Origin of the sequence: Idiomarina sp. X4, from assembly GCF_002808045.1 — a bacterium.
Taxonomy (GTDB): Bacteria; Pseudomonadota; Gammaproteobacteria; order Enterobacterales; family Alteromonadaceae; genus Idiomarina.
The window spans coordinates 2,464,692-2,522,362 of record NZ_CP025000.1; the positions used below are offsets into that span (position 1 = coordinate 2,464,692).

Sequence of the window (57,671 nt, forward strand, 5' to 3'; positions counted from 1 at the left end):
ATATCATTGACAGAGCCCCAGCGATATTTGGGATCTTCTGTTATTGGTAATGCGTCCCCATTCATAAAAATAGCCGGCATTTTTACAGCATCTAAATCGGGGTGATATGTCCAGCTTTGACCGCCCGCTATGCCGTTATTGTTGACTGTATAAGCGTAACTTGAAAAGTCATTTTTATCGTCTTCCTTCCGAGGCATTAAAGTACCTAACCTCTCAGGTTCACCAATAACGTTTCCATTGGCGCCTAGCTGCCACAAAAAACCTCGAACATCGTAAATGGAACGGTTAGCGCCAAATGAGCCACTATTACTTCTCGAATAGAGGCTAAAAGTATAAGGTTCTATGTTTCCAGCCGTGCTATTTTTTAAAGAAAACCAAATTTCCCACACACATACCTGTAAAGGTTTCGTAACAATGGTTTCTTCATCTTCAGGTGTGCACTCTGCAATTCTTTCTTCTGCGCGAGGGCTAACAGCAGTACTCGCGTAACCAGCGGCTAGTCCTGAATCATTAACATCCATCAATGCAGTTTCACCACCAAGGTACTCTGTCTCAGGCGGTGTGACCTGCGTAATCTCACCATTATTAAACCAGACACCGCGGCTAATAAAGTCAGAAATAAAATACTCACGGCTCTGTTCTGCGCCGTCACTATCAGTGTAGGTATACTCAACTAATTCATATGGGGCAGTACTGTAACCCACAGCAGAGTTGGCGTTATTAATGCTGTAAAAAAAACTGTCACTGCTATCAGCCCACTCTTCTCCTGTTGGTGGTATCGGCTCTACTGATTGAAGTGCCGAATCAAAATAAAACGCTCTATTTATACCAACTCTTTGAGGTTGCTCTCGTTCAACACCAATAATCCCTAATTGTTCGTTAGCAAGGGCTTTAATTAAGATTTCTCGCTCCTCTTGAGTTAAAGACTCAAGACTATCAATCTCTAGATTATCCAGGATTCTTTGAGACACCTTTGTTATATCTACGTCAGTTGGTAAGCGCGAAATACCCACCACAAAGTTTTGCGCGTTAATATCCCGAGGAAAGCTATGACGAAAGTTATCGGCTGTCGGTATTTCTTCTACCTGATACAAATCAGCAGCAGCTGACAGTGATAGCGATGACAAAATAGCGGCAGTAACAGCTTTTGTTGTAAATGTTTTCATTATTAATAACTACTCTATTCTGATAAGTTTTCGAGTTCTTCCCAACGCTCAAGATCCTGCATCAGCTGCTCTTCCAGCTCTGTAATTTCATTCATGACAGGCTCTGTTTTCTCTAGCGGTTGTTCAAAAAACCCAGCTTCATTAATTAATTCTTGTAACTCTTCCAGACGCGCTTCTTTTTCAGCAATCACTTTTGGTAGCTCGTCCAGCTCACGCTGCAACTTATAGGATAACTTTTTACGTGGCTTGGCTGAACCGTTGGAAGACGCTTGTTTATCCGCTTCTTTATTTTTGTTGGACTCAGACTCTTTTACTGGTGCTTTGGTTCCCTTTGAAGGGGAAGAATTTGTTGATTCGGAAGGCTTTTTATTTTTTAAATAGTGCTCAAGCTCGGTAAAGCCACCGAAAATTTCAGTAATGATTCCATCGCCTTCAAAATAAAGAACACTTGTGGCGGTATTATCAACGAACTCACGGTCGTGACTTACCAGAAGAACCGTACCTTCGTAATTGGCAATTATCTGTTCTAGAAGTTCGAGTGTTTCAATGTCCAAGTCGTTGGTGGGCTCATCGAGAACCAAAATATTGCTTGGTTTTAGCAGTATTTTCGCCAGTAAGGCGCGATTTCGCTCACCACCAGACAATGCACTAACCGGTGTACGTGCCTGCTTCGGGGTGAATAGAAAGTCCTGCAAGTAACTTAAGATATGTCGCGGACGCCCCTGAAACTCAATGTCTTGTTTGCCGTCACCCACGTTGTCCATAACCGACTGAGCGGGATCGAGCTGCGCCCTGTGCTGATCAAAGTAAGCAACCTCTAGGTTGGTTCCTAAACGTACAACGCCTGAGTCAACCGGCTGATCGCCCAAAATCACCTTTATTAAGGTACTTTTCCCACAGCCGTTGGGACCAACAAGCGCGACTTTGTCACCACGCATCAGCAGCAAATCGAGATCGTTGATAATTCGCTTACCGCCGAAAGACAAGGACATATTCTCGCCTTCAAAGACCTTCTTGCCGGAACGCTGTGACTCATTAACGGATAAATTGGCTTTTCCCTGAAGTTCGCGGCGTTGTTGTCTTTGTTTGCGTAAATCTTGCAAAGCACGCACACGCCCTTCATTACGGGTTCGGCGTGCCTTAATACCTTGTCGTATCCAAGCCTCTTCTTCCGCCAGCTTTTTATCAAATTCCGCATTTTGGGCTGCTTCTGCTTCTAAAGCTTCATTTTTCTTAACTAGGTAATTGTCGTAATTACCGGAGTAACTCGTCAATAAACCCCGATCTAAGTCAATGATTCGAGTCGCCAGGCGTCTTATAAAAGCACGGTCATGACTGATAAACAGCACAGCACCTTTAAAAGCGACGATTTGCTCTTCAAGCCAACGAACCATATCAATATCTAAGTGGTTGGTTGGCTCATCCAGTAATAATAAATCGGGATCAACCACAAGCGCACGTGCCAACGCAATACGTCGTAACCAACCACCGGACAAGGATGCCATAGTGTCATCAGCGGGCAGTTGTAAACGCGTTAAAGTTTGCTCTATACGCGTGGCCATTTGCCACCCATTACAAGCATCCAGCGCAGTTTGAACACGCTCTAAGTCCTGCAGTGTTTTATCATTGCTACTTCCGTCTGCCAGTTGCTCTGAGAGTCTATGGTATTCTGACAGGAGTCTTCCGGTGTCGGCTAATCCCTCAGCAACATAATCATAAATAGTTTGTGTCGATTGGGCTGGGGGGTCCTGCGGTAAGCGGGCGACTTTCGTGTCGCCTATTGTTTGCACACTTCCCGAATCCAGTAAGATTTCACCATCAATGGCCTTTAATAACGTCGACTTTCCGGCGCCATTACGACCAACCAAGCAAATACGCTCACCCGCTTCTACCGTAAAGTCGACGCCATCTAGAATAGCATCCGCACCAAAGGCTAAATGAGCATCCTGAACTCGCAATAAACTCATTGCTCAATAAACTCCAATAATTGCTTTTCATCGAACGGCCAACGAAGCTCACTATCATCGCTGGCTTTTACGAATACCGGCACAAGCCAACCATACTCTTCCTGTAAGTCGTCTTGCTCAGAAATATCAACGACACCGAGCTCTACAGGCTCCTCTAGCACCAACTGATGCAGCATTTGCAATGCTTGTGTGCATAACGGGCAGTTAGGCTTAGTAAGTAGGTAAATCGCCGACATTAGTGCGCTCGTGAAATAATAAAATAATGATGTATGCCTTTATGACGTTTGAAGTCTTCAGGTATAGACGCCTGCGTCTGGTCATTGACTTCAAAACCGGCTTTCTCCAGACCTTCAACGTCAATTTTGAATTTCTTACGGTTGTTGGAAAACAAAATAACGCCATCGTCATGCAGCAAGTTTGCCGCGGTTTTTATAAGGCCTACGTGGTCACGTTGTATATCCAGAGTGCCGCTCATTCGTTTGGAGTTACTGAAGGTCGGCGGATCCAGAAAGATCACATCAAAAGCTTGTTTACCACGTTGCTCTCGCATCCAGCTAAAGCAGTCGGCTTGAACAAATTCGTAATCACCACGCAAGTTATTCAGCTCAAAATTACGTTCGCCCCACTTAAGGTAAGTATTTGACATGTCAACAGATACTACTCGCTTAGCCCCGCTTCTTGCGGCTTGAACTGACGCAGTACAGGTGTAAGCGAACAGGTTTAAGACGTCAAGCTCATTGCATTTTTCTAAAAGCTCTTTGCGCACCAACCGATGATCCATAAACAAACCGGTGTCGAGGTAATCCGTCAAGTTCACCTCGAAGCATGCACCGTATTCATGAACGGTCAGTATTTTACTTTCCTGAGAGCGTTTCTCATATTGTTGACGACCACTTTGTCGCTGACGGCGCTTCAATACAATATTGCTTTCATCAAATGGTAATGCTTCGCTCAATGTCTCCAACATGAACCACAGACGATCGTTTGCGACGCCGTCAGGAACAGTTTTTGGCGCCGCATACTCTTGAACCACTAAGTAATCGCCGTAAATATCAATGGCTGCATTGTACTCTGGCATATCAGCGTCGTAGACTCGCCAGCAATCTAGCGCTTCTTTCTCAGCCCACCTGCGAAGTTTCGCATAGTTCTTTCTAAGCCTATTTAAAAGGTCATTGCTTTTACTTTCTGTAAAGTCTGGCTGCTCTTTAGTTAAGTCATAAAGTGCTAAAGTAACTGGAATTGCACCATTTAATAACGAATATTTCTTATGACTTCTAAGTCGTAATCGTTTCAGTAACTGCTCGTCACCGGCCAGTATTGATAACTGCCAGTTTTGAAAGTTTTCTTTTAGTGTTTTGCCAAAACGCTGGTAAAGCAACAGGGTTTCAACAACCTCACCCAGGCGCTCACCGTAAGGCGGGTTGGTCACCAGTAGACCGGATTCAGCCGGTGCTTCCAGATCGGTCGCATCGCCTTCTTCCCATTCAATAACATCGTTAAGTAGTACTCGATTGGCGTTGCTACTGGCAATTGAAATCATTCGTCCGCTGCTATCAGACCCTTTAATGATGCCGTTGAAAGCCGCTTTTCCTAATTTGAAACGCTCTTCGGCCTCATCTAGCACGCTATGCCATGCAGCGGTATCATGCTCCTTCCAACGTAAAAAGCCCCAGTGCCCCCGAGCTAGACCCGGCGCATGATCACAGGCCATCATTGCCGCTTCAATAAGCAAAGTGCCTGAGCCACAAAAAGGATCAAAGATAGCAGGCCGGGATTTTTCTAACTCGGTCTTAATACCCGAACGAATAAGAATTGCTGCGGCCAACGTTTCTCGCAATGGCGCGGCGCCCTGCTCGGTTCGATAACCCCGCTTGTGCATACCATCACCCGAAAAGTCTAACGACCACACCAATTTTCCCTTATGGAGACGGACAGCAATACGAATATCGGGCTGCTCTTTTTCTATGTTCGGCCGTGCAAGCCCCTTATTGCGAAAGTGATCAACAATGCAATCCTTAACCAGCTGTGCGCCAAACTGAGTGTGACGAATATCGTCATTACTACCGGAGAAGTCGATAATAAAGGTATCGTTATTACTAAAAACACGCTGCCAGTTAAACTGAGTCAGTGTCAGTTTTATATCGTCCAGACTGCTGGGCTCGTGCTCCCCTAACTGAAGCAACATGCGGCTGGCTAACCGCGACCACATCACAATGCGGTATGCCTGTTCTAAAGTTGCGTCAATATAGCAGCCCGCAAATGTTTGTTTTAAATAAGGTAGTTCGTAAGCCTGCAACTCTTCGTGAAGGAGCTCTTCGAGCCCTTTGGCGCAGGCAATAAAAAAACGATGCATAAATCCCGACTTGTTCATTCTGTAAACCGCAATTATAACGGAGAGCCACTTGGCTGTCTTTAATAACCCGGGAAATAACCTTAAATGGCTAATTAATAATCACTTAAGCCGGATTTGGCTGAATAGTAGGCGGTTAAGTAAAATAAGGCTTGCGCTAAGGGGAGGACAGGTATAGTATTCGCCTCATCGGACGCGGGGTGGAGCAGTCTGGTAGCTCGTCGGGCTCATAACCCGAAGGTCGTAGGTTCAAATCCTGCCCCCGCAACCAATTTCCTTTCTAAGATAATTTCCCTAAGTAATTTTCCGGACATACTTCCAAAAAGAATCTCTGAAGTTTAAAGCAATAACCTTATGCTAAGCGTTGTCCCCAAGAGGACTGTGATGACATTGCTAAGTCAATAGTGGCAGGCAATAAGCGATTTAAAGTGACCTTTATGACTTGGAACTGCCGCATGGTTTTAATCGCAGACAGTTGCATTGATTCGTCAAGTAAGACACAGGACGCAAACTCATCATCCGCGTCTATTATCATAAACACCCCCTGGTCGAACCCGGAATTGAGTTCGCACAAACGCCGTTCGGCTGGCCATTCGCTTATGTCTGACTTTTGAAAGTGCCAACTTTGCGGCATTTGAGGGCGCCCAAACCGATTCCACGCCATTGCATGCAATGCTGCATTATCAATAGCACATGGGAGTTTGTCGCTAGGATAAGTTTCTAATAACTCGGTAGTTGACTGGAACACACTCGCATCTTCAATATCTAATTCTGAATTTTCAAAATGGATATTGACCAACTGATTGGCTTTATAAGCAATCTGACGAGAGTCGTCTTCCGAAAGCTTCACGAAAAGCTCACCAGATTCTTGATTGTATAGCCATAACCAATGCGGTTGTGATTCCACGCTGTTGCCCTTTATTCTTCTTGTATGAGCGAAATGATTCGAATGCGACTAATGGTATATGGCTAAAGATACTAAACTCAAGTATTTATTACAAGCCGTTAACAATGTCTTTAATAAGTTTCGGCCCGTGATAAATGAATCCGGTATACACCTGGACTAAGCTAGCTCCGGCAGCCAATTTTTCCTTAGCAGCATCGGCACTATTGATGCCTCCTACCCCAATAATGGGCATTTTACCCTGCAACTCACTGTGAAGCTGTCGAATAACATCGGAGCTTTTATCTTGCAACGGACGCCCGCTAAGACCACCGGCTTCAGACGCTTGTGAGTCGGTTAAATGATCACGGGACAGCGTGGTGTTCGTGGCGATCACACCATCAATACCGGCATTAAGCAGCGACTTTGCCATTACTGAAATCTCTTCGCCTGTTAAGTCGGGTGCGATTTTTACCACCAATGGCACATAACGACCGTGCTTTTTATGCAGCTCTGACTGAGATGTTTTCAGTTTACTTAGCAAGTCATCCAGCGCACTGCCGTGTTGTAAGTTTCGTAACCCAGGCGTGTTCGGCGATGAAATATTAATGGTGACATAATCAGCGTATGGATAAACTTTCTCGAGACAAATGAGATAATCGTTAATGGCCTCTTCTTCAGGAGTGACTTTGTTTTTGCCGATGTTTATACCAAGCACGCCTTTATAAGACGTCGCTTTAACATTCTCTAACAGCTTATCGACGCCTTCGTTATTGAAACCCATTCGATTAATAATTGCTTCGTCATCTACTAATCGGAATAAGCGTGGCTTGTCATTACCCGGCTGTGCCACCGGCGTGATAGTCCCTATTTCAATAAAGCCAAATCCCATTTGGCCGAAAGCGTCAATGCATTCGCCATTTTTGTCCAACCCCGCAGCTAAACCAACTGGGTTGGGAAAGCGAATACCCATTACCTCGCAGGGTTTCTCTGGAACACTTTGCTTCCAAAATAATGATAAAGGCGTGTTATACCAGCGTTTTAAAACACCGAGCGCAAACTCATGCGTGCGCTCGGCATCTTGGCGAAACAGCCATGAACGAATGACTCCGTACATCAGTTGGACACTTTCGGTGCGCAGTTATGGCTAAGCAACATTAATTCACGTAATGCGACTGAGAACTTAGCAAATTCATGACTCTTGGTGGTTTTGAAATCTGAAAGCATTTGCTGCCAACGGTACAGCAAGGTTTCGTTCTTCTCGACCCACTCGCTTATCATCTTCTCTGGATCTTTCGCATCAGACGTTGCTTTTAGCACGACCTGCGTTAGCGAGCGTTGCTGCCAATCCAGCTCTTCGCGGAAAGCGGCACGCGCCAATGCTTGCCAGTGGTTAGCTACAGGCTGGTTATTAATTTGCGTTAAGAACCAGTGCAAGTTCAGTTCTGCGCCTAAGCGGAAATACAGCGTTCCAACTGTCTTCAGGTTTTGCCCACTATCATTTGCCACCTCAGCTAAGTCCATTGCAGAGAATATCGTACTCAGGCTAGACACCTGCTTAGCGAGTTCAGCCGGGAAGCCATGCTCTTTGTATTTCTCAATGGTCTCTTCAATAACTTTCGCTTCGTCTTCAATCATGTACTTCAGACAGTTTTTGCGAAGGTCATCAAACGCGCCCATATAGAAATCTAAATGTTCCTGGATGCCGTTTAACGTTGGGTTACGATGACGCAAGAACCAACGCGTTGCGCGGCGTACCATGCGGCGTAGCTGGAATAGAACATCGTTCTGAACTTCCGCTGGGACTTTGTTGTTAAGCGCTTCAATTTTGTCGGTTAGCTCTTCAACTTTAAAACATTCACGAGCAACAACATAAGCAGACGCAACTTCCGCAACACTGGCACCTGTTGCTTCTTGCTTACGGAATACAAAGTTTGGCCCCATGTCATTAACAATGTTGTTGGCCAGCTTAGTTGCTATGATTTGCCCTTTCAGCGGGTGCGATGTCATGGCTTCAGCGAAGCGCTCGCGTAATGGCACAGGGAAAGAGTCAAACAGCTCACGAGCGTGGTATGGATCTTCAGTGATCTCGTCAGTGATCAACTGCTCTTTCAATACCATTTTACCGTAAGCGGTCAACACTGAGAGCTCTGGGCGTGTCAAGCCTTGGTTTGACGCCTGACGTTCTGCAAGTTCATCATCATCCGGTAAGAACTCTAGTTGGCGGTTAAGTGCGCCATCACGTTCCAACTGATGGATAAAGCGTTGCAACTCTTTAACTTGATCAGCGCCACGCAGCGCAGTGACCGATAACGACTGCGTTTGACGATTACAGTCATCCAGAACAATCTCAGCGACTTCTTCAGTCATGTCATACAGTAACTTGTCACGCTGCTTCTGTGTTAAGTCGCCACTGTTGACCAGACCGTTCAGCAAAATCTTAATGTTAACTTCGTTATCCGAGCAGTCGACGCCACCGACGTTATCGACAAAGTCGGTATTAATGCGTCCACCTTTCTGCGCAAATTCAATACGACCAAGTTGGGTGAAGCCAAGGTTACCGCCCTCACCCACAACTTTTGCTTTGAGTTCGCGGCCGTTAACACGTAACGCGTCATTTGCGCGGTCGCCGACGTCAGTATCGGTTTCCGCTTTACCTTTAACATAAGTGCCAATGCCGCCGTTCCAGATAAGATCGACCTCCATGGTCAAGCAAGCTTTGATCAGCTCGTTCGGTGTCATGGACTTCTTGTTGGTGCCAATCATCTTTTTAATTTCAGGTGTCAATTCGATAGCTTTCGCACTTCGTGAGAAAACCCCGCCGCCTTTTGAAATTAACTCTCTGTTGTAATCATCCCAGCTTGAGCGTGGCATTTTGAAAAGTCGATCTCGCTCATTCCAGGAGCTGGCCGCATCTGGTTCAGGGTCAATGAAAATATGCATATGGTTAAATGCTGCTTGCAAGCGTGTGTGCTTCGACAACAGCATACCGTTACCAAATACATCACCACCCATATCGCCTACAGCAACACAAGTAAAGTCTGTGGTTTGGCAATCAATGCCCATTTCACGGAAATGACGTTTAACGGATTCCCAAGCACCACGCGCGGTAATCCCCATCTTCTTGTGGTCATAACCTACTGAGCCGCCTGAGGCAAACGCATCACCCAACCAGAAATTATACTCAGCAGAAATACCGTTAGCGATATCAGAGAATGTCGCGGTGCCTTTATCGGCTGCAACTACTAAATATGGGTCATCCTCGTCATGACGGACAACGTCTTTAGGCGGAATAATTTCGCCTTCAACAATGTTGTCAGTAATATCCAGTAATGCGCGAATGAAAGTTTTGTAGCACGCCTGGCCTTCTGCTATGAAGCCTTCCCGGTCTTCCGGTAGCGCCTTACAAATGAATCCACCCTTGGCACCGACCGGAACAATAACGGTGTTCTTCACCTGTTGTGCTTTGACCAAACCTAAAATTTCAGTACGGAAGTCTTCACGTCTGTCGGACCAACGCAGGCCACCACGGGCTACCTTACCTCCACGTAAGTGAACACCTTCAACACGCGGTGAGTAAACAAAAATTTCAAACTTCGGTAATGGTAACGGCATTTCCGGTACCATTTCCGGTAAAAACTTCAGTGAGATATAAGGTTTGTCTTTGCCACCTTCATCACTTTGGAAAAAGTTTGTTCTAAGCGCCGCGTCAATTAACTCGACGTAACGACGAATAATACGGTCATCATCTAAGTTAGCAACGTTATCCAGCTCGGTATTGATACGCGTATGCAACGCCTCAAGCTTTTTATCAACGTCTTTTGTGCCTGGCTCAAACTTGGTGTAGAACATTTTTACAACCAATTTAGCCAGTAACGGGTATTTGCTGAACGTACTTTCAATGTAGCTTTGGCTGAAAGTGGTACCAATTTGACGCATGTACTTAGCCAGCATACGTAAAATGGTCGCTTGGCGGCCATTCATCCCGGCCCCTAGCACTAAACGGTTGAAGCCGTCGTCTTCAAGCTGCCCGTCCCATACTTTGGCAAAAGCATTCTGGAAGGTTTCGCGACTTTCTTCTAAATCAAGTGAACCAGCCGTATGAAGCATTTGGAAATCCAGCACCCAAAATACATTGCCGTCAGCTGCTTTTATTTGATACGGGCTTTCACCAATGACACGCAAGCCAAAGTTCTCGAGCATTGGCAGCACGTCAGATAGATGAATCGGTTCGTCTTTATGGAATAGCTTTAAATGAAGATGTTTGCTGTCATCTTTTTCTTCCTGAGCCCTGTACAGCACCATACCCAGCTTGTGATCGTCGTCTAGCGACTCAAGCTGCTTAATATCTGAAATGGCCACCGATGGCAGAACGTCTTCTTTGTAGGCGCGTGGGAACGCTGAAGAATAACGCTTGTTGAGTCGCGTCGCCTGAGCTTCACCATACGTTGACTGCAGAATTCTTTCGAAGTTATCTTCCCAGGTGCGTGCTGCTTCAATCAAGTTTTGCTCCAAATCTTTCACGTTAATCATCTGATGACTATCGCTTAAGCGAACCGTATAGTGGGTTCTTGCCAGCGAGGACTCTGAAAAATACGTTGTAAAATCAACGTCGTATTCCGTTTTGAACGTTCTTGCTAAAATGCTTTGCGTACGTTCACGCAGTAAAGTGTTATAGCGTTCTTTAGGTACGTACACCATGCACGACATGAAACGACCAAAGATATCGCGACGCAAGAACACCCGCGTCATATCACGCTCCTGCATTTGCAGCACACCAAGGCCGACCTCTAATAAGTCGTCTTCTTCGGCCTGTACAATTTCATCACGTGGGTAGGTTTCTAAAATATTCAGCAACGCTTTAGCCGCATGGGACTGTGGCGCAAAACCTGACATTTCCAGCACTCGCGAGATTTTTTCACTGACCAACGGAATATCGGAGGTGCTGTTATTGTAGAAACTCGCTGAGTAAAGCCCGATAAAACGGTGCTCGCCAATAACCTCGCCCTTTTCATTGAAACGTTTAATGCCGATATAGTCAGAATATGCCGGGCGGTGAACTCTCGATTTAGAGTTCGTCTTCGTCAGCAACAACAATCGATCATTCTGGATTATTTCACGAGCATCTTCCGGCAGCGATGAGACCAGACGGCCTTTATCGCTGACCGAGTTCTTCATTAAGCCAAGACTGGAATCTTTAATTTGTTTTAGCTCATAGTCGCCTTTTACAGGGCTGAGCTCGTATTTACGGTAACCAGTTAATGTGAAGTTGTCGTCGGCTAGCCACTTTAAAAACTTTTTCGCTTCGTTTTTGTAGACTTTGTCACCTGGGTAGAAATCGTTATCGAGCTCTTTAGCGACATCCTGTAAACGCTCACGCATGAGCTTCCAATCTTCCACCGCAAGGCTAATTTCTTCCATGACAGAAACCAGCTCTTTTTTCAGTGTTTTAATTTCCTCTTTGCTGGTTTGACGGTCAATTTCGATTAAAAATACGGTATCCACGTAGTTATCGTTGCTACGTGTGCCCGGCTTTTGTAACTCTGTAACTTGATGGCTCTTGTCGCGCTTATGGCTAATCGGCATATGCAACAGCAAGTGTGATGTAATGCCCAGACGCGATAACGCCATGCGAACTGAGTCGACCATAAACGGCATATCGCTTTGAATAATTTCGACGATAGTATGCGGCGATTCCCAACCGTCAGTTGGCACATCTGGGTTATAAACTTTTATGAGTGCTTTATCGCCCGGAGTATATTCGTTAAAGCTATGCCAAAGTCCTAAGACAGCACCGTACATATCGCTGTCGTGACGATTGGTTAAATCATCACTCGCTATGTTTCGGTATAACCGTTTGGCAAAATCTGCAACTAAATGCGCCTGAGGAGCTGGAACTTTCTTATTTATCAATTCAACGACTTTTTCCAGTAAAACCGGAGATTGACTATCGACCAACGACATAATTACAGAGTCCTTGAGGTTGTTGGTGAAACGTCGCAGGCAAGCCAAATGCGGCCCGCGGCCAATGAATCTATGATTGATGTTATTGTCGGACATTTATCATAGGCTTTCAACGCTATTTCGCATTAAAAACCAGTGTTTAGACCAGATATTTCGGGGATTGAGAAATAACTATGTTATTTAACTGAATGGAAGTCTTTAAATGCGACTTAAATCAACAAATTTTTGATTTTCATCGACTTGTAAGCGAAAGCGACCTCTTATGCCTTGGCTATCAATAAACTTTATAAAGCGGCCCGCGGGAATAGCGACCCGCGTGCCATTATCAGTGGTTACAACGACTTGCTGAAACCCTTTATTGTAGTAAACATCACAGTATTCCTGATAGCTCATTGACAAACTAAAGACATACTCGATGATCACGTTACTTGCCTGCCTTAAATAATTATTCAGTTAGACAACTTTCGACTTTTTCAAACAAATCGCTGGCTAAGTTCGGTAAAGACTGAATGCCTTTCAACTCGGCTTTCATTAGCTCTTGACGTTTTTCGTCATAGCGACGCCAGCTAACAAACGCAGACAGTAGCCGTGATGCTACCTGAGGGTTAAAGTCATTCAATACTTTAATTTGTTCTGCAACCAACTGATAGCCCTTACCATCCGCCCGATGGAACTGAGCCTGATTCTGTGAGAAAGCCGCCAGCAACGAATAAACTCGGTTTGGATTCTTAATGCTGAAGTCCGGATGAGACATGAGCTCAGTAACCCGCTCGACAGTAGTTTCGCTATTAGAAACCGCCTGAGTACTGAACCACTTGTCCATCACCAACTTCTCCCCCCGCCACTGTTTATCAAAAGCGTCCAGGAACGTTTTCGACAACGAATGATTTGACCAAACCACGGCTTGCAGCGCCGCTAGCTGATCAGTCAGGTTATCGGCCTGATCAAATTCATGCTCAATTAGGTCATTATTGCCATCAGTTAATGCGAGATAACTCAAACAGACTTTCTTGAGTTGTCGTGCAGCAATATCTTGCGCCGATAGCTCATAAGGATGACGGGTTGTACTGCGTTTATAGACGCGAATAAAGTCCTCTTTTAATGCACTCGCCAGTTTTTGCTTAAGACTATCTAAGCTTCTGTTGATGTTCTCAACTGGAATGACCTCAAAGTTTTCACCAATAGTTGCAGGGCTTGGCAACGTTAAAGCTAACGATATCAACGCCGGATCACTGTCACCGAGCAGTAAGTTACGACAAGACGTCGCCGTTTGATCGTCTAACTCAACCTCCGCGTCATTTGATATCGCCTGCTCTACTATCCGAGCAAACAAAGTTTGCGCTGCGTCCCAGCGGCTAAACTCATCTTGACTATGTGCCATTAATACTCGTAACTCATCGTCACTGATATCACGTTTTACTTTCACAGGGGCTGAGAAATTCTCGAATAACGACAAAACGGGTTGCTCTGAAACACCTTCAAACTTCAGTGTGAGCTCATTGTCTTTAAGGTGAATTAAGTGTTCGTCGGACAACTCCAGTGGTTGGCCTTGTAACGTGTATGCCGACCATTTAATCGGAATATGAAAAGGTGCTTTTTCTTTTTGTCCAGGGGTTGCCGGCGTGTCCTGACGCAAGGTTAAGGTCAGTTTTTTTGTTGCTGAGTCGTACGCTTGCTCTACGGCAACGGTTGGAGTGCCCGCTTGTGAATACCAGTTGCGAAAGCGACCGAAGTCTGCGTCGTTAGCGTCTTCCATGGCGGCAACAAAGTCTTCACAAGTAACGGCTTGGCCATCAAAGCGCTCAAAGTACAGCGCCATGCCCTTTTGAAAACCCGATTCGCCTAACAAGGTATGAATCATACGAATGACTTCTGCGCCCTTGTTATACACCGTGACAGTATAAAAGTTGTTCATTTGAACAACTTTATCCGGGCGAATAGGATGCGCCATTGGACTCGCGTCTTCTGCAAACTGATGGCTTCTAATGATCTTCACATCGTTAATGCGATTGACTGCGCGAGAGCCTAAATCCGAACTGAACTCTTGGTCACGAAAAACAGTTAAACCTTCTTTCAGCGATAACTGAAACCAATCACGGCAAGTCACCCGGTTACCCGTCCAGTTATGAAAATATTCATGACCGATAACCGATTCAATGTTCAAAAAGTCCTGGTCTGTCGCTGTTTCCGGATTTGCTAATACATATTTGGCGTTAAAGACGTTTAAGCCTTTGTTTTCCATCGCACCCATATTAAAGAAATCGACAGCAACAACCATATAAATGTCGAGGTCATACACTAAGTTAAAGCGCTCTTCGTCCCACTTCATGGCATTTTTAAGCGATTCCATGGCGTGTGGTGCTCGATGCAGATTTCCCTTATCAACAAAGAGCTGAAGCTCAACGTTTCTGCCGTCTTTGGTTGTGAATTGGTCTTCCAGCAAATCGAAGTTCCCTGCGACCAAGGCAAATAAATAGCTGGGTTTTGGGTGGGGGTCTTCCCAGACGGCTAAATGTTTACCATTGTCCAGTTCCTGATATTCAACACGATTACCATTTGAGAGCAAATACGGGTACCCGTCTTTATCGGCTATGACAGTTGTGCGGTATGTTGCCAAGACGTCAGGACGGTCCATGAAGTAACTGATGCGGCGAAACCCTTCGGCTTCGCACTGAGTACAGTAAGTACCCTCAGCTAAATACAAGCCTTCAAGCGCTTCATTAGCGCTTGGGTTTACTGTATTTTCAATGGTTAACTCAAAGCTATCGAGTGCGATATCGAGTATCAACTGGTTGTTATCAACCTTCCACTTTTCGGCTGGAATAACCTCACTATTCACTTTGACGCTATTCAGCGTTATGTCTTCGCCATCAAGCACCAACGGCTTAGTGTGGTTGCCCTGGCGCTCAACCTTCATGACATTAGTGACCTGAGTATTTTCAGGGTGTAACTCAAAGGTCAAATCAACCGTTGAAATAGTGAATTCGGGTTGTTGATAATCTTTTCTATACTTCGCTTTCGGTAACTGTGTCATAACTTCCTTTCAGTACTGATTAAGCCGTTGCTTCTTCTGGCTCTGGCTTTTTATAGAGAATAGTCCAGCCGGTATAGGCAAACACTACCGCAATTAGCGGTGTTAAATAGTTGAAGAACGCAAAGATACCATATTCGAATGGGCTAACCGCAAGTACCGAGAACATATAAGCACCACAGGTATTCCACGGAATTAGCGCTGACGTAATAGTACCACTGTCCTCCAGCGTACGAGACAGTACGCGTGGATCAAGATTTCGGCGCTCGTACTCTTCTCTGAACATACGACCAGGCAAGACAATAGCCATATATTGGTCAGCGGTTAAGACGTTGGCGCCAAAGCAAGTAAATAACGTACCGGTAATCAATGAACCAACCGACTTGCTGGCTTTTAGCATGCCCCGAATAAAGCGCTCAAGCAGCCCTATTTTTTCCATAATAGCGCCGAACGTCATTGCGCTAAGAATGAGCCAAACAGTATTGAGCATGGACACCATACCACCGCCACTTAGCAAAGAGTCCAGATTAGCACTGCCTGTACTAACGATCGTGCCATCGGACAACGCAAGCCAAACTACCTTCAGAGAAGCTACCCAACCTTCTTCACCAGCAATTTGCGTCACCATCTCAGGCTGGAAAATAAGCGCCCAGGCACCACCTAATAATGCACCAAAGAATACGGTAGGTAATGCCGGTTTACGGGTTGCTGCTAAGTATAAAAGTATGGCAAGTGGTACCAACATTTCCCAGCCAATGTTAAAGGTTGCCTGAAGTTGGGTTTGCATTTGTTCTAATCGCTGAAGGCTAACGTTAGTATCTGCGTTTAGACCGAGAATGAGGAAAATGATAACGGATATTACAAACGCTGGGCCTGCGGTGTATCCCATGTAACGAATATGAGCAAACAGCTCTGTGCCTGCAACTGCAGGAGCCAGGTTCGTAGTATCGGAGAGCGGTGACATTTTATCACCAAAATACGCCCCTGAAACTATCGCACCTGCGGCAATAGCAGGTTCAAGTCCCATACCGGAAGCAACCCCCATTAATGCCACACCGATGGTCGCAGCCGTTGTCCATGAGCTACCAATTGAAAGCGCGACAATACCGCAAATAATACAACTCGCGGCATAAAACAGACCGGGATTTAAGAGCTCCAGACCAAAATAGATAAGCGTTGGTACGGTACCCGATAACAACCAGGTTCCAATTAATGAGCCAACCGCAAGAATGATTAGCATAGCGCCTAGCGCAACTGAAATACCTTCAGTAATACCCTCTTCTATTTGCGACCAACTAAAACCATTGCGAAAACCAATGATAACGGCAATGCCGGATGCAACTAATAACGCAATTTGGTTAGGCCCATAAGACGAGTCCTCGCCGAATAAATAAACGGACGAAGCCAGCATGACAATCAGCGCCATTAGTGGAACTAACGCCTGGAATAAACTTGGTTGTTTTGTTGTATGACTCATTAATTTTTAACCTAAAGTTTTATAAAACCAATTAACTGCAAGAAAATAATAATAATGGCTACGGGCGCAATGTATTTAACGCACAACAACCAAATGTCAAAAACCGGTTTGTGGCTGTCTAATTCATTTTCGCTGAGCTCTCTTTTCATCACCCAACCAGCCAAAATAGCCAGTAACAACCCGCCTAATGGCAGTAAGATACTGGACGTCAAAAGGTCAATAATATCAAAAATTGAGTTAATGGGTTTACCCAGCCACTCACCGCTAAGTTGAGCCCATTCGCTCCCTGCAAATGAGTGAATGGTTAGCTGCCCTAATAACCAAAGCACAAAACCGGAAACAAGCGTCGCTGGCCAGCGCTTTAAAGAGAACTTCTCTGCTACAAAAGCAACAGAAGACTCAATCATTGCGATAGCCGATGTAAAAGCCGCTATAACAAGCATAATGAAAAATACGGTACCAAGCAGTGTGCCAGCAGGCATTTCCGCAAATGCCAAAGGTAACGTGGTGAAAATAAGACCAGGCCCCTCACTCGGGGTCAGCCCAAAGCCAAAGACCAAAGGAAATATTGCTAAGCCGGCCAGCAACGCAACAATGGTATCAATAACAGCTATCCAGAGGCTGGTTTGTACTATCGATGTTTCACGGGGCAAGTAAGCCCCGTACATAATGACCACACCCGACGCTAAGCCTAATGTGAAGAACGAATGTCCCAAGGCAATCATCACACCGTTTACCGAGAGCTTGCTAAAGTCGGGTTCGAACATAAAGGTTATTGCTGCAGAAAAGTCACCAATATTGCCGACGTATATGGCGATGCCGACAAGCAGCAAAATCATGGCTGGTAATAGCAAGCGGACAGAGCGCTCCAAACCATTTTTTACGCCGTTGCCAACCACTAAAACTGTCGCGATAATAATAAGGCTGTGCCATAACATCAATTCGCCCGGTGACGACAATAGCCCGGTGAAAACACTACCCACCTGTTCTGCTGAAGCACCTTCAAATAACCCTTGTCCGGCTTTAAATACATAAGCTAACGCCCAGCCCGCGATAACGGCATAAAAACTCAGCACTAAATAACCCGTCAGCATACCTAGCCAGCCAGCGCTTTGCCAGAAAGAGCTTTTTCCTGATTCCTGCGCAACCGACTTTGCCGCATACCCTGGTGAATGCCGACCTCGACGACCAATAATGACCTCGGCAATCATGATAGGGATGCCAATTCCCAGAATACATAGCAGGTAAATAAGAACGAAAGCACCGCCGCCATTTTCTCCCATGACATACGGAAACTTCCAAATGTTACCCAAACCAACAGCGGCAGCGGAAGATGCGAGAATGAAACTGAGCCGGCTTGACCAGCGGCTTGAGATTGTCTGATTGTTTGTCATTGTTTTTTAGTTATTGTTGTTATTTTATTGAGTTATATCACAACCGCCTATGTTGTTGTCGGCTGTGTTAAAAAAATACCGCCAATCAAGGCGGTATTTAAATCATGCGTTAGCGACTAATTATTCGCTGCAAGCTCCTCACCATGAATAAAGTCCATTGCAACAAGCAACGCTTGCTCAAGGTAAGGATCAACTTCTGTCATTTCTTCCGGAGCATCATCAATGCTTTCCACTGGTTCTTTACCAGCTCTTTTTAGACGAGCATTAACTCGCTCAAGCTGGCGGTTTTTTTGTTCATCTTCTTTGTTCTTACGTTCTTCAGCTTCCAGGCTTACCCAGGTTTTATCTTTTTCTAAACGGTAACGCTCAATGTCTTCGAAGATAAACTTAAACTCAGGCTCGCTTTCAATACGTTTGTTTAAGCGAGTTTGAAGTAGCTCAATTTCTGAGTCGCCAACTCTATTAACCGGTTTAAAGTCGGTCTTTTTAATTTTATCCCAGGGTAGCGCGTTATCTTCTTTGCTTTCGCCCCACTCCGATGCTTCTACAAAAGATGGAAATACGATATCAGGTTGAACCCCTTTGAGTTGCGTACTACCGCCATCTATACGATAAAACTTTGCAATAGTGTACTGAACACTGCCTAGCGGCTCATCAAAAAAGTCAAAACGACGTGCCAGTCCACGATGTTGCTGAACCGTTCCTTTACCGAAGGTATTTTCGCCCAATATAAGCGCCCGTTCGTAGTCTTGCATTGCGGCTGCGAATATCTCAGAAGCCGAGGCACTGTAACGGTCAACCATGACAAATAAGGGGCCTGAATAGAACACTTTACCGTCTTTGTCTTCGCTAACATCAACGCGTCCGCGCCCGTCACTGACCTGAACGACCGGCCCTTTATCAATAAATAGCCCCGTCAAACCAATGGCTTCTGTTAAAGCGCCGCCGCCGTTACCGCGTAAGTCAATAATCAAGCCTTCTACGTCTTCTGACTGCATGTCATTTATCAGCTTTTTAACATCGGCTGTCAGGTTGTTATAGAAGCCGGGTATTTCAATGACGCCCATCTTCTGGCCTTCGTAAATACCCTCTTCGATGGTTTTCACTTCCGCTTTTGCAGCACGGTCTTCCAGTTTAACTTTGTCACGAGTGACCTTGACAACGTTAGGCGTTCCGCCCGCGCCTTGGCTGGCTTTCAACACCTGCAAACGTACAGTCGTGCCTTTAGGCCCTTTGATTAGTTCAACCACATCGTCTAAGCGCATGCCGATAATATCGACAAACTCTTCCTTGTCCTCACCTTCGCCCTGTCCAACAGCAATAATTTTGTCTTCCGGTGACAGCTTGCCTGTTTTGTCCGCCGGACCGCCTGGCACCAAGCTACGAATAACGGTGTAGTCATATTCCGACTGTAAAACGGCGCCAATTCCCTCAAGCTCGAGGTTCATGTTTTGTTTGAAACGCTCAGAGTTTGATGGCGACAAATAGCTCGTGTGCGGTTCAACCGAGCGCGCAAACGCATTCATTAATGTCTGAAATACATCTTCGCTCTTAGACTTGGTTAAACGATTAAGAGCACTGTTGTAGCGTTTACCCAAAGTTTCAACAATTTCAGGCCACTCTTTACCCGCTAGTTTTAAATTAAGCGCATCGTACTTAACGCGGCTTTGCCAGAGATCATTAAGTTCTTTTTCGGTTGTTGCCCACTCCGCATCTTCGCGATCGTAATAATACTTATCGCCCTCAACTGAAAAGTCCATTGGCTTTTCGTCGTCCAGCAAAGAAAGCGCATAAGTATATCGGTCAAAACGGCGTTCTAAGCTGTTTTGATAAATATCGTAGGCGACATCGAGCTCACCGCTTTTCAGCATGTCATCGAATAAGTGTTGGTATTCAGACGCACTTTCTACATCCTCTTTCAGCAAAAACATTTTGCTGTAGTCGAGCATTTCGAAATAACGGTCGTATATTTGCTCAGACAACTCGTTATCAAGCGTCATACCGCTATAGTGATAACGAGTAAAGTAGGAAGTAATTCGTTCACTGGCTGTATCGTGTTGAGACTCTTGCTCTAATTCCGGCAACTCATCGACACTGTGTTTGGGAGGTATTGCGTAAGCCGTTGGTACGGCAACAGCTAACGCTAATAAATAACTTCTTACAGCCAAGTGTTTCATTCAATGCTCCTAAGCGCGCAAAAATATCTTATCCGCTTTTACTTTCATGCTGAGACCATTGGCCAGTTGAACTTGAACGTCGTTCTTATCCAGCTCAGTAATGGTTCCCGTCATAGGCTGGTTTCCAGCCTTCACCTGTACCTGTTGACCTACAGACAGCTTGCTAAGTTCCACTTCTTCCAGTTTTAACTCAGGTTTGGGCTTTTTCTTGGCCGCTTTCGGCTTACTGGGTTTCGCCGATTCAGTAATTTTCTTTTTCACCGGCGCTTTTGGCTTAGCGGCATTTTTTTCTTTTGCTTTCTGAGCAGCTTTTGCTTTTGACTCTTTTAATGACTCTTGTGCATGTTCCTGATGCTCTTCAGTCACTTTATCAGCTTCGTTACCATCAAGATCAACACGAGCCTCCCCGGCTTTTATGCTGTAAAGGTAACGCCAGCTATTGGTGTAATGACGAAGTGCCGTTCTCAAACGGGTTTTACTGACTTTTTCATCGTCTTCTAAACGTTTTGCTAAGTCTTCAAAAATGCCTATTTTTAGTGGCTTGGCATCACCTTTTAACGAAAAGCAGTTAGGGAACTGTTCTGCAAGGTAGGCAATAACGTCTTTGCTCTTCGTCAGTTTTTTCCGGTTCAGTCATTCTGTTCTTCTTCCTGTTCTCGAACGTCGTCCATTAGGTTTTGAACGTATTCGTCCATTTCATCAAATGATAATTCCAAAAGAGCGGGTTCTTCTATCCAGTCATACAACGTACGACGAACCATCTCTTCTAATTGTTCTGTGTTATCGTCATCTGTGCGCAGCGCATTAATGTGATGCAGCATTTCATTGATTTGATCTGCCGCTTCTTCTGCGTCGTCATCAAAAAACACGGCGTCTTCGCGCGTTACCAAATAGCTGTGAATATCAAACTCGTCAAACATAAAGATTACTTCTGCCAGTTCAGGTTGCTACAAAAGTCAGCTATTTTTTGAAAGCCTGCAGCGTCCTCATTATCGAAGCGACCAATAGACGGGCTGTCTATATCGAGCACCGCCACTGTTTTTCCATTAACAACAATAGGCGCAACAATTTCACTGTTAGACGCTGAATCACACGCAATGTGCCCTTCGAATTCATGAACATTTTTAACGCACTGTGTCTGCTGGGTTTTAGCACCGACACCGCAAACGCCTTTTCCAAAGGGAATTCGCACACAAGCTACTTTGCCCTGGAATGGACCTAAAACAAGTTCTTCGCTTGATTCAGCCAGATAAAAGCCAAGCCAATTAATGTCGTCAATTGCGTCATACAAAAGAGCGGAAATATTAGAAAGGTTCGCAATGAGATTAGACTCACCCTCTGTAATAGCTTGAGCCTGGCGTAAAAGGTCGGAATACAACTGCGCTTTCATCATTTGTTCAACTTAATTATCGAGCTTAAATCGGGCTATAGAAGCCGTGTCGTTGCCAGTACGAAACTGGTCTTTTAATTCACGTTTAGACTTAGAAATAATATTTCCATCCGGTCCAACCGTGTAGGCCTCGTCAGAATTAGCAAACTTTGCTTGATAAGCCATCACTAACTGCAGCGAGTTTTCGCGTTGTTCTTCGGTCAGTCTATTTCCGTCCGGCCACTTGCCTGTTTCTACCGATTGCACCAAGCGCTCATAGACCTCTGGCGTCATACTATTAATTAAGTCATCAAACTGCATGAGTTATTGCTTCTTCTTTAAGAACATCAACTGTACCCGGTTTATAACAAACCATATTAAACCGACAACAATGCCACCAATAGCAATGTTATAGCCCCATGACAGTGGTTGTGGCTGTTGCATAAACAAATAGGTAAAAGCCGCTATGGCAATAATTAGAGCCAACATGGAACGGGATACCAGCTTGTCAGACTTTTCCTGCTTTAAGCGACGCCGTTCTCTCTCTATATCGTCCTTACTTTGTCCAGCTAAAACGAATTGACAGTGGGGGCATTCTCGCGCCTTTGACGATATTCGCTTATTACAAGATGGGCATTTCGTTAACGCCATAATTTCATAACCTACCTCTTATGCAGTCCTTGCAATATAAGGCTTTTGCGCTGAATTTCAAGCAAAGTGAATAAGAAAATAAAAAACGGCCAGCAATAACTGGCCGTTTTACAGAGCTCATTAGCGCTTATTTCTTCTTGTCAGCATCGCCGAAGTCTTTCCAGTAAGACTTCACCGTTGACTTCATTTCTTTATGAAGCAGCAACATACCGAGTAAGTTAGGTAGGGTCATGAGTACAATAGCGACTGCTGACGCTGTCCAAACGAGCGTGGTGTCCGCAAATGACGCCCAGAAGAAGCCCGCAACGTATAAAATGCGGTACGGCATAACGCCTTTCTGGCCGACCAGATAGACAACCGCCCTGTCACCATAGTATGACCAGGCTATCGCTGTCGAAAACGCGAACATAAGTAACGTCAGTGGAATAATGTATTGTCCGTAATCGCCGAAGTAACCGTTAGCAAAGGCTAATGAAGTCAACGCAGCCGAGTGCACCAGCGATTTACCAACCACTTCGATGTCTTCTTTGATTAAGTTACCGTTCTTAATCTCAACGGTACCGTTATAAGCATCTTCACCGGCAACAATAAAGCGAACGTCTTCAGCCACTGAACGTGCGTGCAAGATAGTGACTTCACCATTGGTCTGTGCTTCACCATTAACCACTTCCAGCTTGCCTGAATAACGTTCAATTTCAGTATCGCTAAAATCGTTCAGGTATCTGTAAAGCTGCTCGCGATCGTCGGTATCAACATCGTTGTATTGCCCGACAACGAAGTCTAAATCACTACGTGCGAATACGTTTTCGTGCTTTTCAGTCCAAACACCGGAAGACAATATAACCAAACCAGTTAAAGTACAGATAAGAATGGTATCCAGGAAAGGCTCCAGAATTGAAACCAGACCTTCTGCAACCGGGTCTTTCGCTTTTGCTGATGCGTGCGCAATCGGTGCCGAACCCTGACCTGCCTCGTTCGAGAATAAGCCACGGTTAACGCCCCGGTTAAACGCATACGCAAAACTAGCACCTAAGAAGCCGCCTGCAGCCGCTGAACCAGTAAAGGCATCACGGAAAATCGAGACAAACGCCTCACCAATATTGTCGATGTTGAAGAAAATAACGCTCAAAGAGCCAATCACGTAAAGAATACCCATTATAGGAACAATCTTTGATGTAACGGCTGCAATGCGTTTAATACCGCCAATAATAACCATCGCTAGCAGTATTGATAGAATAGCACCTGTCCAAACTGGATCGATCTGGAAAGTCTGTTCCATTGACTGAGCAATGTTATTAATTTGCGGCATATTGCCCGTACCAAACGAGCTAATAATGGTTGCAATGGCAAAAATGACGGCAAGCCACTTCATGTTTAGACGACGGTCCATGTAATACATTGGGCCGCCCGCCATAGTGCCATCTTCGGTTTTTACGCGGTATTTGTGGGACAAGGTGACTTCGACAAACTTTGTGGTCATACCTAAGAAGGCTGTCATCCACATCCAAAAAATCGCTGCGGGCCCCCCTAGGAAAACCGCCAGTGCAACACCACCAATATTACCGGTACCAACGGTACCGGACAGCGCCGTCGATAAAGCCTGGAAGTGACTGGTGTCACCTTGTGAGTCTTTACGGTCAAATTTGCCCGCCAATACCCGCCATGCGTGTCTGAAGTATCTTACTTGTGGAAAGCCAAGGTATAACGTAAAGAATAGACCCACACCAAGTAAGATGAACGGGAAATAGGCAGCAGAGCCTAAAAAACCGTCAATCCATAATAGAAAGTTATTGAGCGCTTCCAAGGAAGACCCCCTCTTGTTGTTATTATTGTTAATTCACTCTAGTTTTAACGCAATTTTGGCGATACTGCCAATATTGCGGTTAATACATCTTCACCTAAGCGATGCGAACGAGGAGCAGACCAGCCAAAATCTTCATCAGGCAAGTCGGCGTTATCTTTAAACGGCATTTCTAACGTATAAGAAAGGCATTTGAACTTTTCACCTACCGCCGAATTAGCAACCGTCATGTTTGCTTTACCCGGTTTGTCCAGCTCATACCCATACTTGGTTTGAAACTCTGGCGTTGTCGTCAATAAAGCCGCTTTGAAGGTGTCTTCCAGGTCTTTGTGGCGATCATCGTAAGAAGGAATACCCTCACATCCTGCAACAAAGTTATATGGCAGAGCTTCGTCACCATGCACATCCAAAAACATATCCACGCCAGTTTGCTCCATACGTTTTAGAACGTAGAAAACTTCCGGGCTTTTTTCCAAGCTGGGTTCCGCCCACTCGCGATTCAGGTTGGTACCTACTGCGTTTGTGCGCAAATGGCCACGGACACTACCGTCCGGGTTCATATTCGGAACAACGTAAAATACATTGTTGTCTAGCAGCTTACGAGCAACACCATCTTCGTCGTCCAATAAGCGTCCAATGAAACCTTCCATAAACCATTCAGCCATCGACTCGCCCGGATGCTGACGTGCGGTAACCCAAATGGTGTTTTTATGTTCTGCCGGCTCACCAATCACCAATAAGTTAAGCTCACGACCATCGATGGTTTCACCTAACAGCTCGTGGTAGCAATCGACAGATTGTTGAGCGGATTGAATCAAGTCCTGGTGACGTTCATAAGAATAAGGAACAAAGTATGCGTAATAAACGCTTTCTTGTTCCGGGGTGTGACGAATTGTGAGCTCTTTGCCATTGTAGTCTGTCGGTACCCGGAACCAGGTTTCGCGGTCATAAGACGCTAATGCCTGATAGCCGTCCCAGCCGTCAGGATAAGCTGAGCCAGCGGCATTTTCGATAACCATGACATGCTCAGTGCCGGCTTCGGCAAACAGTTTAAAATGGAACCACTGATAAAAGTCAGACTGGTTGTCTTTATTAATTGCGAGACGGATGTTGTCGGCACTGTCCGCGCTGATAACCTGAATGTTGCCACTATCGAAATGAGCAGAAATACGCATAATTCACCTTTATTAAAGCAATACGGTACAACAAAAAAGCGCCCGGCGGGCGCTCTTTTAACGTTATTTAGGCAGATTCGGAACCTTAAGTCCCGCCATAGATTCTGCAACACGAACCACCTGACAGCTATAACCAAACTCGTTGTCATACCATACGTAAAGTACAGCACGGTCTTCGTCGACAATCGTTGCCTGCGAGTCTACAACGCCCGCATGGCGTGAACCAACCAAGTCAGAAGAGACAATTTCGGTTGATGCAGTATAGTCGATTTGGTTAACCAGCTCCGAGTGTAAAGCGGTGTCACGCAAAAAGTCATTTAACTCATCGCGAGATGTCGCTTTTTCTAAATTCAGGTTCATGATAGCCATCGATACGTTAGGCGTTGGAACACGAATAGCGTTCCCCGTAAGCTTGCCTGCCATTTCTGGCAATGCTTTGGCTACCGCTTTTGCTGCACCCGTCGAGGTGATAACCATGTTCAGCGGTGCTGAACGACCGCGGCGATCCGCTTTATGGTAGTTATCAATCAGGTTTTGGTCATTAGTGTATGAGTGAACGGTTTCAACGTGACCATTGCGAATACCGTATTTGTCATTTACGGCTTTTAGCACTGGCGTAATCGCATTAGTTGTGCAGCTTGCAGCTGAAACAATCGCATCGCCGTCTTCAATGTCACCGTCGTTAACTCCAAATACGATGTTTTTGATATCGCCTTTTGAAGGTGCTGTCAGTAATACTTTGCTGACACCTTTTGATTTCAGGTGCAGACCAAGACCGGCTTCGTCCTTCCAAATACCGGTGTTGTCGATAACAATCGCATTATTAATGCCGTATTGAGTATAGTCGACTTGGTCTGGGCCGTCAGAGTAGATGACTTTGATGTTGGTGCCATTGGCTTTAATGCTTTGGTTTTCATTATCAACCGTGATGGAGCCATTAAATTGACCATGGATAGAGTCACGGCGTAACAAGCTTGCACGTTTTTCCAAGTCACCGTCACGACCACCGCGAACAACCACGGCTCTTAAGCGCATTTTATTGTTAGCACCATTACGCTCAATAAGCTGGCGCGCTAATAAACGACCGATACGACCAAAGCCATAAAGAACAACGTCACGCGGCTCAATATCATCTTCTCTGTCAATAATATCGGCCAGCTCACGCTTCACATAGTCTTTAATTGACAAGTCGCCAGCTTTACCGCCAAACAGATAACCATAAGCCAGCTTGCCTAAATCAACACGTGCTGGAGACAGTTTCAACTCAGCCATAGCTTCTAAAAATGGAAAGCTCTCACGTAAACGAATTTTTTGACCTTCGTAACGGCGAATTAAACGGTGAGACTTGATGATATTAATGGTTGAAACGTTCAGCAGAGAACGTCCGTAAACAAGGATTTCAACACCAAAGTTACGATAAAGCTTGCCGAGAATCGGCTGCATTTGTTCTGCGTATTCCTGGCGTTCTTGCCAGCTTGCTAAAGTAGGATCTTGCTGGTTAGCATTCATATTGAGCCCTGTCCTCTGTACTTAATGTTCAGTGAGCGTGTTCAGTAAGCAAATAAAGTGCTACGCTTAAAAATCCGCAGTATTGTACTGAAAAGGTCGGCATGAAGCCAACTTTAAGAGAAAATCCGCTTTTAATGATACCGTAAACGGGTGACTATGATTAAAAAATACGCAGCTCTTATTGCTCTACTCCCTCTTGCGGGATGCTATGACAGCGCCCCTACCGTTCGGGAAATTTGTCAAAACACGCCTTCTATGTGCAGTGATTTAAACGATGATAACTGGTGTAACTCAGAGCGACGCCAGCTAATTTTCAGTCGTTACGGTGTCAGTCAAAACAAAACCCCGGAAAATCAGTATTACCTGATGCAGGACTTGCAGGAATACAGTAAATGTATCGAACTGGCGTCAACCATTGAGCACAAAAAACTAAAACAAAAACAGTCTAACCGTATTGAAGCGTATATAAATTCTCAGAAGAATATTAAAGCGCTCGCCAACGAAACCAGAAGCTCTGAACACCCACTCTGGTTATATTGGCATTGGTCTAACCAAGGCAATGACGAGGCTCTTCAAAAGCTATTAGCGATGGAAGGCTCTAAGCGTATGCAAACACCAGAGCTGCAACTGGCGTTAGCGACTTACTACACGAAGCAAGATTCCGAAAAAACTTTCAAGCTGCTTTATAACGCACTTCGCTTATACAAAGAAGGTGACCGCATCAATCCAGAGATTCCTTCAACGCTCGTATCGATGTACCTTAAAGAAGGCGAAGCCGAAAAAGCCTACGTATGGTCACAAGTCGCCTGGCAACTGGGCCAGGAGAACCTCGATAAAAGCAGCATGAAGAATATTGTCACCGCATCGGAAGATGAATACAGTGACTGGGACGAACAGGCTGAAGACATCGTTGACCAAATAAAAGAAGGCCGGTTTAAAGGTCGCTACTCGTCTTCATAACGCATAGCGACCGAGTTAATGCAGTAGCGCTGCCCGGTTTCCGTCGGTCCATCGTCAAAGACATGGCCCAAGTGTCCGTTGCAGCGGCTGCATAACACCTCAACTCTGACCATGCCGTGAGTGGTATCTTTTTCATAGCGAACGGCACCTTCAATCGCTGAGTCAAAACTTGGCCATCCACAATGCGAGTCAAACTGAGTGTCGCCTGCAAATATCGCCTGCCCACACCCTGCGCAGCGATAAATTCCGTCTTTATCCGCTGTCATGTATTTGCCGGTAAATGGGCGCTCTGTACCTTTTTGTCTCAACACATAATACGCATCGTCTGACAGTTCATTTTTCCATTCATCATCAGATAGGTGTTTCCAGTCCTTTTCCGCCATAAGTCGCTCCTTATTTATTCGGTAAACAGGCGTTATGTCATACTACTGATATAAAGCCTATGCTAAGATTATTGTTACATATATTGTCATATTGCTGGAGTTAAGCATGCTTCGACGTACCAAAATTGTAACCACCCTTGGTCCTGCCACAGATTCAAAAGACACCCTAAGGTCACTGATACAGGCTGGCGCTAATGTGGTTCGCCTTAATTTCTCTCATGGCAATGCAGAAGATCATAAGAAACGGGCGTCTATGGTTCGCGAAATAGCTGCCGAGCTAAATGCCCATGTCGCTATTCTTGGTGACCTGCAAGGACCTAAAATTCGTATCGCCCGTTTTAAAAATGACTACGTTAATTTAAACGCGGGCGATCAGTTTACGCTTGATGCTGAAATGCCCAAAGACGCCGGTGACGAGCATGCCGTTGGGCTAGACTACAAACAGTTACCAGAGGACGTTGCACCGGACGATATTCTCTTACTTGATGACGGCCGTTTACAGCTCAAAGTAACGGAAATTGAAGGCAGTAAAGTTCACACGGTAGTAACCATTGGTGGCACCCTGTCGAACAATAAAGGCATTAACCGTCAAGGCGGCGGACTTTCCGCGGCTGCATTAACCGAAAAAGACTTCGCCGACATAAAAACAGCGGCTGAAATTGGTGTCGACTATCTCGCGGTTTCATTCCCTCGTAGTGGCGACGATATTAACCAGGCGCGTCATTTGCTTCGTAATGCCGGTGGTAAAGGCCTACTTTGTGCAAAAATAGAACGCGCGGAAGCTGTTGCCAGTGAACATGCGCTGGACGATATTATTCGCGCTTCGGATGCCGTTATGGTTGCCCGTGGTGACTTAGGGGTAGAAATTGGTGACGCTCAGCTGGTGGGTAAACAAAAGCTTATTATTTCCCGTGCACGCCAGTTAAATCGTGTTGTTATTACGGCAACACAAATGATGGAATCGATGATAGAGAATCCAATGCCTACTCGAGCCGAGGTTATGGACGTTGCCAACGCCGTGCTTGACGGTACCGATGCGGTTATGTTGTCTGCGGAAACTGCTGCGGGGAAACACCCTATTGCCACAGTTAAAGCCATGGCGGAAATATGTCTCGGCGCCGAAACTCACCCGTCAGCCAAGTTGGATCATAAAGATCTGGAGGAAGTCTTCTCGAGCATCACCGAAGCCACAGCGATGTCAGCAATGTATGCTGCAACACATTTAAGTGGCGTCGCCGCTATTGTCGCATTGACCGAGTCAGGGTTTACTGCAAAGCTTATGTCGCGTATTACCTCGCACTTGCCAATTTTTTCGTTATCGCGTCACGCTGAAAGTCGCAATAAGTCGGCCATGTACCGCGGTGTTTATCCCATTAATTTTGACTCAACCAAAACCGAAAACCCTATTCTTGAGGCCGTCGCAGTTTTGAAATCTCAAGGGCATCTAAAAGCCGGTGACTTGGTTATCCTGACTCACGGTGACGTCATGGAAACCGTTGGGTCAAGCAATACCTGTAAGATTATTGAAGTGAGCTAGTCTTTAAAGTCTTCAGTAATACCATCAAGAAGGTCGATGTATTCATCGGCCTTTGCAACCGCCGCCTTGCGTTGCTTTTCAGATAAGCTTACATACATATTCCACAAAAACGTATTTCTCGCGTCGCTACTTTGTTCTATCTTTTCCTGAAGTGCTTCAGAACGCAGTTGCTTAGGGTTCTTGATAAGAGCGCTTAATTTACCAATATCGGTTGGCTCAGTCAGCAGCACGGTCTCAAATTCGGTTAACCACATTGTCCGATAATTGAGCCAATCTTCTTGTATTGATGGACTGTTTGCAACCCAGTCACGCAGCAACTTATCTTGTTGCTCAGTCAAGTCACCAATAATATCTTCCAGGTCACTTTCAACCTCATTCGCTCGTTCAAGTTGCCTTAAAATGGGGTTTTCGGACTGCTTTTCTTCAATTCTCTCCACCAGCTGTTGCTTTTGCCTCACTGACAGCTGATTAATGAGTACTGTTTCAGTCGCGATTCTGTCGAGTAAATTTTGCCAAAAACCGAGAAGCGTTTGCTCAAATTCAACAATATCGGATTTTTCTAAAGTTTTGTTGTCTACCTTTTGACGCAAATTAAACAGCGCCTCGCGGTATTTTGGAATTTGTGTACGGGCATGCCATAAATGGAGTTCATCGACTTTCTTTGCAAGCGTTTCTTCCTGCTCACTATTTAAGTCTACGTATTCTTTTACGCGCCACTCAACCAGAGTATCCGCAAACTGATAACCGATATTGGCGGTACAACCGGATAGCATCAGCAAAGCCAACAGAGTAAAACCAAGATAGCGCATAATCGTCGCCCGTTACTGACCTAAAATCAGCTGTTTAATTTTGTCCTTGTAACTGCGACTCACCTTCAGTTGCTGACCATTTTTTAACTGCAAATGGTATTCACCGTTTTGTTGGTTACACAGTTTCTCGACTTGATTAACATTAACAATAGCAGAGCGGTGTACGCGTTGGAATAACTGTGGGCTTAACTCTCTTTCCAGCTCTTTCATAGTGCGCCGCAGAATATAGGTATCCTCATTCGCATGGATACACATATAGTCGCCAGCAGCATCAATCCATTTAATGTCCTTAATGGCGACCCTTGTAATTTCGCCACTGTCTTTAATGGCAATGTGCTCGGGATATTGGTTTGTTGCTATATCGCCCCCCTCAGACAGCGTTTTCAGGAGCTCCTCTGCGTTTTGACCCGTAACCTCCGCCACCAGACCAACAAGCTTTTCATGTTGCTCTGCGTCAAGTGTATTTTTCTCCGCAATAACACGCTCAACACACTCTTTGAGACGTTCGTCATCTACTGGCTTTAACAGGTAGTCTAGTGCTCTGACTTCAAATGCTTTAATGGCGTACTCGTCATAAGCAGTAACAAAGACAACGGCTGGCAAATCGTCGCCCTGCTCTTTAACTGCTTTTAATACCTCGAAACCATTAAGTCCGGGCATTTGTATATCAAGAAACACTAAGTCCGGTTTGTCTTTTACAATAACGTCCACTGCCACACGGCTTGTTGGGCACTCAGCCACTAGCTCAAGTTCTTCAAATGCCTCCAGGCGCACTGACAGCCCTTTTCGTGCTAAAGGCTCATCGTCAACTACAAGCGTTTTTAAGCGTTGACTCATACTTTCTCCAGTGTTTCAAAAGGTATAACCATGGTGACACAAAGGCCAGAGCCTTCATTTCTGCTCATATTAAATGTAAAACTTTTACCGTACAGTGACTTTAGACGTTGTTGAGTGTTATTCAGACCGACCCCTTCCTTTCTAAATAATTTATTAGGGTCTGATTCAAGCTCCGGACCGTTGTCACAAATAATAATTTCTAAATCGTCGCCCACTTTTCGCGAGCGAATCGTTATTTTACCAACACCCTCGACCTGAGCTATTGCGTACTTAATTGAATTTTCAATTAGCGGCTGGCAAATTAAGCTGGGCACCAGAGCTTGCCTGGTTTCTTCCCCCATACTGATATCAACTTCCAGCTGTTCATCAAAACGAACCTTTTCAATATCCAGGTACAACAAAAGCGCATCAATTTCTTTTTCTAAAGGCACTTTTTTAATCGGGTCATTGTCGAGTGAAAAGCGTAAGAACCGACTGAGTTTATTAACCATCTTGTTGGCTTTGTCTGAGTCTTTTATCAGAATAAGCGTCGATATGGCGTTCAGTGTATTAAACAGAAAGTGCGGGTTTAGCTGATAACGCAACATTTTCAGCTGCGCCTGGTGCGCCATTGATGAAGCCAGCAGCGCCTTTTGTTTCTCCTCCTGCAACATCTGGTAATACTTGATACCAAAATACAGACCGCTCCAGCTTAAAATAATATAAAACTTCGCCAGGCTATTTTTTAAATAAAAGAAAGGACTGTCAGGTCTGAAGCCGAACTTATAAATTTCCCAGTAAGTGGCATTGTCAATAATCGCCCACAAAACTGAAATAACGTACGACGCCACAATAGCAATGAGCACCATCAATGGTGGTGCCATCTCCCATATTCTACGATAAAAGTACCGCAAAGGGATCGTCAGAAGAAAGCCTGCGTACGCGCCAAGAATAATAATAAGCGTGTAAATATCGCGCATTTCATGCATCAGTGAGCCAATATAATTCACTAACGCATAGCCAATCCAACCGCCCGCCTGCAACAACCAAAAAAATCGGTTTCTATTTTCCATCAGCATTTGCCACTGATTCAACAACTGCTTCATGCGTTACCTGACGCCTCTAATTTAGACAGCTCTTCAATGTCAACTAAGCTTCCGGAAAACAGTGCGTTAATTTGTTCTTTCTGGTTGCCTAAAAATTGTAAGCCCAATTCGTAGTGATCGTTTCGTTTCACCTGACGAACAATCGCCTTTAATGTCACTTGGCGATTATTTTTCTGTTCAATAAGCAAGTCGACTTTACTGCCGTTTTCCCACAGCACCTTGTCATTGCCTTCCGGCAGCTCATGCTTAACACGGCACCCCGTTTCAGATACGTCTAACACATGACCTTTCAAAGAAATATTAGCGCCTTCGCTCGATTGCCCCTCAACAACCGTTGCCAAAAACGCATCAAAACGGCGTCCTTTTCGAATAACACGGTACTCAACCTCGTTTGGCCAACGAATAAACAGCATCTTCGTTGGGTGCGAAACGATGTAATTGATGTCACTCCGAAATGCACAAATTTCGCCATTACCCGCTTCTAACACAAACCGCACTACGACGGGAATCGCTTCCTCGATATAGTCCCGTAAGTCACTGTATTTTCTTGCATCCGGCATATTAAGAATAAGCCAGCGATCTTTTAAGGCACCGATAAACTCAGTAAAAAACCGTGCGGGCACATTTGAATTAGTCAGTTGTACTTCAATTCTTTGTCCGGGAACCAGTTCAGTGATTTTTTTGGTGCTCATACGGGTCTCGTGCTAGCTGTCTGTATGCTACTATGATCGCTAGATGTCAGTCAGTGTCAAGCAAAGGAGACGCTCTTGATCGCTTACGATATAACACCTATCGATTTAAATGGTCACCTATTCGAAGTTATTCTGACCATCGATGCTCCCGAGCCATTGCAGGAGCTGTGGTTACCTAACTGGATTCCGGGCAGTTATTTGATCCGGGACTTCTCCAAACACATTATCGGTTTGTATGCTGAGTCAAACGGAAAGCCTGTCCCAGTCAAACAAATCACCAAGAACCGCTGGCAACTCAAAAGCGTTGCGGCTAATGAAGTCACAGTGAAATATCAAGTGTACGCTTGGGATCTCTCTGTACGCTCAGCCTATTTAGATCAGCTACAAGGATTCTTTAATAACACCAGTTTGTGTCTTGCTGTCGTTGGGCAAGAAGATGAACACTGCCAACTGACTCTGCATCCACCCGTTGAAAAGTTTAACTGGAAAGTCGCAACCGGTATGCCGCGGGTATCCGGGCAGCCCCATTCATGGGGAACTTTCGAAGCAGAAAACTATGACGCGCTCATTGACTACCCGTTTTTGATAGGTGACTTAACCATTGAAGAATTTATTGCGCACGGCATTAAACACTCCTTGGTATTAAGCGGCCGTCACTTTGCCGACACCTCCAAAATTTGCTCTGACTTAGCGCGCATTTGCGAAACTCAAATATCGATGTTTGATGAAGCACCTTTTACGTCTTACACATTCCTAACCATGGTAGTCGGTGATGGTTTTGGTGGCCTTGAGCATCGTAACTCAACCGCCCTTCTATGCAGCCGTAAAAGCCTTATTGGCGAACATGACCACGAGGTTAACGACGATTATCAAACCTTCCTGAGTCTTTGTTGCCATGAGTATTTCCATAGCTGGAATGTAAAAACATTAAAACCCAAAGCGTTTATTCCTTATCAGCTGGACAAAGAAAGCTATACCGAACAGCTATGGTTTTATGAAGGCATGACATCATACTTTGATGACTACCTCTTACACGCGAGTGGCATCGTCAGCGCAGAACAATATTTAAATGTGCTGTCCGAAACCTTAGCTCGGGTCGAGCGTGGTGCCGGTCAATATCAACAAAGCGTCACAGAGTCGAGTTACCTGGCCTGGACAAAGTTTTATCAGCAAAATGAAAATGCGCCGAACAGTATTGTTAGCTATTATGCTAAAGGCGCGCTTCTGGCACTAAGCCTGGATTTGATGTTGCGCTTGCAAAGTAACCATTCGTTAACGCTAGCGCACGTGATGAAAAAGCTCTGGCATGAATTTGGTAAAACCGGCGTAGGTACTGCCGATGACACCGTTTTGAATGTGCTGGACAGTTATTCAGGTGTTGATATTGCCGACTTTTTGCGAGAGCAGCTTTACGCAAAAGAAAGTTTACCGTTAGAGAGTTTACTCAACCAGTTTGGGTTGGAAATAAAGCGATCGGTACCCGCGGATGACAACTCGCTAAAAGCCTCCGACGAGTCCGCAACTGTCAGCTTAGGCGCGAAGTACAAAGCGTCCTCTGCTGGCTTAGAACTCATGAGTGTGTATCACGACGAAACCGCCTACAACGCGGGACTTTCCGCTTCTGATCGCATTATTGCCATTGATCATCTGCAAGTAACTGATGCGACGGTTAAGTCTGTATTATCGCGCTATCGTCCTGGAGAAAAAGTAACCGTCCATGCGTTTCGCCGTGACGAACTGTTAACTTTGGACTTAATTTGGGAAGAGCCAACGCCAGCTTGCTGGAAGCTTTCAATAAAAGACGCCAGCAAACTTAATGGTTGGCTAACACCAGAGAGTTAATCTTCGTATAACTGGGGGAGCAATGCCGGATCTAACCGGGTGTTTCCCCAGTTAACCCGCCAATCTAAATGAGGGCCGGTTGCTCGTCCGGTGGCTCCCACCTCACCAATAACCTGACCTTGTTTTACCGTATCACCGGCTTTCACATGCAACTTGCTCAGGTGCAGATAGGTGGTGTTTACCTTATAACCATGCTCAATAATGATAGTACCACCTGAGTAAAATAAATCGGGCTCTGCCAGCACCACTTTACCTGTCCATGGCGCTGTTACCGGTGTGCCGGTAGGTACCGCAATATCTTCACCATAATGCGGGTTACGAGGCTCGCCATTAAAAATACGCTGGCTGCCGTAAACCCCACTGATGCGCCCTTCAGCCGGCTTTGCTACTGGCGTCAGAAAATGTTTGTTTTTAGAAGCGTTCTGTCTCGCCAACCAAACTTTCTCTGCTTCTTTGCGCGCACGTTTGACTTGCTCGGGATCCGGCGTCACCGTTTTTTGCGGAACACCGTCCACACGATCAATATCATATTCACGCTCACTCAGTGTAAGAGACTGAGTGCGAGTTTCACCGTTGGCGGAAACGGTTAATTCGTGTTCCAACTTTGCTTTACGTCCAAAACCAAAGACAAAATAACCATTATCGGTTACCTCAATGAGTTCACCATTTAAAGTCACTTCAGCACCCGCAACCGTTTTGCCTAAATGCAGCGCCCCTTGTGTGAAAGGCCCTTTTATTTCAAGTGGCAAAGAATTGTTGGCAAAGACTGAGGTTGATGCGATTAAACCAATCAATAAACCCCAAATACGCAGTTTAAGCATAAGCAATGGCTCCTTTACCAACACCCTCGTAAGCTCTGACTTCAACCGACTTGCCAATGCAGTCTTGGCTTATTGTCGACGCCAAATACTGCGCAATACACTCGACAGTCGAATCATTCTTTATTACGTAGTTTTCGCTGTGCGGCAACACCAGTTCAAACAGTCCCTGAATTGACGTATAGCTATAAGCAACATGGGTATTTTCATCGACAGACTCAGCAGCTTTAGAAAGTGTCATTTTGTTAAAATCGGCAATATCTTCTTCCGTGCCAACATAGATGTCTTCCCACTTATCGCACCACTGTTTTTCCAGTGCGGGCTGGCGAATGCCTTCAATAAATATCTGCAGTTTCGAACGGTGCCCGTGAGCAATGCGCTGACAGTTGCCATCGTGCTTTTTCAAGCCGTGTGTGTAATGATAATAAAAGCCATCAATTTGCTCAGGACGCAGGGTTAACTTCAACCCTTCCACATTGACCGGCAGCTCTTGCTTTATTACCGCTTTTACGTAATCAGTAACGGTATCAATGTTTACCGTATCGGCATCAATAAATGCGAACGAGTCAGACGGGCAAAATAAGTGTATCGACCGCGAATTACCGCGATTAAAGTCAACCCAGTACGAGCTGTCATCATCATTGTGAGTGACTTTCGTGTAGGAATGCTCAACAGGGATCAGTAACTTATGGTCAACAGAATCATCGATAATGGCTTTCACCTGCTTTTTGACCTTACCAAAGTCGAGCACCATCGACTGTTCGTTCAAATTTCCGTCCAGAATAATATCGACAATCCAGCTTTCACCAACAATACCACGCTGCGGGCAAAGGTAAGAGCAATCGATAACGGTAAGGTCATTCACAAATAACTGCATATAAACGGTGACTCATTCAGTTCTTTAAAATTTTATTCAGTATAACCCGAAAGCACCGCTCAGATAAGCTCGATAAGTAAAAACCATTCCCATAACAATTTCGCCGACAACAGAATGAGCGCCAGCCCCATTGTCCGATCGACCCAGTGACTATAACGCCACACGCGTTTGAAAATGACAGGTTGAGTTAGTAGCCAGGTTAAAAATATAAACCAGGCGCCAGTTGCTATGACTAAATACACCCCGTAGCCAAACTTAATCGAAAAGGGAGTGTCGGGTGAAATAATGGTGGTAAAGAGCGTTAAAAAAAACAATGTCGCTTTAACATTTAAGCCGTTGGTAATAAAGCCAACAATGAAAGCTTTACGTTTTCTCGGTTGTATCGAATCAAATTCATCGCCGGACATCGACGTTCTCGGCTTCGCTGTTATCGCCTGCGTACCAATAAACCCCAGGTACAACGCACCAATAACCAGCAGCGTCTGATATAACCATGGCGTTTGGTGAATAATAAGGGCGACGCCCACCAATGAATACGCAACATGTATAATAATGCCGGCGGCTATACCGAGCGCAACCAAATACCCCGCTTTACGGCCAAAGCTCAAACTATAACGAGACACTACCGCAAAATCGGGACCGGGGCTTGCTACCGCAAATAAATGAATGACAGCTATTGTTAAAAACTCATTCCAATAAGACAATGTGAGCTTCCTTGTTTTCTATTAACTTACCTGCGAGAATTAAAGTTACATTTTGTTAATTATAAATGCGAAATAATTAATATGAAAAAAACCAAGTTTCCATCACTGAATGCACTCAGAGTGTTCGATGTCGCTGCCAGATGTGGTTCGTTCAAACAAGCTGCACAGCAGCTCGGCGTCACTCAGTCTGCGGTTACCCGACAAATTCAAGCGCTTGAAGAGCAGCTCGACATGCGACTTTTTCAGCGCGATAACCGAGTACACTCATTAACTCCGGTGGCGCTTGAGTTAGCGCCTCAAATTGAACAAATTTTTGATCAACTTGAGCGTGCCATAGAGCGTACCCGAAGTGTTAGCGACAACACAACAACCCAACTAACGGTCGCTATTAGTTCCGAGCGTTTTCGCTTCTGGCTCGCCGATAAACTTGAGGACTTCCACTCTCTTTATCCGCATATTCAATTAAACTTTGCGCGTTGCGCTGACTATTTCTCGGGTGAACATGTCGCCGACATGGTATCCGCCGTGCAACACCAAAGCTGGGACATTGCAATAGGCTATGGCTCAATAAACGACAAGCACCTACAAAGCCAACGTTTATCGAAAACGCAACTGGTGCCGGTATCGAGCCTTTCGACCAATGAGACGCCCTTCCAGCAAAACTGGATAATCAACCCTGACAACCCTGAGCACTTAAAGCTGACAGAACATTACCAGTCAAAACTTAAAAACCAACGCATTATACACTGCGACGACTTTTATATGTCGCTGGACTTAGCTCAAACAGAAAAAGCGGTCACCCTAGTCGACAGCAGCTTGCTGACAACGCAGTTTTCGCATTTAACACCTTTCAGAGAATATGCTCAAGCAACTAAGTCACCACTCTCGGTATTTTATAAAAAGCGGAAACGCCAGTCTGTTGCTCTTGTCGCTTTTATCAAATGGTTACAGTTAATTAATCAATAAATTATTTTACATACAGTCATGACTGTATGTAAAATGAGGGCACTTTTTTCACCAACCAGTAAGAGAGCGACATGTTAAGACGTCTTTCGCTTTTAAGTGCCGTATTATTATCAAGTAGTTTCGCGCCAGCTTCTGCGCTGGCTGATGAAATAAGCTATACCGCTTCCTATTCAACCGATCAGTTTCGCGGCGCGCGTGTAGCCTACCGGTTTACCGACATCCCGCTAGAAATGCCCGGCTTTTTCGGCTCGCCTAAGCTGTATGTGGATATGGGGATAAATCATTGGCAAGACTCGAATGATACATCAGATAACATTACCGCATTTACCGTTAGCCCTGTTGTTTCTTGGCATATCGCCGGCTCAGAACGTCCGCTTTACTTAGAAGCAGGCATTGGCGGCAGTTATTTCGACAAGACGAGTCTTGGAAACAGAAACCTTTCGACCAAATTCCAATTTGAAGATCGCATTTCATTGTCCTGGCAGTTCAGTAAAAACTCTGACGCCCGCATTGACTTTGGCTATACTCATTACTCTAATGGTGACATTAAGCGCCCTAACGATGGCCTTGATTTTTTCTGGCTCAGTTGGGTTCACCCTTTTTAAAGCATAAAGGTCTTTATGAGCAGCGACACGCCTTCACGAGATAGAGTTTATCAGGTATCCAGTAACAGAGAGAGTGCCTCACATAAACTCCGGTATGTTGAGGGCTCTGCACCTGACACTGACGAGTGCCGGCTTTGTGTTGGTTCGCTGCCTCAGGCGAACAAAAGTGATCCCTTGGTGACGGTGCAAATTGCTGCTTCCGAGGATATCGCCCGCCTCGCTTTTTTTGAGAAACAGCTTTACGACAAAGACGCCTATTCCAGCTTGTTCTTTTATCAAGCCCTGCGCCAATGGCCAAGCGGCTTTTTAACCATAAAAAGTGACGGAAAAGTCGCCGGTTACAGCCTGGTCGTGCCACTCGATGGTCGCCGTGCAACCTTAATGTCCTTGCTTGTTGGTAAAAGCTTTCAAGGTCAGGGGCTTGGTCAGGTATTGCTGGAGCAGACGATAAAATCGGCCACATCAGATCAATGGCATGAGCTGGAATTAAGCGTCTCTCCCTACAATACGCCGGCGATAAAGCTATACAAGCGAGCTGGCTTTCAGTCTGTTAACACCGTTAAGGACTATCTCGGTCCTGGTGAAGACCGTCTCATTATGCGCCGAACACTTTAACTCTTCTTTGGTGAGCTATGGCGTCTCTCAATTTATTTGCAGGTGAGAACAACGATGTGACTCAGTTTAGCGAACGCGCTTACCTACTTCACGACTACGTTGAACCTGATGCCATCGCTATTTTAGAGCAACTTCGGGGAGTCATTAAACAGTCACCATTACGGCAATTCGTCACTCCCGGTGGCAGAAAAATGTCAGTACGCACCAGCAGTTGTGGCGACTTTGGCTGGATAACCGACCGCAAAGGCTACCGCTATACAGACACCGATCCAATAACCGAAGAGCCCTGGCCTGCTATGCCCGTAGAGTTAAAAAAACTTGCCGAAACGGCTGCCAGGAAATGCGGGTTCGGGTCATTTTCTCCCAATGCCTGTTTAATTAACGTTTACCACCCAGGCGCTGCTATGGGACTTCATCAGGACAAAGACGAATCCGACTTTTCACAACCTATTGTTTCATTCTCCCTGGGCTTGCCTGCCACTTTCTTATGGGGCGGGCTAAAGCGCGGTGGCAGCCCACAAAAAATTACGTTACAACATGGGGACGTTCTGGTCTGGGGCGGGCCTGATCGCTTACGATACCACGGAGTTAAAAAATTGGCGGATGGTCAACACCCTTTAACCGGGAACGTACGTGTTAATTTAACGTTTAGGGTAAGGTAAATGCCGAACACCAGTTCCAGAGTTTATCGATTACTGGCCATTACCGGCAGCGCAGTGCTGACGCTTGCTCTGTTTATTGGTGTTGCATTACTAATAGGCCTGTCGATAGCCGATCGTAAATTGGCAAAAGCAGGTATCGAGGACTGGTCGATAAGCATCGGTTCGCTGTCCGAGGAACGAGTGGTCATTGAGCAGTTGAGTGTGACAATGAGCGAATTACCGTCATCTTCCACGTCTAACTCAAATGCCACACCGACTACCATTAAAGAGCTACTTAACACACCGATACCAAACTGGTTGCCCGAGGTTATCGTTATTAAAAACATAACGTTGAAAGGCGGGTTGTTAACGCAGTACGCGCCAATTGTCGGTGAACTAAAATTGGACACCAAGCGCCAAAACGTCAGTTTACACCTACTTCAGCCTGAAGTACTCAACGTTAATTTATCTCGCAATAATTCGACTCTATCGGCCGGTATCACCCACAGTCTAGGAAGCTTCAACGCCAATTATGGTTTTTCTACCGGGCAATGGGACATAAAAGGGTCAGTAAAAGTACCGACAAAATATCTTTCTCGGACAGCTAAGCTAGTAAAAAGTGAACAGATTGCCTTATCACTCAGCGCTGACGGCTCTCTTTCCCCTGAGACTGAAATGACAGGTGCAAAAAGCCTCATTAGCGCCATTTCCGGTAAACTCACTGTCAGTTTACAACAGCCCATTAATGTCACTTCACCGGGTGTTGCTTCTGTTGAGACATTGATCACTAAAGGCGATGTGGGACTTGGCTTTAATCGTGGCGTTATCGAAAATTACGATTTAAAATTCAGTGGTGAGCTCACTCAATGGCCTTCCCTACCTTTAGAAATAAACTCGGTGAAGTGGCAATTTGCCAGCCAGGATGCTCTGGCGCTTGAACCATTAAACTATCAGCAACTGTTCAGTAAAACCGAATGGCCGGTTCAACTTAGTTTGGCCGTTGAGGGAGAAGATGTCAGTGGCGCTCAGCTAACGATGGCTGGTCACGTTATGCAAAGCGACGCACAGTTTATTCGGCTCAACCTCCCTAAAACAAGATTGACCGCCGACAAAATCACAACAGCGAGTATCGATGCCTTGGCTCCATTAAAACTTGATTCATTGAATAAGTTAGCCTTAAACACCGATATAATGCTCGAACACGACCAGGTCATGTTTAGCTCAGAGCAACTGTCTTCGCTTTATATTCAATCGCAGTTTGCTAACGCCAACTTTTTAATTCCGACGTTTTCCGCCGCTATCCCTTTTGCTTCGCCCAACGAGGCAACAGCAGAACTCTCAACGAAAATTAATAATGTCGCTATAAAAGTTGAAGAGCTTGAAAGCTTAAAGCCTAAACTCTCGCATAGAATTCAATACAAAGGCGGCAGCATTAACACCCAGGGAACCATTGAATTAGCGCGAGGTGCTCGCCTAAATCACCACAGCACACTGACACCAACACAAGACCTAACCTCTAATGTCGATATAAACCTTAACGATTTAACGCAAACAGCGCTACAGGAACAGTTGTCACCGCTATTACAAAACACCCTGCCACTGCTCACGTTAGACAAAGGCGGCGCTAAGGTTGGCTTGAAATTGTCAGGCAATTTAAAGACAGGCCAATGGAGAATTGATGAAGGAGAAGTCGATCTAAATAACGTTAGTGCAATATACGACACAACGTCCGTGACCAATGCGAATTTGAACGCTAACTTTACTGCCAATTCAGAGCATTTAAGCCTTCAACAGGCGGACTTGTCTCTAGCCAGTATCCAACAAGGCTTCACCATTGGTCCTGTTAGCGCCGAACTGGCTGCGAAGGTTCCTTATAAAAACCAACAAAACAGCACTGTGACTCTCAAAAACCATAGCATTAAAGCGTTGGGAGGCTCCGTCCGAATCCCCGAACAAATCTATGACTTTTCTGAGCCATTGCGTATTCCCGTTGTTTTCGAGCGTATTAACTTAGGTGAACTGATGCGCCAATACCCTACGAATAGAATCGCTATTGACGGTAATGTATCGGGAACCATTCCCCTGCTTTGGGACTCTCAGCAATTAACAGTAGAAAAAGGTTATTTAAGCGCAGTAGCACCCGGTGGTCACCTGAAAGTCGACTCATCTGCATTACGCTCAGCCGTTGGTAGCAACCCCAGTTTAAAAACGCTTGCCAGCGTGTTGGAAGACTTTTACTACCAAGAACTGTCAAGTGTTGTTGGCTATGACAAAAACGGTGAGCTAACCTTAGAATTACAGCTCAATGGTTATAATCCGGCTGTTGAGAATGGTCGTAAGGTAAAATTAAACGTCACATTAGAAGAAGACTTGCCCGCGCTGATAAAAGGTATACAACTGAGTAATAGCGTGAGTGATGTTATTCGTAAACGGATCCAGCAACGGGTCAATTAATCAGAGGACGATATGAAACATCTGCTAGTCATTACAGCATCTGCGCTGCTTATGTCCGCCTGTACGCCGACAGTTCAGGTGGCGGCTCCAAAAGAGCCGATAACCATTAATTTGAACGTAAAAATTGAGCACGAAATTTACGTCAAAGTCGACAAAGCACTCGACGACGTTATTTCAGAGTCGAGCGGTTTATTTTAATTTTCAAAGGATTGTGACATGAAAAAACTAACAATTAGCGCGTTTGTCGCCCTACTCTCTATTTCGGGTATGACTGTGTCGACAGCAAGTTACGCGCAGGAAATTACCTTACAAGAAGCCATGGAACAGCTGTCAGCAGCTAAAGATAAAGGTTGGGTTGGCGAACAACCAAACGGTTACTTAGGCGTTGTGGCGTCTTCATCACAGGCAAAACAAATTGCCGAGCAAATTAACGAGGCCAGACGTCAAGAGTACGCTCGTATAGCGGAAGAAAACGACATTGCGGTTGCTGATGTTGAGCTACTAGCCGGTAAGCGTGCTATTGAACGCACACAGCCAGGACATTACGTGAAAGTTGATGGCCAGTGGAAGAAGAAGCCTTAGTGCTTCTTTTTTCAGCTAAGATATAAATCGGAATTGGTGCCCGGGGCCGGACTTGAACCGGCACGCTGTTACCAGCGAGGGATTTTAAATCCCTTGTGTCTACCAATTCCACCACCCGGGCACTACAAAGAAGTGTTCTCGAATAATGGAGGCGGGTCCCGGAGTCGAACCGAGATCCACGGATTTGCAATCCGCTGCATAGCCATTCTGCCAACCCGCCAGAATTTGGAGCGGGAAACGAGATTCGAACTCGCGACCCCAACCTTGGCAAGGTTGTGCTCTACCAGCTGAGCTATTCCCGCACCGTCATCTGCCGAGGCATTCTACTGTTTAATCTTTTTCAGTCAATGACTTTTTATCAAATTTATGACTGTTTGCGCAAATTTACGGCAAAGCTGCTAATTTCTGGTCAATTCCTTGCTGGCGCCACGTAAATATTCCCACATTGACCACACAGTCAAAACGAAAGCACCGTAGAATAAAACAATAGAAATCCAGAAAATATAGATATTCGCATTCCAAATTAAACCTATAAGCGCGACCATTTGCGCAATGGTTTTCAACTTACCCAAATTTGATACTGCCACTTTTCCACGGTTGCCACTTTGTGCCATCCACTCGCGCAATGCACTAACAATTAACTCACGACAAATCATAGTCAACGCAGGTATCGTTATATAAGCGGCGTTAAAGTCTTCAACAATCACCACCAACGCAGCCACTACCATGGCTTTATCGGCTACGGGATCTAAAAACTCACCGAATTTAGTGAATTGGTTGAAACGACGCGCAATAAAGCCATCCAACGCATCAGTAATAGCCGCCAGCCAGAAAATAAACGCAGCCCAAAAGCGTGCGTCTTCAAAGGGCAAGTAAAACACCACCAGAAATACCGGAATCAGAAGAATCCGAAAGCTGGTCAAAATATTAGGGATATTCCACTTCATTATCCGCTGTTTCCTTATTTGGTTTTACTCATCCCGGAACGAGTAATAAATTTTTTCTGCCATGGCCTGACTAATGCCGGGCACGCTAGAAAGTTTACTAATACTAGCGTTTTTTACCTCTTGTAATCCACCCAGATTTTTCAAAAGCGTTTGTCGACGTTTAGCACCAATACCTTCTATTTGCTCCAATGTCGATGTTTTCTGCACTTTCGCCCGTTTCTGACGGTGTCCGGTTATTGCAAAACGGTGAGACTCGTCACGAATGTGCTGAATTAAATGCAACGCACTGGCGTCTTTATTCAGCGCAATGGTCTCGTGGCTGCCCGCCATAATGAGCGTTTCAAGCCCCGGCTTGCGAGATTCGCCTTTAGCAACCCCTATAAGCATGGGGGCATCACTGCCCCAGTCTTCAAAGTACTTTTCAGCTTGGGATAGCTGCCCTTTGCCACCGTCAATAAAGAGAATGTCGGGTATATTGCCCTGTTCCCGCGCTTTGTCATAGCGCTTCGCCAATGCTTTCGCCATAGCCGCATAGTCATCGCCTGGCGTAATTCCGGTAATGTTGTAGCGCCTATAGTCGGATTTCTTCGGTCCGTTTTGGTCAAACACCACGCAAGAAGCAACCGTTTGCTGGCCCATGGTATGGCTGATATCAAAACACTCCATACGCTGAATCGGTACGCCAAAGTCCAGCACCTGCTGTAGGGCCGACGTACGACGGTTCATGGTACTTTGTTGGTTGAGACGGCTTTCCAGCGCATTCACTGCATTTTTAGCCGCGAGTTGCTGATACTGTTTACGCTCACCCCGGACATTATTCTGCATTTTAACCGAGCGATTTAGCGCCTGCCCCATCACTTGCGCTAATACCTCGTCAGGTTCTACTGAGTCCGGTAAAATAATCTCTCTCGGTGTTTTACGACCGGCGTTATCAGACAGGTAAAATTGCAGTAAGAATGCGCGCAAGACTTCCTCGTCACTCGTATCCGCCGGGACTTTCGGAAAGTAGCTGCGACTGCCCTGCAAGTGATTGTCCCGAATGAACATCATTTGAATAGTTGTCATGCCGTTACCACGCGCCATACCAATAACGTCAAGCTCTTGCTGGGCGCCAGTAACCGAGTTTCGCTCCTGAGTTTTACGAAGTGCCGCTATTTGGTCACGAAAACGAGCTGCTTTTTCGAACTCCAGCGCTTCACTGGCCTGTTCCATTTTTTTTACAAGCTCATCAATAACCTGTTGGTTCTTGCCATTGAGGAAGTGCTTAGCCAATTGAACCTGGTCGTTGTACTCGTCATCGGTACACTTGCTCACGCAAGGCGCCAGGCAGCGTTTGAGCTGATACTGCAGACATGGTCTCGTCCGAGCACGATAATACGAATCCTGACATTGCCGAATGGGAAACAGCTTCTGCATTAAGTTCAGGCTTTCGCGAACCGCACTGCCATTCGGAAAAGGCCCGAAGTAATCGCCCTTCTCGCGCCGCGCACCGCGGTGAAACCCTAACCTTGGGTGCTCATGGGAGGTCAAAATTATATACGGATAAGACTTGTCGTCACGCAATAAAACGTTGTAGCGCGGACGGTATTTTTTAATGAAACTGTTTTCCAGAATAAGCGCGTCAGCTTCCGTGTCGGTAACAGTAACATCCATTGATACTATTTGTTTCACCAGCACTTGAGTTTTAACTGCATCGACCTTTTCGCGGAAGTAACTGGACACACGCTTTTTAAGATCTTTTGCTTTACCGACATAAATAACGTCACCCGACTCATCATACATACGGTAAACACCGGGTTGATGAGTCAGGTTCCGAAGAAAGTCTTTGTAATTAAAGGTTATTGAATTGCTGTCTGTCATTACCTTCAAACTGGATTAGGTCAACAAGACCCGATTGAATTGCCATATGTGATAATTGTACATCACCATCAATGCCAAGTTTAGAGAAAATGCGGTAACGAAAGGTATTAATTGTTTTACTGCTGATACATAAATGCTTCGCTATTTCTCGAACGCGAATACCACGACTCAGCATTTGCGCAACTTGCAGCTCTCTTTCCGATAAAGAGTCAACCATGCCCTTTTTGTGGCGATTGCGAGGGTTTCTCGCTAAGTATTCAGCAACGGGTGCTGCCACATAAATACTACCTGTTTTCAGTGTTTTGAGCGCTTGCACTAACTCTTTACTGTTCGATGACTCCAGTAAATAGCCATCGACTTGACTCACACTGCATTGAAAATTAAGAATGTCTTGCTGGCTCCTGCCCCAAACAATGAGCTGTAAGTCGACATGCCGTCTTTTTATACGTCGCCAGTGCTCAACGGTCGCAACACCTGATAGTTGACTGCTGAGAATAACCAGTGCATCGTCATATTTATAGCATGTTTGTCTCAGTTCATTCATAGAGCTAACCACTTCAATTTGTGTATGAAAATGCTGCTGTATTACCGCTTCCATACCAGCACTGGTAATTGGGTTAGGTATTGCCAAAATAATACGGTTCATTAGCCATGTTCCTTATCGCGTATTGGTAATATGATTGTCCTTAAATTGATGAACTCGTACCGCTTTATCCGAATTCGGGAGCGAATATTCAACAGTTTATTAACGATTGGCAAATGGCTTTTACAAACCTTTACGGTAACGCGTAAATTTGCATGGCTCGTACACCAACAACTTTAATACGGAGTTTCTACACAACTCGGTTGGTGTGGCCTTTATCGGCGGGACTGATCTAACATGTCCCACAAATAACAGGCTAAATAAGTCCGGTAAGGCGTGGCTCTTTCGGGAATAATCAATACATCTTGCTCTTTAAGCTGGCCTATGGCTTTTCTTAGCGAGGAGTCCTGAATAGGAAATAAGTCTTCATGTGCAAAATGAAACATCGCGAGTATTGACGCTGTCCAGGGACCAACCCCTTTTAACTTCGTTACATCTTTCACTAATTCTTCTGAGGTCATCTCCGCCCAGTTTGCAATCCTTTCCGGCTCGGTTTGCTGACAGTGAGCAACGCTTTGAATTGCGGCGGCTTTTGTGCGACTCACTCCGCAACTTAGTAAGTTATCGGCGGGTAAATAAGCAATCGACTGTAAACCCAACAACTTTGCTTCTTTCTCAGTGCGTTCAATGATTGTTGCAGACGCTTTCAATGACAACATTTGCCGAATAATAATTCTCGGTAAAGCGTCAATGACTGGAATATTTGAAGGCTCAAGCGGCGCTCGCTCCGCCAATTGTAACAACACCAAATCGAAGCCTGGTTGAGTATCGATAAGGTGTTGCTTTATCGATTGTGCGGTTGTTTCCATAGCGGTGCGCCGTTATGCCCGGGTCAGAGTAAATTAAGCAAACACAGTAAAGGTTTGACGACTTATTGCCAATAACTCATCGTTGTCTGACCAAAGTCCTGCCCGACTATGACCGTACCCGTTCTCAGCATGCTCGATAAACGCTTCATACTGATACCAGTCATGAGTACTGAAGTCTGCTAACGGCTTATCAGGAAACTCAATAGTCCAGGTGAGCGACGATGCGGGCGCTGGCTGCTTTAAGTGTGGTAACACGGCCGGTGGCCAGGCATCGACTAACGCGAGAATAGCAGCAATGGTTAGCTGTTGTTGCTCTTTTCTAAAACGCACCCACCCGCCAAAGGTTCTGCCTGGCTGTCCACTAAAGGGCATGCCACCGGAGGTAATGCGGTAGTCAAAGTTCTTAGCAAACTCAGGAACGATATCGGCTTCCGGCAAGCCCGGGCCATCATTAACAGTCTTTAAGTCTGGCGGTGTTTCACCACTGACAGATACTGAAGACTGACGCCCTTTACCTAAACTTGCTAAACCAGCAAGCATCACTTCATCGTTTTGCGTTAACTCAACGGCCACTTGCAAAACAGAGGAGCCCTGGCGCAACACCCGATAATTTAACGTCGCATCTCCCGCTGCCGCCGGGGCAACAAAAGAAATAGCAAAACTACGCAGGTGGTAGTCTTTCGGAAATTGCTGCAATAAAAATTGTGCTGCTATTGCTGCACTAAAACCACCAAAAAATGCGCGCCCTTGCGCCCAGCCTTCAGGCAGACTTATGGTTTGATTGTTCTTGTCACTTTCTATTAAAGCTAACGTCTCATGAAACTGCATGGTTCTTACCTGTTAAACAGTTGTTTGAATTAACTATTAAGAATACCAATTATCACCATAATGACAAAGGATGATGTTAATAGCGCAAAGTAAATCACGCCAGATATTACGTATTTTATTAGGGTGACAGGCCAGCTCTGCTGATAGAAACGTTTCTGGGTAATAAGCAGATAGACAAAAAGCCAAATAATGAAGAAATCAGTTACCCAATCACCAATGATTGCCACCCAGTTCCAACCAGCAATGCCAATAAGCGGTGATACTGCCTGACTGATGATGGTGACTATTGTTAACGTCAACAGCATAAAAGCATGCGTATGAAGCGCCACCGTCAAATGTTCGAGATAATAGCGATGTCCAAATAGGTAAATAAGCTTTAAAAATAACGCCCAGAACGGCAGCATGAGTAACATCATTTGAGGCGTCATCGAAATGAGCTTTTTAACAAATTGTGCGGGGTTGTCCGCTAACTGATTTAGCTTTATTTCGAACTCGACTTCTTCAGCCTTACTAAGAAAGGGAATATCGGTGTCATCTAAAGAAAGCCGTAAAGGTTCAGAAGGTTCTGCATTACTTACTACCAACCCTTTTGCCTCTTCCGGTAATGAAGCCTGCACATCTTGCTGAACCTGGTTAACGCGATCAAAGTCTTCTGATGTCGGTGGTCTGATATCAATATCAATTAACGACGTCATCACCATAAAAGCAATTAATGAGATAAAGAAATAGAGTCTTAGTGGCGGCACATAAGAGGCATGGCGCCCCTGAACAAATTCCAGTGACAAAAAGCCTGGGTTAAGAAAAAGCCCGCGAAGCGTTCGGTAAAAGCGTGAATCCCAGTGCCCTATTTCACCAAACAAGTCACCAACAACAGCAAAGATACTGCGCATATATTGTTTGTCTTGCTGGCCACAGCGGTGGCAATACTCTCCCTGAAGTTCTGTATCGCAATTCTTACAAAGGTTTTGGCTTGAGGTGTTCATGACAAATTCCGTTTTTGATAAATATATCAGCAATTAAGGAATTGTCGAATGGGCCACCTACTGACGAGAAACAAAAAAGCCCAACTCAATGAGCTGGGCTTTTTCATCTAAATTTGGCGGAGAGGGAGGGATTCGAACCCCCGGTGGGTATGAACCCACGCCTGATTTCAAGTCAGGTGCATTCAACCGAGCTCTGCCACCTCTCCGAATTGTTGTTTTCAATGACTGTGTCGTTGAGAACGATGCGAATATTAAAGACCTAAATTCCGCTTGTAAAGTAAAAATTTAAATAAAGGTACTGTTTGGGCGTTTATTAGACAAACTGTCTACTTTTTACTGGAAATTACTGCCCTAACCCCCCATTTATGCTGTAGTATTCAGGAAACTTTTTTAATAATAAAGCGTCTTAACAGACAGTCGTTCAACACGGAGAAATCTATGAACAATCGCAGTCAGGTATATGTCGGTCAGAATGAATCGGCTCTGGCCGTCAACAAAGTACTACGTAACACATACACGCTTTTAGCAATGACATTAGCCTTTAGTGCCGTTGTTGCTGCTATTAGCAGTGCAATGAACTGGCCACATCCGGGGCTTATTCTCACTTTGGTTGGTTACTTCGGACTGCTCTTTGGTGTTTATAAAACCAAAGACAGCGCTATGGGCTTGGTTTTCACCTTTGCTCTGACAGGCTTCCTGGGATATACCTTAGGTCCAATTATTAATATGGCCCTATCAATGCCCGGCGGCGGTGAAATGGTTGCAACTGCGCTAGGCGGTACTGCACTTACCTTCTTTGCGACGTCGGCTTATGTACTGACGACTAAGAAGGACATGTCAAAGCTTGGCGGTTTAGTCACAGCGGGTATCATAATGGTTATCGTTGCCGCTATTGCTAACCTGTTCTTCCAAATGCCAGCACTGCACTTAGCCTTGTCAGCAATCATGATTCCGCTAATGGCTATGCTTATTATGTGGCAAACCAGCGACATCATTAACGGTGGCGAGCGCAACTACATACTGGCGACCGTTACCTTGTATGTGTCTATTTATAACTTGTTCGTCAATTTGCTAACATTACTGATGGCATTTGGCGGCGACGAGTAATCGTCTGTTACGAATTGAGTAAGACGCCCCGCAATGCGGGGCGTTTTTGTATCTAAGCTATTAACGGTTGGAAAGTGTGGCTAAATTAACTCTCATTGTTCAAAGCTCGGCATCGAACCAGAAGCGTTCATTGGATGCTCTGACCTTTGCAAAGAATGCTATTAAGCAAGGGCATGAAATAACCTGCCTGTTTTTTTACCGACAAGCGGTTGATCACGCCGTTGCGCAAACACCTGCAGAAAATGAGACGCTGATTCAACAATGGAGTGATTTTAAAAACCAGTCCGGCACTCCCTTGGTCGTTTGCCATACCGTTGCTGAGCGTTTGGGCATTGAGGATTTTCATCCTAGCTTTGATGCAACAGGACTCACCGCCCTCTCAAAAGCCCTAGCGACAAGCGACCGGACGTTACAGTTTTAAGCCATGAGGAAAATAGCCATTTTACAAAGCAGCAATACCCCTAACATAGCAACTGAAGCGCTTGATGTTGCGCTTGCATTAGCAAGCTTTGATATACCAGTGCAGCTTATTCTTATTGATGATGCTGTCAATGTGTTACTGAGCTCACCATCAAAACGCTACGCCATGTTGGAGTTATTGGACGCTGAGCCTATTGCACTATGTTCGAGCTTGGCCATAAAAACTAATACCCTGCCGACCAATATTGAGGCTATCACTATTTCGAAAGAAAACTTGAAGCAACACCTGAAACAGTTTGACGAGGTACTGCAGTTCTCATGAAAACATTGCATTGGGTACGGGACGGTTCACTGCCAGCTTGGTTGGAAACGCACAAACACCTGCTCGGAAAAACAGATGCTTTTCTAGTGTCAGAAAGCGCTCTAGGAACCCTTCCTGACAGTTCCCCCGTATTGCAGACTATTTATGCGCGTAAAAGTGATATTGAAAACTCAAAAGCGACCGTACCTAATTACGTTGTGTTAAAATCCGACGCAGAGTGGGTTGAGCTGGTACTCAGCTTTCAACAACAAGTTACCTGGTAATAGCATGATTGAATTCAACGGCAAAACGTACGAGACCGATAAGCACGAATACTTAGCAAACATTGATGACTGGGACGAAGAGCTGGCATTGCATATTGCGGAGCTTGAAAGCATTGATATGACACCGGCTCACTGGGAAGTCGTCAATTTCGTACAAAACTTTTATCGTGAATTTGATACCAGCCCGGCAATGCGTGTTCTGGTAAAAGCCATGAAGAAGCAACTGGGAGAAGAGAAAGGCAACAGCCGCTATTTGTATAAACTATTCCCCAAAGGCCCAGCTAAGCAGGCCACACGCATTGCGGGCCTGCCTAAACCAGCTAAATGTATTTAGGGCTTTAGCTCTTAATAACGTCAATACCACCCATGTAAGTGCGCAGTACTTCAGGAACGACTATTGAACCATCTTCCTGCTGATAGTTTTCCAGCACAGCAACTAATGCGCGGCCTACTGCTAAACCCGAGCCGTTCAATGTGTGCATAAGCTCCGGTTTTTTTGCGCCCTTACGACGGAAACGAGCCTGCATACGACGTGCCTGAAAGTCCTGCATATTTGAGCAAGAGCTGATTTCACGGTACGCCTGTTGCGCTGGTAACCATACTTCTAAGTCGTAAGTTTTAGCGGCGCCAAAGCCCATATCACCAGTGCAGAGCAATACCTTACGATAAGGCAGCTCCAGCTTTTGCAGCACCGTCTCAGCGTGGCCAGTCAGTTGCTCTAAAGCATCCATTGACTCTTCCGGTTTTACTAACCAAACCAACTCGACTTTATCGAACTGATGTTGACGAATAAGGCCCCGGGTGTCACGACCGTGTGAGCCGGCTTCACTGCGGAAACACGGAGTGTGCGCGGTAAACTTAAGTGGCAGTTCGTCTTCATCAGCTATCTCGTCACGATACAAATTCGTTAACGGGACTTCGGCCGTTGGAATCAGTGACATTGGAATTTGATCTTGTGACTCGCCTTCAATGTGGAATAAGTCTTTACCAAATTTTGGTAACTGACCGGTGCCCAGTAAAGAGTCCTGATTCACCATATAAGGCACGTAGGTTTCTAAGTACCCGTGTTCTTGAGTATGCAAATCCAACATGAACTGAGTCAGTGCACGATGTAGACGAGCAATGCCACCACGCATAACAACAAAGCGTGCACCAGTTAATTTCGCTGCAGCTTCAAAGTCCATCCCCTTAGCAAGCGCTTCGCCAAGGTCAACGTGATCTTTCACTTCAAAGTCAAACGACTTGGGTTGCCCCCAGGTCAGGACTTCCTGATTTTCGCTTTCATCTTTACCTTGTGGTACTTCTTCTGCCGGCAAGTTAGGGACACCCATAATAATGCCATTGAGCGCTTCCTGAATGCTTTTAAGTTCTTCTTTCGCGCTATCCAGTTGGTTACCTAAGTCACTCACCGCATCCAATAACGGCTGTATGTCTTCACCAGCCGCTTTCGCTTTGCCTATGGCTTTGGAACGGCTGTTACGCTCTGCCTGAAGTTGTTCAGTACGTACCTGTACCTCTTTACGTTGTTCTTCAAGCTTACTGAGTTTAGCAACGTCTAAGTCGAAGCCTCTTTTAGCAAGTGCTTTTGCGGTATTGTCTAATTCCTCACGGAAGTATTTAGCGTCTAGCATGAGTGTCCTATTTAACCGTTGTTGAGTACAACATCATTGCTGCAACAACAGCAGCAATACAAATAATTACATTTAAGCCGACGTGTAAAGCGGCTTTTAGCATTTCGCCCTGGCTGGCCAGCGTCACAACCTCAACTGAAAACGTTGAGAAGGTTGTAAATGCGCCTAAAACGCCAACACCAAGGAATAAGCGGGTTGTCTCTGACACGGATTGTTGTTGCCCATATGCCAGTAACAGCCCCAATAAAAAAGAGCCTAATATGTTAACGGTCAGCGTCGCAAAAGGGAATGCCCGCAGCCCAAATGATTGCATCGCAAGACCAATCGCGTAACGCCCGGACGCGCCGATAGCACCGCCAGCGGCGACGCAGAAAAAATGCAATACTAAGTTATTCATCGGGTTCTCTTTTCCAGTCTGACTTAGTGTCCATATCCTGCAGCCAGCGCAGCTTTGCCTGCAGCTTAATTTCTAAGCCGCGCGGCTCGGGTTGATAGAACTGCATTTCAGCAAGCTCTGACGGCAAATAGCGTTCACCGGGCACATACGCATTTGGGTAGTTATGCGCGTATTGATAGTCAGCCCCGTAGCCCTGCTCTTTATGCACTTTGGTCGGTGCATTGCGCAAATGTTCGGGTACTGGAGCGTCGCTATGCTCTTTCGCCGTTCTGAGCGCGCTCTTAAACGCATTGTATACCGCATTACTTTTTGCCGCACAAGCGCAATAAATGGTCGCTTGAGCTATCGCTCGCTCGCCCTCTGCCGGACCAACTCTATGGTAAGTATCCCAGGCGTTTAACGCTAACTGAAGTGCTCTTGGATCTGCGTTGCCAATGTCTTCAGAGGCTATGGCCAGTAGCCTGCGCGCAATAACCAGAGCATCGCCACCGCCCGTTAATAACCGAGCGTACCAATACAAAGCACCGTCTGGTGAAGAACCTCGTACCGATTTATGAAACGCTGACAAAATGTCGTAGTAATGGTCGCCCTGATGATCAAACGCTGTTGCTTTTTCGCCAATAGCGGCGGTAATAAGCTCCGGCGTAATCGGCTGATTACTGCTTTCAACGAAGTCCGCCACCACTTCCAGGTAATTCAGCAGTCGACGAGCATCGCCGCCCGCTAAGTCCAATAGCTTAGCCCGTGCCTCGCCTTCCAACTTTAACTGGCGCTGACCCAACCCACGGCCTGAGTCAGTTAATGCTCTGTCCAGCGCTACTTCGAGGTCATTTTTTGAAAGTGTTTGCAAACGATACACACGGGCTCTCGAGAGCAATGCGTTATTTAATTCAAAGCCCGGGTTTTCGGTTGTCGCACCAACAAACACAATGGTGCCATCCTCAATATGAGGTAAAAAGGCGTCTTGCTGGCTTTTATTAAAACGATGTACTTCGTCAACAAACAAAATCGTCCGTCGACCTTGCTGCTGAGCCACCTGTTTCGCCTCTTCAATAGCTCGCCTTATGTCCTTCACACCAGAGGTTACTGCGCTAATACGGCTTACAGTAGCATTGGCAGTAGTGGCAATAAGCTCAGCTAAGGTGGTTTTACCGGTGCCCGGTGGCCCCCAGAGGATCATTGAATGCAAATGCCCCTGTTCGACCGCTACTCTTAACGGCTTGCCAGGGGCTAATAGATGTTGCTGTCCAACATATTCGTCAACTGTGCGCGGACGCATGCGCGCTGCAAGAGGTTTAAAATCAGGCTGAAAATCGAGATCAAGGCTACTCACAACGGTTAGCTTTGGTCGTCCACATCGACACCAGCGGGTACTTCAAAAGTAAATTGCTCTCCGTCGATTTGAGGGTTTAAAACAACGTCGCTCAACATCAGTTCAGTACGCTCTCCTTGTGCCTGAACCAAGGTTATTTCTGTCAACGTATTGCCGTCAAAAACCAGCTCTAACTGACTGGCATCATTATTATGTTTCACTAAATAACGGTCATCGACGTGACTTACAGAATAGTTCTGCCACTGATTTGTATTGTTGTCTAAGACCAGTAACAGCGGGCTGTTATCGACCATATCCTGCTGCGCATAAATAGTGACTTGATCAACAAATGGGTTGTAATACCAGACTTTTTCACCGTTTGCGACCATCACCGTTTCATCGGGAGACAGCGTGTGCCAATACAAGCTCGCTGGCCGTTTTAATTTCATATTGCCGCTGAGTGTTTGCAGAACATTGCCTTGTTCGTCTTTCACTTGCTGCTCAAACTCAGCAGATAAACTCTGAGTTTGCTTTAAAAGCTGTTGAAGCTCTTTTTTATCCGAGTTGTTGTCGCTGGCAAATGCATTCATTGATACCGCCATAACGGCGGCGAACCATACTGCTTTCATGAATTAATCCCTTGGTGGTTTAGGTGCCAGAACATCGCGCTGGCCGTTATTACCTGCACTACTTACGACACCACTCATTTCCATTTGTTCTACAATTCGAGCCGCACGGTTGTAACCGATACGGAATTTGCGTTGAACACTCGACACAGATACACGCTGTGTTTCAGTCACGAAGGCAACCGCTTCGTCATAAAGCGGGTCTGACTCAGCATCATCCATTTCCTGTTGTTCACCTGGCAGTAACGCCTCTTCACCTTGGTCACCGGAAAGAATTTCTTCCAGGTAGTTCGGGCGACCGCGCTTCTTCCAGTCTTTTACAACGGCATGCACTTCATGGTCATCAACAAAGGCGCCGTGCACACGTATTGGCGAACCACTACCTGGTGGTAGATAGAGCATATCACCCTGCCCTAACAGCTGGTCGGCTCCAGGCTGATCCAAAATAGTACGGGAGTCGACTTTTGACGACACTTGAAACGCAATACGCGTTGGAATGTTCGCTTTAATTAAACCGGTAATAACGTCAACTGACGGACGCTGTGTTGCCAAAATAAGGTGAATGCCAGCTGCTCGTGCTTTTTGAGCAATACGGGCAATCAGCTCTTCGACTTTTTTACCAACAATCATCATCATGTCAGCAAACTCATCAATAACCACAACAATGTTAGGTAATTTCTCTAACACCGGAGGGAGTTCATCCATCGAATCGCCCGGTTTCCATATTGGGTCACGCAATGGTTCGCCGGCTTCTTCAGCGGCTTTTACTTTTGCGTTATATCCCTTTAGGTTACGCACACCAAGTGCTGACATTAGCTTATAGCGACGTTCCATTTCGCCAACACACCAGCGCAGCGCATTAGCGGCGTCTTTCATGTCAGTAACAACTTCCGTCAATAAGTGTGGAATGCCTTCATACACCGACAACTCAAGCATTTTCGGATCTATCATAATAAGGCGAACGTCTTCCGGCGTGCTCTTGTAAAGCAAGCTTAAAATCATGACGTTCACACCAACCGACTTACCCGACCCGGTCGTACCTGCGACCAATAGATGTGGCATCTTCGCTAAATCAACGACGACTGATTTACCGGCAATATCCTTGCCCAAAATCATGGTCAGCGGCGACTGGCTGTTACTGAACTGGTCACTGTTAATCACCTCGCTCAGTTGCACAATTTCACGGTGTTTGTTCGGCAGCTCCAGCCCAACGTATGACTTGCCGGGTATAACTTCAACCACACGTACTGCAACAGCGGAGAGTGTTCTCGCAATGTCTTTAGCTAAGTTCGAGATTTTAGATACTTTAACGCCTGGCGCTAAGTCTAGCTCAAAACGAGTAATAACCGGTCCAGGCTGAACATGTGCTACACGAACGTCGACACCAAAATCTTTCAGAACGGTTTCAACCGTTCGTGATACTTGATCAAGTTCGTCCTGGGTAATTGGGTTGTCTTTCTTATTCGGTCTATCCAATAACTCTATCGACGGTAACGGCGGCAACAATTCCGGCTCGGCATCGCTCTCTTCGTCATCCTCGTCATCCGTTTTAATGGTCTGCTTCGCCTGACGCTTGCGCTCCGCCGCTTCTTTACTAAAACGCGGTGCCTTTTCCCCCTCAACAACGTCCTCAGCGGCTTCGTCTTCGTCCACTGCACTCATTGACGGCAAACTCAATACCGGCTCTTGCTTATCGGAGCCGAATAAGTCACTGGTTAGCGATTTTGTTTCTTTCTCGTCTTTATCCGGTAATGCTTCTTTGGTTTCGTCTTCTGGCTCTCGCTCATCATCACGGGTATCGCGCTTTTGCCAAGTTTGTTTGATTCTATCTACCAACCACAAAACGCCGACAATGGCCCATTCGCCCAACTTATCTGCTACCTGTAACCAGCTAATGCCAGTAACCAGCGTAATACCGGTAAAAAAGAACGTCAGTAGCAATAAGGTACTGCCCACAAAATTCAGATACGGCAGCAGAGATGCTGCAATTACGTCGCCAATAACACCGCCGGCAGAAAAGTAATAAATATCGTCGAAGTTAATGGAGGAAAGTGCCGACGCGCCAATAAGCGCTAATAACGCACCTATCATGCGCAAGCTGACAGCCAGATAATCCATTTCCAGTAAATGATAGGTTTTACGGAATAATAAATAGCCCAAGCCGGCAAAGCCAAAGGGAATAAGATATGCAACAAAACCAAA

General features: G+C 45.6%; 53 protein-coding genes, 5 tRNA genes and 2 pseudogenes (2 of these 60 cut by a window edge). 16 read left to right on the forward strand and 44 right to left on the reverse strand.

Annotated elements, in window-relative coordinates; all coding sequences use genetic code 11:
- The 4 genes in view from CWC33_RS11910 to rlmKL are tightly spaced (at most 14 nt apart) and all read right to left on the reverse strand, a layout consistent with a single transcriptional unit that may run on beyond the window.
- Positions 1-1,166, reverse strand: partial view of a DUF3466 family protein gene (locus CWC33_RS11910; RefSeq protein WP_100692114.1) — the 5' portion only. The gene continues 577 nt to the left of window position 1, outside the view; the window shows 1,166 of its 1,743 coding nt (coding positions 1-1,166); the start codon lies at positions 1,164-1,166; its stop codon lies beyond the left edge, outside the window.
- A 14-nt stretch (positions 1,167-1,180) separates the two neighbouring features.
- Complete coding sequence (gene uup / locus CWC33_RS11915) at positions 1,181-3,133, reverse strand: ATP-binding cassette ATPase Uup (protein ID WP_100692115.1); 1,953 nt, start codon at positions 3,131-3,133, stop codon at positions 1,181-1,183.
- On the reverse strand, positions 3,130-3,369 hold the full coding sequence (locus tag CWC33_RS11920; protein ID WP_100692116.1) for a glutaredoxin family protein: 240 nt from the start codon (positions 3,367-3,369) through the stop codon (positions 3,130-3,132). Before CWC33_RS11920 ends, uup begins: the two co-directional genes overlap by 4 nt.
- On the reverse strand, positions 3,369-5,486 hold the full coding sequence (gene rlmKL, locus CWC33_RS11925; protein WP_100692117.1) for a bifunctional 23S rRNA (guanine(2069)-N(7))-methyltransferase RlmK/23S rRNA (guanine(2445)-N(2))-methyltransferase RlmL: 2,118 nt from the start codon (positions 5,484-5,486) through the stop codon (positions 3,369-3,371). The genes CWC33_RS11920 and rlmKL overlap by 1 nt, the downstream gene beginning before the upstream one ends.
- A gap of 191 nt (positions 5,487-5,677) precedes the next feature.
- On the opposite strand from rlmKL, the gene CWC33_RS11930 reads away from it, so the two are divergent.
- Positions 5,678-5,754: transfer RNA gene (locus CWC33_RS11930), tRNA-Met, on the forward strand.
- 81 nt (positions 5,755-5,835) lie between these two features.
- Here the strand turns inward: CWC33_RS11930 and CWC33_RS11935 are convergent.
- From CWC33_RS11935 to CWC33_RS12010, 16 genes are all read right to left on the reverse strand, one after another.
- A complete protein-coding gene (locus CWC33_RS11935; protein ID WP_100692118.1) occupies positions 5,836-6,390 on the reverse strand; it encodes a cell division protein ZapC domain-containing protein in 555 nt (184 codons plus the stop codon).
- An 88-nt stretch (positions 6,391-6,478) separates the two neighbouring features.
- Positions 6,479-7,483: a quinone-dependent dihydroorotate dehydrogenase gene (pyrD, locus tag CWC33_RS11940; protein WP_100692119.1), complete on the reverse strand. Its 1,005-nt coding sequence runs from the start codon at positions 7,481-7,483 to the stop codon at positions 6,479-6,481.
- A complete protein-coding gene (locus CWC33_RS11945) occupies positions 7,483-12,330 on the reverse strand; it encodes an NAD-glutamate dehydrogenase (protein WP_100692120.1) in 4,848 nt (1,615 codons plus the stop codon). Before CWC33_RS11945 ends, pyrD begins: the two co-directional genes overlap by 1 nt.
- A 198-nt stretch (positions 12,331-12,528) precedes the next feature.
- On the reverse strand, positions 12,529-12,753 hold the full coding sequence (locus CWC33_RS11950) for a DUF2835 family protein (protein WP_100692121.1): 225 nt from the start codon (positions 12,751-12,753) through the stop codon (positions 12,529-12,531).
- 22 nt (positions 12,754-12,775) lie between these two features.
- Positions 12,776-15,364: an aminopeptidase N gene (gene pepN, locus CWC33_RS11955; RefSeq protein ID WP_100692122.1), complete on the reverse strand. Its 2,589-nt coding sequence runs from the start codon at positions 15,362-15,364 to the stop codon at positions 12,776-12,778.
- Between the two features lie 19 nt (positions 15,365-15,383).
- Positions 15,384-16,838, reverse strand: a complete 1,455-nt coding sequence (gene nhaC / locus CWC33_RS11960) for a Na+/H+ antiporter NhaC (RefSeq protein ID WP_100692123.1) — start codon at positions 16,836-16,838, stop codon at positions 15,384-15,386.
- Between the two features lie 11 nt (positions 16,839-16,849).
- Positions 16,850-18,232, reverse strand: coding sequence for a sodium-dependent transporter (locus CWC33_RS11965; RefSeq protein WP_100692124.1), 1,383 nt, complete (start codon positions 18,230-18,232; stop codon positions 16,850-16,852).
- Between the two features lie 116 nt (positions 18,233-18,348).
- Positions 18,349-20,409: a carboxy terminal-processing peptidase gene (prc, locus tag CWC33_RS11970; RefSeq protein ID WP_100692125.1), complete on the reverse strand. Its 2,061-nt coding sequence runs from the start codon at positions 20,407-20,409 to the stop codon at positions 18,349-18,351.
- A 9-nt stretch (positions 20,410-20,418) separates the two neighbouring features.
- Complete coding sequence (proQ, locus tag CWC33_RS11975; protein ID WP_100692126.1) at positions 20,419-21,042, reverse strand: RNA chaperone ProQ; 624 nt, start codon at positions 21,040-21,042, stop codon at positions 20,419-20,421.
- The gene (locus CWC33_RS11980) at positions 21,039-21,329 is read right to left on the reverse strand and encodes a hypothetical protein (RefSeq protein ID WP_100692127.1); all 291 of its coding nucleotides are present in this window, start codon (positions 21,327-21,329) and stop codon (positions 21,039-21,041) included. The genes proQ and CWC33_RS11980 overlap by 4 nt, the downstream gene beginning before the upstream one ends.
- A 5-nt stretch (positions 21,330-21,334) precedes the next feature.
- Positions 21,335-21,802, reverse strand: coding sequence for a GAF domain-containing protein (locus CWC33_RS11985; protein WP_442906199.1), 468 nt, complete (start codon positions 21,800-21,802; stop codon positions 21,335-21,337).
- Positions 21,803-21,811: 9 nt separating this feature from the next.
- Positions 21,812-22,099, reverse strand: coding sequence for a YeaC family protein (locus CWC33_RS11990; RefSeq protein WP_100692128.1), 288 nt, complete (start codon positions 22,097-22,099; stop codon positions 21,812-21,814).
- Between the two features lie 3 nt (positions 22,100-22,102).
- Complete coding sequence (locus CWC33_RS11995) at positions 22,103-22,429, reverse strand: hypothetical protein (RefSeq protein WP_100692129.1); 327 nt, start codon at positions 22,427-22,429, stop codon at positions 22,103-22,105.
- A 127-nt stretch (positions 22,430-22,556) separates the two neighbouring features.
- Positions 22,557-24,233, reverse strand: a complete 1,677-nt coding sequence (locus tag CWC33_RS12000) for an alanine/glycine:cation symporter family protein (protein ID WP_100692130.1) — start codon at positions 24,231-24,233, stop codon at positions 22,557-22,559.
- 44 nt (positions 24,234-24,277) lie between these two features.
- Positions 24,278-25,405 (reverse strand): M14 family metallopeptidase, encoded by a 1,128-nt coding sequence (locus tag CWC33_RS12005; RefSeq protein ID WP_100692131.1) that lies wholly within the window; start codon positions 25,403-25,405, stop codon positions 24,278-24,280.
- Between the two features lie 63 nt (positions 25,406-25,468).
- Positions 25,469-26,914, reverse strand: coding sequence for a glyceraldehyde-3-phosphate dehydrogenase (locus CWC33_RS12010; protein ID WP_100692132.1), 1,446 nt, complete (start codon positions 26,912-26,914; stop codon positions 25,469-25,471).
- A 156-nt stretch (positions 26,915-27,070) separates the two neighbouring features.
- Here CWC33_RS12010 and CWC33_RS12015 point away from each other — a divergent pair, with 156 nt between their 5' ends.
- Positions 27,071-27,874, forward strand: a complete 804-nt coding sequence (locus tag CWC33_RS12015; RefSeq protein ID WP_100692133.1) for a DUF2989 domain-containing protein — start codon at positions 27,071-27,073, stop codon at positions 27,872-27,874.
- On the opposite strand, the gene msrB is transcribed toward CWC33_RS12015, so the two are convergent.
- On the reverse strand, positions 27,859-28,257 hold the full coding sequence (gene msrB / locus CWC33_RS12020; RefSeq protein WP_100692134.1) for a peptide-methionine (R)-S-oxide reductase MsrB: 399 nt from the start codon (positions 28,255-28,257) through the stop codon (positions 27,859-27,861). The genes CWC33_RS12015 and msrB overlap by 16 nt on opposite strands.
- 106 nt (positions 28,258-28,363) lie before the next feature.
- Between msrB and pyk the strand changes: the two genes are divergently transcribed.
- Positions 28,364-29,794: a pyruvate kinase gene (gene pyk / locus CWC33_RS12025; protein WP_100692135.1), complete on the forward strand. Its 1,431-nt coding sequence runs from the start codon at positions 28,364-28,366 to the stop codon at positions 29,792-29,794.
- Here pyk and CWC33_RS12030 read toward each other — a convergent pair.
- The 4 genes from CWC33_RS12030 to CWC33_RS12045 are packed head-to-tail and all read right to left on the reverse strand — an operon-like array spanning position 29,791 to position 33,217.
- On the reverse strand, positions 29,791-30,603 hold the full coding sequence (locus CWC33_RS12030) for a DUF6279 family lipoprotein (RefSeq protein ID WP_100692136.1): 813 nt from the start codon (positions 30,601-30,603) through the stop codon (positions 29,791-29,793). The two genes, pyk and CWC33_RS12030, sit on opposite strands and share 4 nt — an antisense overlap.
- A 12-nt stretch (positions 30,604-30,615) precedes the next feature.
- Positions 30,616-31,440: a LytR/AlgR family response regulator transcription factor gene (locus CWC33_RS12035; RefSeq protein ID WP_100692137.1), complete on the reverse strand. Its 825-nt coding sequence runs from the start codon at positions 31,438-31,440 to the stop codon at positions 30,616-30,618.
- Positions 31,437-32,525 carry a sensor histidine kinase gene (locus CWC33_RS12040; RefSeq protein WP_100692138.1) on the reverse strand — a complete coding sequence of 363 codons (1,089 nt, stop codon included), beginning with the start codon at positions 32,523-32,525 and terminating at the stop codon, positions 31,437-31,439. The genes CWC33_RS12035 and CWC33_RS12040 overlap by 4 nt, the downstream gene beginning before the upstream one ends.
- A complete protein-coding gene (locus CWC33_RS12045) occupies positions 32,522-33,217 on the reverse strand; it encodes a flagellar brake domain-containing protein (protein WP_100692139.1) in 696 nt (231 codons plus the stop codon). Before CWC33_RS12045 ends, CWC33_RS12040 begins: the two co-directional genes overlap by 4 nt.
- 75 nt (positions 33,218-33,292) lie before the next feature.
- On the opposite strand from CWC33_RS12045, the gene CWC33_RS12050 reads away from it, so the two are divergent.
- On the forward strand, positions 33,293-35,059 hold the full coding sequence (locus CWC33_RS12050) for a M61 family metallopeptidase (protein WP_100692140.1): 1,767 nt from the start codon (positions 33,293-33,295) through the stop codon (positions 35,057-35,059).
- Here the strand turns inward: CWC33_RS12050 and CWC33_RS12055 are convergent.
- From CWC33_RS12055 to CWC33_RS12065, 3 genes are read right to left on the reverse strand one after another with little or no spacing between them, the layout of a single operon-like run.
- Positions 35,056-35,880 (reverse strand): M23 family metallopeptidase, encoded by an 825-nt coding sequence (locus tag CWC33_RS12055; protein WP_100692141.1) that lies wholly within the window; start codon positions 35,878-35,880, stop codon positions 35,056-35,058. The genes CWC33_RS12050 and CWC33_RS12055 overlap by 4 nt on opposite strands.
- The gene (locus tag CWC33_RS12060) at positions 35,873-36,754 is read right to left on the reverse strand and encodes a 6-carboxytetrahydropterin synthase (protein ID WP_100692142.1); all 882 of its coding nucleotides are present in this window, start codon (positions 36,752-36,754) and stop codon (positions 35,873-35,875) included. The genes CWC33_RS12055 and CWC33_RS12060 overlap by 8 nt, the downstream gene beginning before the upstream one ends.
- A 59-nt stretch (positions 36,755-36,813) precedes the next feature.
- On the reverse strand, positions 36,814-37,458 hold the full coding sequence (locus tag CWC33_RS12065) for a LysE family translocator (protein ID WP_100692143.1): 645 nt from the start codon (positions 37,456-37,458) through the stop codon (positions 36,814-36,816).
- A gap of 81 nt (positions 37,459-37,539) precedes the next feature.
- Here CWC33_RS12065 and CWC33_RS12070 point away from each other — a divergent pair, with 81 nt between their 5' ends.
- From CWC33_RS12070 to CWC33_RS12100, 7 genes are all read left to right on the forward strand, one after another.
- Complete coding sequence (locus CWC33_RS12070; RefSeq protein WP_232709805.1) at positions 37,540-38,424, forward strand: LysR family transcriptional regulator; 885 nt, start codon at positions 37,540-37,542, stop codon at positions 38,422-38,424.
- Positions 38,425-38,495: 71 nt separating this feature from the next.
- Positions 38,496-39,029: an acyloxyacyl hydrolase gene (locus CWC33_RS12075; RefSeq protein ID WP_088768214.1), complete on the forward strand. Its 534-nt coding sequence runs from the start codon at positions 38,496-38,498 to the stop codon at positions 39,027-39,029.
- A gap of 15 nt (positions 39,030-39,044) precedes the next feature.
- Positions 39,045-39,644, forward strand: a complete 600-nt coding sequence (locus CWC33_RS12080; RefSeq protein ID WP_100692144.1) for a GNAT family N-acetyltransferase — start codon at positions 39,045-39,047, stop codon at positions 39,642-39,644.
- 17 nt (positions 39,645-39,661) lie between these two features.
- Positions 39,662-40,306: a DNA oxidative demethylase AlkB gene (gene alkB / locus CWC33_RS12085; protein ID WP_100692145.1), complete on the forward strand. Its 645-nt coding sequence runs from the start codon at positions 39,662-39,664 to the stop codon at positions 40,304-40,306.
- Positions 40,307-42,739, forward strand: a complete 2,433-nt coding sequence (locus CWC33_RS12090) for a YdbH domain-containing protein (protein ID WP_100692146.1) — start codon at positions 40,307-40,309, stop codon at positions 42,737-42,739.
- Positions 42,740-42,751: 12 nt separating this feature from the next.
- Entirely contained in the window at positions 42,752-42,937 is a 186-nt protein-coding gene (locus tag CWC33_RS12095; RefSeq protein WP_100692147.1) for a YnbE family lipoprotein, read from the forward strand.
- An 18-nt stretch (positions 42,938-42,955) separates the two neighbouring features.
- A complete protein-coding gene (locus CWC33_RS12100; RefSeq protein ID WP_100692148.1) occupies positions 42,956-43,321 on the forward strand; it encodes a YdbL family protein in 366 nt (121 codons plus the stop codon).
- A 34-nt stretch (positions 43,322-43,355) separates the two neighbouring features.
- Here CWC33_RS12100 and CWC33_RS12105 read toward each other — a convergent pair.
- The 10 genes from CWC33_RS12105 to CWC33_RS12150 form a co-directional block, all read right to left on the reverse strand.
- Positions 43,356-43,442, reverse strand: a tRNA-Leu gene (locus tag CWC33_RS12105).
- A gap of 25 nt (positions 43,443-43,467) precedes the next feature.
- Positions 43,468-43,541 (reverse strand) — tRNA-Cys (locus CWC33_RS12110).
- A 6-nt stretch (positions 43,542-43,547) separates the two neighbouring features.
- Positions 43,548-43,623: transfer RNA gene (locus CWC33_RS12115), tRNA-Gly, on the reverse strand.
- A gap of 96 nt (positions 43,624-43,719) precedes the next feature.
- Positions 43,720-44,268, reverse strand: coding sequence for a CDP-diacylglycerol--glycerol-3-phosphate 3-phosphatidyltransferase (pgsA, locus tag CWC33_RS12120; protein WP_088768221.1), 549 nt, complete (start codon positions 44,266-44,268; stop codon positions 43,720-43,722).
- Positions 44,269-44,292: 24 nt separating this feature from the next.
- Positions 44,293-46,128 carry an excinuclease ABC subunit UvrC gene (uvrC, locus tag CWC33_RS12125; RefSeq protein ID WP_100692149.1) on the reverse strand — a complete coding sequence of 612 codons (1,836 nt, stop codon included), beginning with the start codon at positions 46,126-46,128 and terminating at the stop codon, positions 44,293-44,295.
- Positions 46,100-46,774, reverse strand: a complete 675-nt coding sequence (locus tag CWC33_RS12130) for a LuxR C-terminal-related transcriptional regulator (RefSeq protein WP_100692150.1) — start codon at positions 46,772-46,774, stop codon at positions 46,100-46,102. Before CWC33_RS12130 ends, uvrC begins: the two co-directional genes overlap by 29 nt.
- A gap of 212 nt (positions 46,775-46,986) precedes the next feature.
- Positions 46,987-47,580: a DNA-3-methyladenine glycosylase family protein gene (locus tag CWC33_RS12135; RefSeq protein ID WP_100692151.1), complete on the reverse strand. Its 594-nt coding sequence runs from the start codon at positions 47,578-47,580 to the stop codon at positions 46,987-46,989.
- 33 nt (positions 47,581-47,613) lie between these two features.
- Positions 47,614-48,408, reverse strand: a complete 795-nt coding sequence (locus CWC33_RS12140; protein ID WP_100692152.1) for a thioesterase family protein — start codon at positions 48,406-48,408, stop codon at positions 47,614-47,616.
- Between the two features lie 29 nt (positions 48,409-48,437).
- The gene (locus CWC33_RS12145; RefSeq protein WP_100692153.1) at positions 48,438-49,391 is read right to left on the reverse strand and encodes a DUF3667 domain-containing protein; all 954 of its coding nucleotides are present in this window, start codon (positions 49,389-49,391) and stop codon (positions 48,438-48,440) included.
- A gap of 114 nt (positions 49,392-49,505) precedes the next feature.
- Positions 49,506-49,597: transfer RNA gene (locus tag CWC33_RS12150), tRNA-Ser, on the reverse strand.
- A 232-nt stretch (positions 49,598-49,829) separates the two neighbouring features.
- Between CWC33_RS12150 and CWC33_RS12155 the strand changes: the two genes are divergently transcribed.
- The 5 genes from CWC33_RS12155 to CWC33_RS12175 all read left to right on the forward strand — a co-directional run bounded on the left by CWC33_RS12155 (position 49,830) and on the right by CWC33_RS12175 (position 51,837).
- The gene (locus CWC33_RS12155) at positions 49,830-50,498 is read left to right on the forward strand and encodes a Bax inhibitor-1/YccA family protein (RefSeq protein ID WP_088768227.1); all 669 of its coding nucleotides are present in this window, start codon (positions 49,830-49,832) and stop codon (positions 50,496-50,498) included.
- A 76-nt stretch (positions 50,499-50,574) separates the two neighbouring features.
- The gene (gene tusD, locus CWC33_RS12160) at positions 50,575-50,919 is read left to right on the forward strand and encodes a sulfurtransferase complex subunit TusD (RefSeq protein WP_100692340.1); all 345 of its coding nucleotides are present in this window, start codon (positions 50,575-50,577) and stop codon (positions 50,917-50,919) included.
- 3 nt (positions 50,920-50,922) lie between these two features.
- Complete coding sequence (locus CWC33_RS12165; protein ID WP_100692154.1) at positions 50,923-51,240, forward strand: DsrE family protein; 318 nt, start codon at positions 50,923-50,925, stop codon at positions 51,238-51,240.
- Positions 51,237-51,503, forward strand: coding sequence for a hypothetical protein (locus CWC33_RS12170; RefSeq protein WP_100692155.1), 267 nt, complete (start codon positions 51,237-51,239; stop codon positions 51,501-51,503). The genes CWC33_RS12165 and CWC33_RS12170 overlap by 4 nt, the downstream gene beginning before the upstream one ends.
- Before the next feature lie 4 nt (positions 51,504-51,507).
- Positions 51,508-51,837: a TusE/DsrC/DsvC family sulfur relay protein gene (locus tag CWC33_RS12175; RefSeq protein ID WP_100692156.1), complete on the forward strand. Its 330-nt coding sequence runs from the start codon at positions 51,508-51,510 to the stop codon at positions 51,835-51,837.
- Between the two features lie 4 nt (positions 51,838-51,841).
- Here the strand turns inward: CWC33_RS12175 and serS are convergent, their stop codons facing one another.
- The 6 genes and pseudogenes from serS to CWC33_RS12820 form a co-directional block, all read right to left on the reverse strand.
- Positions 51,842-53,134: a serine--tRNA ligase gene (gene serS, locus CWC33_RS12180; protein ID WP_100692157.1), complete on the reverse strand. Its 1,293-nt coding sequence runs from the start codon at positions 53,132-53,134 to the stop codon at positions 51,842-51,844.
- A 7-nt stretch (positions 53,135-53,141) separates the two neighbouring features.
- Positions 53,142-53,531 carry a fluoride efflux transporter CrcB gene (gene crcB, locus CWC33_RS12185; protein WP_100692158.1) on the reverse strand — a complete coding sequence of 130 codons (390 nt, stop codon included), beginning with the start codon at positions 53,529-53,531 and terminating at the stop codon, positions 53,142-53,144.
- Entirely contained in the window at positions 53,524-54,810 is a 1,287-nt protein-coding gene (locus CWC33_RS12190) for a replication-associated recombination protein A (protein ID WP_269799254.1), read from the reverse strand. The genes crcB and CWC33_RS12190 overlap by 8 nt, the downstream gene beginning before the upstream one ends.
- Positions 54,811-54,869: 59 nt before the next feature.
- On the reverse strand, positions 54,870-55,472 hold the full coding sequence (lolA, locus tag CWC33_RS12195; RefSeq protein WP_100692160.1) for an outer membrane lipoprotein chaperone LolA: 603 nt from the start codon (positions 55,470-55,472) through the stop codon (positions 54,870-54,872).
- A 3-nt stretch (positions 55,473-55,475) separates the two neighbouring features.
- Positions 55,476-57,170 (reverse strand): annotated as a pseudogene (locus CWC33_RS12200) (DNA translocase FtsK); the annotation flags it as partial.
- 222 nt (positions 57,171-57,392) lie between these two features.
- A pseudogene (locus CWC33_RS12820) lies at positions 57,393-57,671 on the reverse strand (DNA translocase FtsK 4TM domain-containing protein); its annotated part runs 189 nt beyond the window's last position; the annotation flags it as partial.

Coding starts and splice junctions, on each gene's coding strand:
- alkB (WP_100692145.1), top strand. CDS start 39,662: ATGGCGTCTCTCAATTTATTTGCAGGTGAGAACAACGATGTGACTCAG.
- CWC33_RS12145 (WP_100692153.1), bottom strand. CDS start 49,391: ATGAACACCTCAAGCCAAAACCTTTGTAAGAATTGCGATACAGAACTT.
- CWC33_RS12035 (WP_100692137.1), bottom strand. CDS start 31,440: ATGAGTCAACGCTTAAAAACGCTTGTAGTTGACGATGAGCCTTTAGCA.
- CWC33_RS11985 (WP_442906199.1), bottom strand. CDS start 21,802: ATGATGAAAGCGCAGTTGTATTCCGACCTTTTACGCCAGGCTCAAGCT.
- CWC33_RS12060 (WP_100692142.1), bottom strand. CDS start 36,754: ATGCAGTTATTTGTGAATGACCTTACCGTTATCGATTGCTCTTACCTT.
- CWC33_RS12045 (WP_100692139.1), bottom strand. CDS start 33,217: ATGAGCACCAAAAAAATCACTGAACTGGTTCCCGGACAAAGAATTGAA.
- CWC33_RS12070 (WP_232709805.1), top strand. CDS start 37,540: ATGAAAAAAACCAAGTTTCCATCACTGAATGCACTCAGAGTGTTCGAT.
- uvrC (WP_100692149.1), bottom strand. CDS start 46,128: ATGACAGACAGCAATTCAATAACCTTTAATTACAAAGACTTTCTTCGG.
- CWC33_RS12090 (WP_100692146.1), top strand. CDS start 40,307: ATGCCGAACACCAGTTCCAGAGTTTATCGATTACTGGCCATTACCGGC.
- pyk (WP_100692135.1), top strand. CDS start 28,364: ATGCTTCGACGTACCAAAATTGTAACCACCCTTGGTCCTGCCACAGAT.
- CWC33_RS11920 (WP_100692116.1), bottom strand. CDS start 3,369: ATGTCGGCGATTTACCTACTTACTAAGCCTAACTGCCCGTTATGCACA.
- rlmKL (WP_100692117.1), bottom strand. CDS start 5,486: ATGCATCGTTTTTTTATTGCCTGCGCCAAAGGGCTCGAAGAGCTCCTT.
- CWC33_RS11965 (WP_100692124.1), bottom strand. CDS start 18,232: ATGACAAACAATCAGACAATCTCAAGCCGCTGGTCAAGCCGGCTCAGT.
- CWC33_RS11945 (WP_100692120.1), bottom strand. CDS start 12,330: ATGTCGTTGGTCGATAGTCAATCTCCGGTTTTACTGGAAAAAGTCGTT.
- CWC33_RS12130 (WP_100692150.1), bottom strand. CDS start 46,774: ATGAACCGTATTATTTTGGCAATACCTAACCCAATTACCAGTGCTGGT.
- pepN (WP_100692122.1), bottom strand. CDS start 15,364: ATGACACAGTTACCGAAAGCGAAGTATAGAAAAGATTATCAACAACCC.
- CWC33_RS12175 (WP_100692156.1), top strand. CDS start 51,508: ATGATTGAATTCAACGGCAAAACGTACGAGACCGATAAGCACGAATAC.
- CWC33_RS12170 (WP_100692155.1), top strand. CDS start 51,237: ATGAAAACATTGCATTGGGTACGGGACGGTTCACTGCCAGCTTGGTTG.
- CWC33_RS12095 (WP_100692147.1), top strand. CDS start 42,752: ATGAAACATCTGCTAGTCATTACAGCATCTGCGCTGCTTATGTCCGCC.
- msrB (WP_100692134.1), bottom strand. CDS start 28,257: ATGGCGGAAAAGGACTGGAAACACCTATCTGATGATGAATGGAAAAAT.
- crcB (WP_100692158.1), bottom strand. CDS start 53,531: ATGAATAACTTAGTATTGCATTTTTTCTGCGTCGCCGCTGGCGGTGCT.
- CWC33_RS11980 (WP_100692127.1), bottom strand. CDS start 21,329: ATGTTTGACGAGTTTGATATTCACAGCTATTTGGTAACGCGCGAAGAC.
- CWC33_RS12100 (WP_100692148.1), top strand. CDS start 42,956: ATGAAAAAACTAACAATTAGCGCGTTTGTCGCCCTACTCTCTATTTCG.
- CWC33_RS12005 (WP_100692131.1), bottom strand. CDS start 25,405: ATGCGTATTTCTGCTCATTTCGATAGTGGCAACATTCAGGTTATCAGC.
- serS (WP_100692157.1), bottom strand. CDS start 53,134: ATGCTAGACGCTAAATACTTCCGTGAGGAATTAGACAATACCGCAAAA.
- nhaC (WP_100692123.1), bottom strand. CDS start 16,838: ATGAGTCATACAACAAAACAACCAAGTTTATTCCAGGCGTTAGTTCCA.
- lolA (WP_100692160.1), bottom strand. CDS start 55,472: ATGAAAGCAGTATGGTTCGCCGCCGTTATGGCGGTATCAATGAATGCA.
- CWC33_RS12010 (WP_100692132.1), bottom strand. CDS start 26,914: ATGAATGCTAACCAGCAAGATCCTACTTTAGCAAGCTGGCAAGAACGC.
- CWC33_RS12030 (WP_100692136.1), bottom strand. CDS start 30,603: ATGCGCTATCTTGGTTTTACTCTGTTGGCTTTGCTGATGCTATCCGGT.
- CWC33_RS11995 (WP_100692129.1), bottom strand. CDS start 22,429: ATGGCGTTAACGAAATGCCCATCTTGTAATAAGCGAATATCGTCAAAG.
- CWC33_RS12080 (WP_100692144.1), top strand. CDS start 39,045: ATGAGCAGCGACACGCCTTCACGAGATAGAGTTTATCAGGTATCCAGT.
- CWC33_RS12135 (WP_100692151.1), bottom strand. CDS start 47,580: ATGGAAACAACCGCACAATCGATAAAGCAACACCTTATCGATACTCAA.
- CWC33_RS12040 (WP_100692138.1), bottom strand. CDS start 32,525: ATGAAGCAGTTGTTGAATCAGTGGCAAATGCTGATGGAAAATAGAAAC.
- pyrD (WP_100692119.1), bottom strand. CDS start 7,483: ATGTACGGAGTCATTCGTTCATGGCTGTTTCGCCAAGATGCCGAGCGC.
- CWC33_RS12015 (WP_100692133.1), top strand. CDS start 27,071: ATGATTAAAAAATACGCAGCTCTTATTGCTCTACTCCCTCTTGCGGGA.
- prc (WP_100692125.1), bottom strand. CDS start 20,409: ATGAAACACTTGGCTGTAAGAAGTTATTTATTAGCGTTAGCTGTTGCC.
- uup (WP_100692115.1), bottom strand. CDS start 3,133: ATGAGTTTATTGCGAGTTCAGGATGCTCATTTAGCCTTTGGTGCGGAT.
- CWC33_RS11990 (WP_100692128.1), bottom strand. CDS start 22,099: ATGCAGTTTGATGACTTAATTAATAGTATGACGCCAGAGGTCTATGAG.
- CWC33_RS12155 (WP_088768227.1), top strand. CDS start 49,830: ATGAACAATCGCAGTCAGGTATATGTCGGTCAGAATGAATCGGCTCTG.
- CWC33_RS12190 (WP_269799254.1), bottom strand. CDS start 54,810: ATGCGTCCGCGCACAGTTGACGAATATGTTGGACAGCAACATCTATTA.
- pgsA (WP_088768221.1), bottom strand. CDS start 44,268: ATGAAGTGGAATATCCCTAATATTTTGACCAGCTTTCGGATTCTTCTG.
- CWC33_RS12055 (WP_100692141.1), bottom strand. CDS start 35,880: ATGCTTAAACTGCGTATTTGGGGTTTATTGATTGGTTTAATCGCATCA.
- CWC33_RS12165 (WP_100692154.1), top strand. CDS start 50,923: ATGAGGAAAATAGCCATTTTACAAAGCAGCAATACCCCTAACATAGCA.
- CWC33_RS12075 (WP_088768214.1), top strand. CDS start 38,496: ATGTTAAGACGTCTTTCGCTTTTAAGTGCCGTATTATTATCAAGTAGT.
- CWC33_RS12140 (WP_100692152.1), bottom strand. CDS start 48,408: ATGCAGTTTCATGAGACGTTAGCTTTAATAGAAAGTGACAAGAACAAT.